Genomic DNA, 53,965 nt, shown 5'->3' on the forward strand with positions numbered 1-53,965 from the left:
TGAGCAGGGGCGTTCTGGCGAGGCGGTGGCGGCCTGGGAGATGATGCTGAAGTTACTGCCGGCCGGCGACGCCCGGCGGGCGGTGATTGAGCGCAGTATCCGCCAGGCGCTGGCGCAGGAGAAATAAGCGTGGAAGGTGCCGGATGGCGATGTAAAACGTCTTATCCGGCCTACAGAGTTCATCCTGGCTCGCTAAGCGGTGTCGCCAGCCGTTTCAGGGGTTAGCGATAACGTCTACTGGCAACGTGATCCCGCCGCGAATAAAGAACTCTGAGCATCTGGCGCCAGTGTGCGCATCTTTCCGCTTAATTGCCGCGCCTAAGCCGATAATCGCTACGTCAACGTGTTCCCTCGTTCTGTCCACCGTTATTGAAATGGCGATATGCTAAAGCCTGAAAGTGAGGCCCGTGTGAAGTATGCTGGCGATCATCGTCTCGTATCAGGACATCCCATGAAACAAATCACCTTTACGCCGCGCCATCACCAGCTTACCAACACCAATACCTGGACGCCTGACAGCCAGTGGCTGGTCTTTGATGTGCGGCCTTCAGGCGCGTCATTTACGGGCGAGACCATTGAGCGTGTAAATGTGCATACCGGCGAAGTGGCGGTGATTTATCGCGCTGCGCAGGGCGCGCATGTCGGCGTGGTGACGGTGCATCCTGCCGACAATCACTATGTGTTTATTCACGGGCCTGAAAACCCTGATGAGACGTGGCATTACGATTTTCATCACCGCCGGGGCGTTATTGCAACGCCGGGGGGCGTGACTAACCTCGATGCGATGGATATTACTGCGCCGTATACTCCCGGCGCGCTGCGCGGCGGCAGCCATGTCCATGTTTTTAGCCCGAACGGTGAGTTAGTGAGTTTTACCTATAATGACCACGTTCTGCATGAGCGCGATCCGGCGCTGGATCTGCGCAATGTCGGCGTGGCCGCGCCGTATGGGCCGGTAACGGTGTCGGTTCAGCATCCGCGCGAATACAGCGGTAGTCACTGGTGCGTGCTGGTTAGCCGCACGACGCCTGCGCCGAGACCGGGCAGCGACGATATTAATCGGGCCTATGAAGAGGGCTGGGTGGGCAACCGCCAGATTGCCTTTATCGGCGATACGCTGTCGCTGACGGGCGAAAAAGTCCCGGAGCTGTTTATTGTCGATTTACCGTGTAATGAAAACGGCTGGAAACAGGCAGGCGACACGCCGCTGACGGGAACCGAATCAACGATGCCATCGCCGCCGTTGGGTGTGGTTCAGCGGCGTCTTACCTTTACTCACCAGCGTGTTTACCCTGGACTCACTAACGAACCGCGCCACTGGGTCCGCAGTAATCCGCAGGCGACGGCGATCGCCTTTTTGATGCGGGACGACAACGGCGTAGCGCAACTGTGGCTGATGTCGCCGCAGGGAGGCGAACCCCGGCAGTTAACGCATCATGCGACCGGCGTGCAGTCAGCGTTTAACTGGCATCCGTCGGGTAAATGGCTGGGGCTGGTGCTGGAAAATCGGCTAGCCTGCTGCGACGCACAGAGTGGGAAGATCGACTTTTTAACCGCCAGGCACGACAACCCGCCTTCTGCGGACGCTGTCGTTTTTTCACCGGATGGGCGACACGTCGCATGGATGGAAGAGGTGAAAGGATTCCGTCAGCTATGGGTGACGGAAACCGGGCGATAAATCAGGGAGAGGGCATCTTCGCGGGTGGGATGACGGCATTGGTCATTTTCGTCTCCTCCTCGCTTTTCTCTACGCGCGATCTTACCGAACTGTCTTTGCGGAAGATATCCCACGGCAGAAGAATCGTATCCATCACGGCGGTAAACGGCATATCCAGGATGGCCAACGATTTTGTGCCCCAGTTTGTCTCATCGTTACCGATCATCGTAGCGCTGGCGCGCGTGCCAGGATAAGTGCCTTCTTTACCGCCGGTGTGCGACATGACGCTTGAACAACCGACTAATAAAAGTATCCCATTACATAGTATCAGCGTTAACAACACGTTTTTTATCATCACTCATTCATCTGTTGGTTGTCGGTATTTGCATGATGAGTTATAGCGATCCGTTGCTAAAAATAACATCACCAGGACGTGGCACTGTGGCGGTCATCGCACTTTAACAATCAGTGCTGTCCCAACCAGTCTATGCAATAGCCAATAAACTGCAAAAAAAAGTCGGATTAAAATACTTGAAAAGTACGTATTCAGACCCATTTTTAAGACGTAGTGAATAGTAAGGACACGCCTGATGGGTGTTCTGGCAATTCTGGCCTGTCCATGATGGAAGGTCTGACATTCTCGCTGATTTCAGGAGCTAATGATTATGCGTAACTTTGATTTATCCCCGCTGTACCGTTCTGCCATTGGTTTTGACCGTCTGTTTAACCTGCTTGAAAATAACCAGAGCCAAAGTAATGGCGGCTATCCTCCGTACAACGTTGAGCTGGTAGACGAAAACCACTACCGCATCGCCATTGCCGTTGCCGGTTTTGCTGAAAGCGAACTGGACATTACCGCCCAGGATAATTTACTGGTGGTAAAAGGCGCTCATGCGGACGACCAGAAAGAACGTACTTATCTGTATCAGGGCATTGCCGAGCGTAACTTTGAACGTAAGTTCCAGTTAGCGGAGAACATTCACGTTCGCGGCGCAAACCTGGTCAACGGGCTGCTGTATATCGAACTGGAGCGCGTGATTCCGGAAGCGAACAAACCGCGCCGTATCGAAATTAACTGATTCCGTCGGGTCGCGTTGTGCGGCCTGTCATCCCATGCTCGCCGTCAGGGAGCATATGCACACGTGAAGTGTGAAGGTAAAACTCGCTTCTTAGAAGGAGAAATGATTATGCGTAACTACGATTTATCCCCATTGCTGCGTCAATGGATCGGTTTTGACAAGCTGGCCAATGCGCTGCAAAACAGCGGTGAAAGCCAGAGCTTCCCGCCCTATAACATCGAAAAAAGCGACGATAACCACTATCGCATCACCCTGGCGTTAGCCGGTTTCCGTCAGGAAGATCTGGATATTCAACTGGAAGGCACGCGGCTGACGGTGAAAGGCACGCCGGAACAGCCGGAAAAAGAGCCGAAATGGTTACATCAGGGCCTGGTCATGCAGCCTTTTAGCCTGAGCTTTACGCTGGCTGAAAATATGGAAGTTTCCGGCGCGACGTTTACCAACGGCCTGCTGCATGTTGATTTAACCCGCAATGAGCCGGAAACTATTCCGCCGCAGCGTATCGCCATTAACGAACACTCCGCATTAAATAGCTAATGAGCTCCTTGCCTTGCCCCGCCAGAGATGGTGGGGCTTTTTTGTGCCACGCAAATGGAAGAAAAACTGCGAAGAGATTCCGTTCATACAAAACAGCAGGCCATACCAGGAGCTACAGCATATACCCATCTCGTCGGTCGGATAAGACGCCACGCGTCGCCATCCGGCATATCATCGCCTGATGGCGCTGCGCTATCAGCCCTTAAGAAAAAGGGTAAAATGTTGCCGAAGTAAGGACGCCTGGGCTGTTTTGTAACATGAGAATGTGCGCCATGCTGTATATATGCCTTAACGCTTCAGTCATAATCCCTATAAATTGAAATGTTACTCACAGGGAAGAGAAGATGAGTGATATCGCATTGACGGTCAGCGTTCTGGCGCTGGTGGCGGTTGTCGGGTTATGGATCGGCAACATCAAAGTGCGCGGTGTCGGCTTTGGTATTGGCGGCGTTCTGTTCGGCGGTATTATCGTCGGTCACTTTGTCGATCAGGCAGGGATGACGCTGAGTGGCGATATGCTGCACTTTATCCAGGAATTCGGCCTGATCCTTTTTGTTTATACCATCGGAATACAGGTGGGGCCGGGGTTTTTCGCCTCGCTGCGTGTTTCCGGGCTGCGTCTCAATCTGTTTGCTGTTCTGATTGTGATTATGGGCGGGTTGGTCACCGCGATTCTGCATAAAATTTTCGCTATTCCGTTGCCGGTGGTGCTGGGGATTTTCTCCGGCGCAGTCACCAATACGCCTGCGTTAGGGGCGGGTCAGCAAATCCTGCGCGATCTGGGAACGCCAATGGATCTGGTGGATCAGATGGGGATGAGCTATGCGATGGCGTATCCGTTTGGCATCTGCGGTATTTTGCTCACTATGTGGCTGATGCGGCTGATTTTTCGCGTTAACGTCGAGGCGGAGGCGCAGAAGCACGAATCCTCTCTCGCTAACGGTCATTCATTGATTCAAACAATGAATATCCGTGTCGAGAACCCAAACCTCAATAATATGGCTATCCAGGATGTGCCGCTCCTGAACAGCGATAAAATCATTTGCTCACGCCTGAAACGCGACGACACGCTGATGGTGCCGTCGCCGGGAACGATTATCCAGTCGGGCGACCTGCTGCACCTCGTCGGTCAATCTGCTGACTTGCATAACGCGCAACTGGTGATCGGTAAGGAAGTGGACACCTCGTTGTCGACGCGCGGCACGAATTTACGCGTCGAGCGTGTGGTCGTCACCAACGAAAAAGTGCTCGGCAAACGTATCCGCGATTTGCACTTTAAAGAGCGTTATGACGTGGTTATCTCCCGCCTTAACCGCGCGGGCGTTGAGCTGGTCGCCAGCAGCGACGCCAGCCTGCAGTTTGGCGACATTCTTAATCTGGTAGGGCGTCCTGCCTCGATTGATGCGGTAGCCAATGTGGTCGGCAACGCGCAGCAAAAACTCCAGCAGGTGCAGATGCTGCCGGTGTTTATCGGCATTGGATTAGGGGTTCTGCTTGGATCAATTCCGTTGTTTGTGCCAGGATTCCCGGTCGCGTTAAAACTGGGGCTGGCCGGCGGACCGCTGATCATGGCGCTAATTTTGGGGCGTATCGGCAGCATCGGTAAGCTGTACTGGTTTATGCCGCCGAGCGCCAACCTCGCGTTGCGTGAGTTAGGCATCGTTTTGTTTCTGGCGGTCGTTGGGCTGAAATCCGGCGGCGATTTTGTCGATACGCTGACGCAGGGCGAAGGATTAAGCTGGATTGGCTACGGTATTTTCATCACCGCTATTCCGCTGATTACCGTCGGTTTACTGGCGCGAATTTTTGCCAAAATGAACTATCTGACGCTATGCGGGATGTTGGCCGGTTCGATGACCGATCCGCCAGCGCTGGCATTTGCCAACAATCTTCATGCCACCAGCGGCGCGGCGGCGCTTTCTTACGCGACCGTCTATCCGTTAGTGATGTTCCTGCGTATTATTACGCCACAACTGCTGGCGGTGATTTTCTGGGGAATGGGTTAGCGCCTGATGGCGTGTTGCTTATCCGGCCTACGTTCTGTGTCAAATCCAGGCCGGATAACGCTCTCCGCCAACGCGCCAGTCACACTTCTGCACTTCTTCTTATACCTCTCCTCAATAAACGCGCTAATCAGCGTAATGGCAACAAGCATAATTCCAATTTATTTCAGTTGGTTAACAATATTTATCGCGTTTTTTTTCATCGCGATGGGTGGTTTTTCACCTTTTAATCCGGCAATAATGCCTTTCCTGGCGGTGGCGTTGAAAAAGGTCGCAACTGAAATGAAAAATAGCGGGAATGAGCGCGGTTGCACCGAAACGCATTGCCAGTGGACTACATTTATTTTGCCATAAGATTCCCTTGCTGCGGGATAATGTGAAGCATATCAGCAACAACGTGAGTGGTATTCTGAAAACGAACGGGGATACATAATAACGCAAAAGGAGTCGTCATGAAGATTTCCCGCCTCGGAGAAGCGCCGGATTACCGCTTCTCACTGGCAAATGAGCGTACCTTTCTGGCGTGGATTCGCACCTCGCTGGGATTTCTGGCGGCAGGCGTCGCTCTTGACCAACTCGCCCCAGATTTTGCCACGCCGGTGATCCGTGAACTATTGGCGCTATTGCTATGTCTGTTTGCGGGCGGCCTGGCGATTTATGGCTATCTGCGTTGGCTGCGTAATGAAAAAGCGATGCGTCTGAAAGAGGATTTGCCCTATACCCATAGCCTGTTGATCATTAGCGTTATTTTGATGGTTGTCGCGGTGATTGTGATGGGGCTGGTACTGTATGCCGGATAATCGTAAAGCCCGTCGGCAGAACGATCCGGGGCTGCAACCGGAACGTACCTCGCTGGCCTGGTTTCGTACGCTGCTGGGATACGGGGCGTTAATGGCGTTAGCCGTCAGGCACCACTGGCATCAGGCGGGATTCCTGTTCTGGGTGTCAATCAGCGTTCTGGCGATAGTGGCGGTGATTCTTTGGCGTTATACCCTGAGTCGTAATTTGATGGATGTCGCGCATAGCGATTTTTCCGAAACTCATGTCGTGCGTGACAAATTTTTGATCTCCCTCGCGGTGCTGTCGCTCGCAATCCTGTTTGCTGTTACCCATATTCGCCAACTTATTGCATTTATCGGGGATTTTATATGACAGGACGTCAGGACATTGTCGTGAGTAATGACCAGATTCAGGTCGTCGTAAATCGCCAGAATAGCCGGCAACCTCAGCAACTGTACCGTAATTTACAGCGGCTCGGCATTCACAATGTCCATTTTATCCCATTGTTGGAACATGACCGGAACGGAATGTTGACCGAGGATTCATTGTGTTCAGCGGAATGGGGCCAGTTTTTAAATAGTGTCTTTGATATCTGGGTACGTGAAGATATTCAGCGTATCTCGGTCCGTCTTTTTGATGAGACGTTACGGCAGTGGTGCGGCGGCAGGGATGGCGCTGAAGCGCCGGACACGGCGCAGTTAAGCGCTGAATGTCAGAAGTGCTCTGTATTGCGATTTTGCGGCGGCGGATGCCCTGAGCACCGGGATAGTCAGGGGAAAAATCGGCTTTGCGAGGGTTATCAGGCCTTTTTTCACTATTCCTCGCCGCATATGCGGGTGATGCGGGATTTACTGAAGCAGCATCGTTCACCGGAGGAGTTGATGGCGATGCTGCGTTGACTAATGTGCCGGATGGCGCTGCCGTCTTTCCGGCACTGAGCGAGTATTAGCGTCCTTTCGCCAGGTATTGTTCCATTTCATCCTCCGGCACCATGCCGCCCCCTGTTGCCCACACCAGATGCGTCGCGTTGCCAAGCTGCGTTTGACTGAATCCATGCCTTTGCTGATACGTGGCGGCGCAAATGCGCTGCGGTCCGGCCATCCCCGCCAGAGCTGATGGCTCCAGTCGAATTCCTTCCTCCTGCGCCAGCCAGCCCAGCATGTCATACATTGTTTGATCGTCTAAGGTATAGAGGCCGTCAAGCAGACGCTCCATTGCCCGACCAACAAAGCCCGAAGCGCGACCTACCGCCAGGCCGTCAGCCGCCGTCAGGTTATCAATACCGATATCTTGTACTGAGATGGCATCGTGCAGACCGGTATAAACACCGAGTAACATACAGGGCGAATGGGTCGGTTCGGCAAAGAAACAGTGTACGTTGTCGCCAAACGCCAGTTTCAGGCCAAAGGCGACGCCGCCAGGACCACCGCCAACGCCGCATGGCAGATAAACAAACAGCGGGTGACTGGCGTCAACGACGCGTCCCTGCTGCGCAAATTGCGCTTTCAGGCGCTGACCCGCTACCGCATAGCCCAGAAATAGCGTGCGGGAATTTTCATCGTCGATAAAGAAACAGTTTGGATCGGACTGCGCTGCTTTACGGCCCTGCTCAACCGCCACGCCGTAATCATCTTCGTATTCCACGACCGTCACGCCGTGGCGGCGCAGCTTCGCCTTTTTCCAGGCGCGGGCGTCGGCAGACATATGTACTGTCACTTTAAAACCGATACAGGCGCTCATGATACCGATCGATAACCCCAGATTACCGGTTGAACCGACGGCGATACTGTACTGGCTGAAGAATTGTTTAAATTCCGGCGAAAGCAACACGCTATAGTCATCGTCGGTGGTTAACAGACCCGCCTCCAGCGCCAGTTTTTCCGCGTGTGTTAGCACTTCATAGATGCCGCCACGTGCTTTAATGGAACCAGAGATCGCCAGGTGACTGTCTTTTTTTAACAGCATTTCACCGTCGATCGTTTGTCCATACTCTTTTTCCAGCCGTTTTTGCATGGCCGGAATAGCGACCACGTCAGATTCGATCATTCCGCCAGCGGCGGCGGTTTGCGGAAACGCTTTCGCCAGATACGGCGCAAAGCGCGCCAGACGGTCATGGGCGGCGTTTACGTCCTGCTCCGTCAGGCCGACATACGGTAGCCCTTGTGCAAGAGAGGTGGCGCCCGGGTTAAACCAGGTAGTTTCTTTGAGGGCGACCAGATCCTCGACCAAAGGATACCGGGCGATGAGCTTTTGTATGTTTTCCATAGTACGTCTCTTTACGATCAGATGATAAAGGAAAGCAGGAATGTGCCAGCCAGTGCAACGGCCGATGCGATAAAAGTGGCCGTCGTATAGTATTTAAACGCTTCATTCAGCGTAGCGCCGCAATACTGCTTTACTAGCCAGAAAAGGGAATCGGTCACGATTGTGCAGCCAATGGCGCCGGAACCGATGGCAATAGCAATGATCTCCGGGCTGACGTCAGGATAGAGCGGCAGCATTGGCGCAACAATCGCGGTGGCGCCCATCATCGCCACCGTCGCAGAGCCGACCGCCGCGTGCAGAATCAGCGCTACCAGCCACGCCAGCAGAATCGGGTGCATATGCATATTTGAGAGGATCACCGCCAGCGTGTCCGCCAGCCCGCTACTTTTGAGAATGGCGTTGAACGCGCCGCCCGCGCCGATAATCAGCAGGATGTTCGCAATGGCGCCAAAGCCGTTTTCGGTGTGGGTAAGTAGCGCGCTCATACCCATATGCTGGCGCAGACCGAGTATGTAATACGCCACAAAGACAGCGATAAACATCGCGGTGATCGGATTACCGATAAACTCCAGCAGCGTATACAACGTGCCGTCTTTCGCCATATTCAGTTCAGCGACGGTTTTCACCAGCATCAGGCCAATCGGCAGCAGAACGGTAAACAGCGTTGCGCCCAGCGACGGCAGGGTGTTTTCGGCGCGCACTTCAAGATCTGCAAACTCTGTCGGTACGGGCTTAAACGGCAGACGATTACCCAGAAACTTTAAGAACAGCGGGCCGCCGACCAATGATGCCATCAGCCCGACCAGCAGACCGTAGACAATCACCGAGCCGATATCCGCCCCCAGTTTATTTGCGACAAACAGCGCAGCCGGATGCGGCGGTACCACGCAATGGACGGCCATCAGCGCGGTACACAGCGGAATGGCCAGCTTCAGCAGCGAGGTATGGGTTTTTTTAGCGATAGAAAACGCCAGTGGGATGAGCAACACGACGCCCACTTCCACGAACAACGTGATTCCGCAAATCAGCCCCACCAGTACCATGATCACGTCAGCAGAGAGCCAGCGGCAGCGCTGGAGCGTAAGCCCGATGCGTTCCGCCGCGCCGGAAACCTCCATCATTTTGCCGAGGATGGTGCCAAGACCGATAACGGCGGCCAGAAAACCGAGCGTACCGCCTATTCCGCTTTCTATCGCCGTGACCATCTCCAGCGGCCCCATGCCCATCATCGCGCCGACAAAGAAACTGGCGAGCAATAACGCCAGGAAGGGGTGGAATTTAAACTTCACGATGGTCAATACGATTAACACGATGCTTATCAGCAGCGTGCTCACTACCCAGATTTGAGTGTGCATATCTCACCTACCCTGTGATTAATCTGTTCTTATTGGACAGAAAAACAGCACACTCTGACAAACGATATAATTCGCCATTCACATGACACAAATTGAATCAAATGTGTGATTTCTATCTAATATTGTTTTTATTTTGCGATATGGTTCATTTTGCTTCATCTATGTGCGGATTTTTTCAGCGTGTTTTTTTACACTTCGAGAAATTAAAAGATGACTGAGGTTGCCATGGAACCCCTTCGCGATATCCGAAACCGCTTACTCAACGGTTGGCAGTTATCAAAACTCTATACTTTTGAAGTCGCAGCCAGACACCAGTCCTTTGCTCTGGCGGCAGATGAGCTGTCGTTAAGCCCCAGTGCGGTAAGCCATCGTATCAATCAACTGGAAGCCGAGTTGGGAATCCAGCTATTTGTCCGCTCTCACCGTAAAGTGGAGCTTACCCATGAAGGCAAACGGGTATTCTGGGCGCTGAAATCGTCGTTGGATACGTTGAATCAGGAAATCCTCGATATCAAAAATCAGGAACTGTCCGGCACGCTGACCGTATATTCACGCCCCTCTATCGCCCAGTGCTGGCTGGTGCCTGCGCTGGGGGACTTTACCCGTCGCTATCCGTCAATTTCTCTTACCATGCTGACCGGCAATGATAACGTTAACCTACAGCGTGCCGGAATTGACCTGGCGATCTATTTTGACGATGCGCCGTCGGCGCAGCTCACGCATCATTTTTTAATGGATGAGGCGATTCTGCCCGTCTGTAGCCCGGATTACGCCCATCGTTTTGCTTTGCAGGGCAACCTGAACCATCTGCGCCACTGCACGCTCTTACACGACAGACAGGCGTGGAGCAACGATTCGGGCACGGATGAATGGCATAGCTGGGCGCAGCATTTTGCGGTGAATTTGCCGGATTCATCCGGCATTGGTTTCGATCGTTCTGATTTAGCGGTGATTGCCGCGATGAACCACATTGGCGTGGCGATGGGGCGTAAACGGCTGGTGCAAAAGCGTCTCGACAGTGGTGAACTGATTGCACCTTTCGGTGAAATGAGGCTGAAATGCCATCAGCACTATTATGTCACCACTCTGCCTGGCAGACAGTGGCCGAAAATCGAGGCATTTATTCGCTGGTTGCAGGAACAGGTGTGAAGATTTATTACGCTTTGCCGCTACACCTGCCGGGAGAGAATATGCTAAATACGTGCTATCACCGTGGTAAAAATTTTTAGGGGGCGTCGTGTTTAAGCCGCTTATTGCCTCTCTCATGCTGACCAGCGCGGTCGTCTATGCGAAACCGATGCCATTGACGGCGGCGCGCTATGCGCAGCAGCTTGGCATTGGGATGGATGTTGACTGGGCGCGAACGGAACGGGGTATCCGCGAGTTTGATCCGCTGGTAGTGCGGGATTTTAAGGCAAAAGGGTTAACTCATGTCCGTATCCGTGTGGCAGGTGCGCCGACGGAAGCGCGCCTCATCCATTTGCGTAAGCTGGTAGAAGCCTGCGAATACTATGGCATCATTCCCATTATTGCCTATCAGGCGGATGCGTATAAAAACGATCCCAGCGCCAGCCATGAAAAGGAGCTGATCAACTGGTGGAGCGTGGTCGCGCGCTATTTTGGTCAGACATCCCCGCTTCTGGGGTTCGATCTCATTTATGAGCCTGCCGACAAACTCAATCATAATATGGCGTCGCTGAATCGCGTATATGACAAAACCATCCGCCTGATTCACGCTATTGACCCACAGCGTATGATTTTCGTTGCCCCCCGCATGCGTGCCGCGCCGGAGGATTTGCCCGTGCTTAAACTGCCGGCGCAAAGCCAGAACTATGTACTGGCGGAGTGGCATATCTTCCCGTGGGGACCACTGAAAAGCGGCGGTAAATATCCGTGGACGTCAGGCACGACGGCGGAAAAAGCGGCGATTCGGGCGCGGATTAACGCTGCGGTTCGCTGGCAGCATAAGACCGGCCATGCAAGCTGGGTGGGCGGATGGGCGCCGGGAGCGTCAATAAAAATTACGCCGGTCGCTTCACAGTTCGCGTTTGCCCGTTTTATGGCCTGCGAACTGAAAAAAGCGCATATTCCGTATGCGATAAACACGGACACTCAGTTTTACGACGGCGAAGAAGGGGCGTGGCGTCCGGCGCAGGAGCCGCTGCTCAATGCGATAATCACGCCGGAATGTGAAACGCCCGGCAAAAAGCCGGGCGAGGGGGACGTTAAACCGTCTGTCCCTGATGCGAGATCCGTGACGCCAGCGGCAGCCAGCACGCCAGGATCAGCAATCCCATAAGGGTCATCAACAATCCCAGGCTGCCCTGACCGGTTTGCGGCAGCATTGCCGAAAGCCACGCCAGTACGCCGGAACCAATATTTTGCAGCCCGCCGACCAGCGCGCCAGCGGTGCCTGCGAGGAACGGAAAAGGCTCCATTGCGCCGCTGGTGGCCAGTGGAAATAACATCCCGGCGCCGAAGAAAAACAGCGCAGCGGGGATGAGTAGCGTCCAGACGTTCATCACGCCAAACCAGCCGGGAATCCACATCATAAGGCCTGCCAGCAGACAGCAAATAACTGACTGCCACATCAGGGTTGAGAAGCGTTTATTCGGGCGTCCGGCAAACCAGGCGCCGAAGAACGCCGCCGGAATCGGCAGAATAAACAGAATGCTTACCGCCATACTGCTGAGACCTAATACTGCCCCCATCAGTACGCCGGAACAGGCTTCAAAGACCGCAATGCCAGCCAGCCCGCCGATCAGCATCAGCAGGTAACAGTTAAATGCGCCGTTGCCAAACAGTGTTTTATAGCTGGCGATCAGCCGTGTGCGCGGCGCGCCAGCGGGGCGGGTTTCCGGCATCCAGCGCGCCATGCTGAAGGTGACGCCAGCGCAAAGCACCAGCAGGAAAGCGTAACAAGCGCGCCAGCTCCACATGGTGTCCAGTAGACCGCCAATCAGTGGCGCTAACAGCGGGCTGACCAGAATCCCCATATTTAACAGGCTATTGGCGTGACGAAGTTGTGTTCCTTCATACAGATCGCGCGGGAGCGTTCTCGCCATTACTCCGCCAACGCCGGTTCCCATCCCTTGCATGGCGCTGGCGGCAATCAACACCGTCAAACTATGCGTGGTCATGGCGATCAGGGTCGCTACCATAAAAATAGACATGCCGACGAGAATTACCGGGCGACGCCCAACCCGGTCGGAAAGCGGGCCGTAAAACAGTTGCGAGACGCCGTAGGTCAGGAGATAAGCAGCCATTACGCTCTGGACGGCGCCTTCCCGGACGTTTAGCGCTTGTGCCATATCGGCGATGGCGGGAATATAAATGGTTTGCGCCATCTGCCCTACGGCCACCAGTAACACCAACATCAACAACAAATTGACGCTTCTCTGCCTTTTCATTTCGCTGATTACTTTTCAAAAAAAGAAAAAATAAGAATAACTTGCTGCGCATTCCCATAAATGCGAGAGGAATCTACCACACCAGAAAAAGAAGGCCAGACAGCAACCTGCAATGGCAGACGAAGGAACGGCAGGAAATGTAAACAAAAGCGGCAACAAATGTTGCCGAGAATGTGTTACGTCTGCGGCTGTTATCAATTTGCGCGTAAGACCTCGCACAATTGGGCGGAGATATAAGCGCGGTAACTGCGTAACATTTTTTGACCTTCTTCAATATGGCTTACATTTTTCAGCGTATTTTGTAAGTCATATGAAGCGCGCCTATAAATATCGATTCTATCCAACACCCGGGCAGGTTGAGCTTTTAGCTCAAACGTTCGGGTGCGTGCGTTTTGTCTATAACAGCATCCTCCGCTGGCACACTGACGCGTACTATAAGCGTCAGGAGAAAATCGGCTATACGCAAGCCAGCGCACGATTAACGGCGCTGAAAAAGGAGCCGGAATTTGCCTGGCTCAATGATGTTTCCAGCGTGCCGCTACAGCAAGCCTTGCGCCACCAACAGGCCGGACTCTCAAACTTTTTCGCCGGACGAGCCAGATATCCGACATTCAAAAGCAAGCGCCATAAACAGGCTGCTACGCTCACCGATGCCGCGTTTAAATACCGCGATGGCAGGTTGTACATGGCAAAGAGCAAAGCGCCTTTAGACGTGCGCTGGAGTCGCCCGCTGCCGTTCGTGCCGTCTACCGTCACCGTATCCAAAGATGCCGCCGGGCGGTACTTTGTTTCGTGTCTTTGCGAGTCTGAACCTGCATCACTGCCGCTCACCTCTTCAATGGTCGGCATTGATGTTGGTTTAAAAGATGTGTTCGTCACCGATAGCGGATTCAGGTCCGGCAATCCCCGCCATACCGCGAAATACGCGGCTCGCCTGGCGCTACTCCAGCGCCGGTTAAGCAAAAAGGCCAAAGGCTCAAAGAACCGCGCCAGAGCCCGCTTAAAGGTGGCCCGACTCCACGCGAAAATAGCCGATTGCCGAATGGATGCCCTGCACAAGGCCACCCGCAAACTCATTAACGAGAATCAAGTTGTTTGCGTCGAATCCCTCAAAGTGAAAAACATGCTCCGCAACCCGTCACTGTCAAAAGCGATAGCAGACGCAGGCTGGAGCGAATTTGTGCGCCAGCTCCGGTACAAAGGCGAATGGGCCGGACGTTCAGTGGTAGCCATTGAGCAGTTTTTCCCGTCCTCAAAACGCTGTAGCCGTTGCGGTTTCACGATGAAAAAAATGCCGCTGGATGTCAGGAAATGGCACTGCCCGGAATGCGGCGCAGACCATGACCGTGACATAAACGCGGCACGGAATATAAAAGCGGCGGGACTCGCCGTGTTAGCTTGTGGAGAGCCGGTAATCCCTGAACCGCTTAATGCGGCTCAGGTTCGGCTCCGCGAAACAAGAATCCTTGCCCTTTAGGGCGAGGAGTACGTCAATGGGCAATCATGACAGACGGAGTAAAATCGCCCCGAGAGCAATCCCGCCTGCCGCCACCAGACGTAGCCCGGCAACTTTCTCTTTAAGCAGCAGCCAGGCTATCAGCGCGCCGAATAAAATTGATGTCTCACGCAGCGCGGCGACCACCGCCAGCGGCGCCTGGGTCATGGCCCATAGCGCCAGCCCATAAGATCCCATGGTGCCAATTCCGCCAAAAATGCCTTTTTTCCACTGTTGCGCCAGATAACGCGACGCTTCCCGCCGCCGTGCAATCATCGCCCAGGTTAACAGACAGGCGCCGTTGAGAAAAAATGACCATAGCGTATAACCCAGCGCCGTTTCTGAGAGTCTTACGCCGGTACCGTCCACCAGCGTATACCCGGCAATAAAACAGGCGTTAGTTAATGCCAACACGATACCGCGTTGGGAGCTGGCGCGGCCATTACAGGCCATCCCAAGTATCGCCATGCAGATCACTGCGATGCCGACCCAGGCTAGCGACGACAGGCTGTCGCCAAGAAACAGAACGCTAATGAGCGCCACCAGCAGCGGCGCGGTGCCGCGCATCAGGGGATAGGTCTGGCTCATGTCCGAGACCTGATATGTTTTCGCTACCAGGACGGTATACACCACCTGGAGCGCAGTAGAGGCCGCTAAAAAAGGGATACTGGCGTGGGCTGGCTGCGGCGCGAAGGGCAAAAGGATCAATGCCATGACCGCCGCGGAACCGCTAACGCCGATCGCAGCGTAGAGCTTATCGTTTCCCGCTTTGACAATGGCGTTCCAGCTGGCATGTAGCAGCGCGGCGAACAGCAAAATGCAGAAAACGGAAAGGGTCATAGCGTCAGGCGTCGTTGAGGATGTCATAAAAACGTAACATACCCGGGAAGCGAAAGACCAGCGGATAAGGTGAAAGGGGAGCGGTTGCCCGCTCCCCTTCGGTGCGGCTTGAATCTGAATTACTTAAGGTATTTCAGAACAGCATCAAGCAGTTGCAGTGCTGCAACAATGAGTTTCAGGATAAGAATGGTGATATCCACTATGCTCATACGCGTCTCCTGTGGTTAAGGAGCACTGCCAGCCGACGTACCTTTCCGCTGCCTGTTGCCAGCTGTTGCGCACGCGATCCCTTTTGCGAGGAATAGTGTGCGTGTTGACATAACACAGTGTGCTCACGAGGGGGTTAAGGCGCTGACGGCACCACCCGTTTCAGCCAGGACTTCGTTGCGCCGGTTTACGATGCGGCCCCCGCATAACACATTGTGTCAAAGACATTATAGTTAAGCACTGTATAAATGAACAGTAATTTATAGACAGAACGGAGCTTCTGATCCATACTCAAATTCATCAAAATTCGCGCCGAAATTGCGCGTTCTGCACAGAACGCGTATACTTCTGCTGTTGACATAACACAGTGTGCTTCGCGGCTACCACCCGCATTACGCTGTAAAACCTCGCTTCGGCGAGGTTTTTTGTTTTCAGGTATTTTGAAACGCGTGATCATTAATCCCGGCGATTACCTGAGGGCGCTACGCTTATCACGCCTATACTCAAAACGTGTAAATTCGTAGAAAAATGTGATCGCTGACGCATTTTTGTGCAGATGAAAATTTTTCCGTTGTCATGCTGAAAGCGCTGTGCTTGTATAAAACGTGTTAATAACAAACAGACAAGGCCCCTAATGAACCCTTCCATGCTGAACGCGACCCTACTAAAAACTGCGCCATCTCGCGCAGTGGTCGTCGTGCGTGTGGTGGTGGTCGTCGGCAATGCGCCGTAGGGTCCGGAACACACACGATTCCAAAACCCCGCCGGCGCAAACCGGGCGGGGTTTTTCGTTTAAGACACCTTCCCGGAACGTCGGCTCAGAATAAAAGGAATGGAGCATGGCAAGTTCGGGCACAACATCTACACCTCAGCGCTTTACGGGCGCGGAATTTATTGTTCATTTTCTGGAGCGCCAGGGGATTCGTATCGTCACCGGCATTCCCGGTGGTTCGATTCTCCCCGTTTACGACGCGTTAAGCCAAAGCACGCAAATCCGTCATATTCTGGCGCGCCACGAACAAGGCGCGGGGTTTATTGCGCAGGGGATGGCGCGAACGGAGGGTAAACCTGCCGTCTGCATGGCTTGTAGCGGGCCGGGCGCGACCAATCTGGTCACGGCCATTGCCGATGCGCGCCTGGATTCCATTCCGTTAATCTGCATTACCGGGCAGGTTCCGGCGTCCATGATCGGTACTGACGCATTTCAGGAAGTAGATACCTACGGTATCTCTATCCCCATCACCAAGCACAACTATCTGGTCAGGAATATCAATGAGTTGCCTCAGGTAATGAGCGATGCTTTTCGTCTGGCGCAGTCGGGGCGTCCCGGCCCGGTGTGGATAGACGTTCCTAAAGATGTGCAGACGGCGACAATCGAACTGGATGTGTTGCCGCCGCCAGCGGAAAAATCACCTTCGCCGGATTTTAGCGCAGAGAGTATCCGCGAGGCCGCCGCGATGATTAACGCGGCGAAGCGTCCGGTGCTGTATCTGGGCGGCGGCGTGATCAATGCGCCGACACGCGTGCGCGAACTGGCGGAAAAAGCGCAACTGCCGACGACAATGACCTTAATGGCGCTGGGAATGTTGCCTAAGGCGCATCCGCTGTCGTTAGGAATGTTGGGGATGCACGGCGCGCGCAGTACCAATTTTATTCTGCAAGAGGCCGACTTGCTGATTGTCCTGGGCGCGCGTTTTGATGACCGGGCGATTGGCAAAACGGAGCAGTTTTGTCCGAACGCTAAAATCATCCATGTGGATATCGATCGCGCAGAGTTGGGCAAAATTAAGCAGCCGCATGTGGCTATTCAGGCGGATGTCGATGATGTACTGGCACAGTTAATTCCTCATATCGAAGCACAGCCGCGGGAAGCATGGCATCAGTTGGTTGCGGACTTGCAGCAAGAATTCCCCTGTGGTATTCCCCAGGAAAATAACCCGCTTAGCCACTATGGACTGATTAACGCGGTCGCCGCCTGTGTGGACGACAACGCGATTATTACCACTGACGTAGGTCAGCATCAGATGTGGACCGCGCAGGCTTATCCGCTCAACCGTCCGCGTCAGTGGCTGACTTCCGGTGGGCTGGGTACCATGGGGTTTGGTCTGCCCGCGGCGATTGGCGCGGCGCTGGCGAATCCGGGCAACAAGGTGCTGTGTTTTTCCGGCGACGGTAGTTTGATGATGAATATTCAGGAGATGGCTACCGCCAGTGAAAACCAGTTGGATGTGAAAATTATCCTGATGAATAACGACGCGCTGGGACTGGTACATCAGCAACAGAGTCTGTTCTATAAACAGGGCGTTTTTGCGGCGACCTATCCGGGAAGCATCAATTTTATGCAGATTGCCGCCGGGTTTGGTTTGGACACCTGTGATTTGAATAACGAAGCCGATCCGCAGGCGGCGTTGCAGGCTATCATCCGTCGTCCGGGACCGGCGTTAATCCACGTGCGTATTGATGCGGAAGAAAAAGTGTATCCGATGGTGCCGCCGGGCGCGGCAAATACAGAGATGGTGGGGGAATAAGCCATGCAGAAACAATCACATGAGAACGTTATTCTGGAGCTGACCGTTCGCAACCATCCTGGCGTGATGACCCACGTCTGCGGGCTGTTCGCCCGACGCGCTTTCAACGTTGAGGGCATTCTCTGTTTACCGATTCAGGGTAGCGATCAGAGCCGCATCTGGCTTCTGGTCAATGACGATCAGCGGCTTGAACAGATGATAAGCCAGATCGATAAACTGGAAGACGTGGTGAAGGTGGTACGAAACCAGTCCGATCCCACCATGTTCAATAAAATTGCCGTCTTTTTTGAGTAAGTTATTCACTTTCCGAATCAGGCGTGATGACTTTGACGGAACCATTCCGACAGTGAACGGCATAATCTGTCGGTAATGGGCGATCGCTAATCAGGACATCAAAAGCAGAAAGCGGACCAATGCTGGCAGGTGCGACCTCATCAAACAGGGCGTGACGCGCCAGCAAAATTTTACGCAGACCGCGCTCCATCGCTTTACGTTTGGCGGCAAGATCATCCGGGTTAAACCAGCTCACGCCAAAATGTTCATGTACGCCGCTGGCGGAAATAAACACTTTGCGCGGATTGAGCGAGTCCAGCACCGAAGGATTATTGGCATCATAAAAGGCATCGCTCTTGGCCCGATAAGTGCCGCCGCACAGAATCGCCGTGGCATTAGGCTTTTCATTAAGCGCGATAAATACCCGATGTGAGTAGCAAATCCCGGTAAAGGTAATATCATCCGGTATCATGCTGATGACTAATGGCATTTCTGGACCGTTATCAAAAAAAACCAGATCGTTTTCACGCACCAGACCGGCGGCCAGGATCGCAACGGGAAGGTCGTCCCGATAATGCGTCTTTTTCGCCGGCAGCGGCGTATTGGTTGAAGACGTAGGTTTATTTACCATGACGATATAGCCGCCGAGTAGCGTCAGCGGTAAAGGGTCATCATCCTGGCTGAGATCGCGGCGAATGGTCATCACCGAAACTTCCAGCATCCGCGCGGCGTCTTTCAGATGGATTCGATCAGTCTTTTTCAGTAACTCCATCAAGCGTCGGATACGTTCTTTTTGTTTGGTCTCCATTCACCCTCTCCGCAAATCATGTTGTTATGTTTCTTCAGTAACATTTATGTGTTTCTGAGAACATTACAGTGTGGCACTACTATACGTCTGGCTGTCAGGAAATAAAAGCGGGTTTATTCGCGTTTTTAAACAATAAATATTTAATTTTCAGTGAATTGTAACAATAAAAATGATTTGGTACGCGTATGTTTTGCCTGGGGTTGTTCACGAAATAAACGGCAAAATGATCCTCTATTCGCGATCATAGTCACAAATGATACGGAAATAACATGATAATGTTATTTTAATATCATTGTCGTGTGACGATTTCTGAGAGGGAGTAAAATGGATATCGCGGTTATTGGCTCTAACATGGTGGACCTTATCACCTACACCAACCAGATGCCCAAAGAAGGGGAAACTCTGGAAGCGCCGGCGTTTAAAATCGGCTGCGGCGGAAAAGGGGCGAACCAGGCCGTGGCGGCCGCTAAGCTCAATTCAAAAGTATTGATGTTGACCAAAGTGGGCGACGATATTTTTGCCGACAACACCATTCGTAATCTCGAATCCTGGGGGATCAACACGACGTATGTAGAAAAAGTACCGTGTACCAGCAGTGGAGTAGCGCCGATTTTCGTCAACGCCAACTCCAGCAACAGCATTTTGATCATCAAAGGCGCCAACAAGTTTCTCTCGCCGGAAGATATCGATCGCGCGGCGGAAGATTTAAAAAAATGCCAGCTTATTGTTCTGCAACTGGAAGTTCAGCTTGAAACGGTTTATCACGCAATAGAATTTGGCAAGAAACACGGGATTGAAGTGTTATTAAACCCTGCGCCAGCATTACGGGAATTAGATATGTCTTATGCCTGTAAATGCGATTTCTTTGTACCTAATGAAACTGAACTGGAAATATTAACGGGTATGCCGGTTGATTCCTGCGATCGTATTCGTGCGGCGGCGCGTTCACTGGTGGATAAAGGGCTGAACAATATTATTGTCACGATGGGCGAAAAAGGCGCGCTATGGATGACGCGTGACCAGGAAGTACACGTTCCGGCGTTTAACGTCAATGCTGTTGATACCAGCGGCGCGGGCGATGCCTTTATCGGCTGTTTCGCGCATTACTATGTCCAGAGCGGGGATGTGGAAGCCGCCATGAAAAAAGCCGTCCTCTTTGCCGCTTTCAGCGTCACCGGGAAAGGCACCCAATCCTCTTATCCAAGCATTGAGCAATTTAATGAGTATCTTTTGTTGAACGAATAACAATCACCCTGCACTGTTAAAGGTAGCACTATGAACGATAAAAACATCGTTCAGATGCCCGATGGGTATCTGAATAAGACACCTCTGTTCCAGTTTATTTTGTTATCCTGTTTATTCCCATTATGGGGATGCGCAGCCGCGTTAAATGATATTCTGATTACGCAATTTAAAAGTGTATTTTCGCTGAGCAACTTTGCTTCGGCATTAGTACAAAGCGCCTTTTATGGCGGTTATTTTTTAATTGCTATTCCGGCCTCGCTGGTCATTAAAAAAACCAGTTATAAAGTGGCGATACTTATCGGCCTGACGCTGTACATTGTCGGCTGTACGCTCTTTTTCCCGGCGTCGCACATGGCGACTTACACCATGTTCCTCGCGGCGATTTTCGCCATTGCGATTGGCCTGAGTTTCCTGGAAACGGCGGCGAATACCTACAGTTCTATGATCGGGCCAAAAGCCTACGCAACGCTGCGGCTGAATATCAGCCAGACCTTTTATCCGATCGGCGCGGCGGCAGGAATTTTATTGGGTAAATATCTGGTCTTTTCCGAAGGGGAAAGCCTGGAAAAACAGATGGCGGGCATGAATGCCGAGCAAGTCCACAACTTCAAGGTGCTGATGCTGGAAAACACTCTGGAACCCTATAAGTACATGATTATGGTTCTGGTGGTGGTGATGGTACTGTTCCTGCTGACGCGTTTCCCGACCTGTAAAGTCGCGCAAACCGCGAGTCATAAACGCCCCTCGGCGCTGGATACGCTACGCTATCTCGCCAGCAACGCCCGTTTCCGTCGCGGTATTGTGGCGCAGTTCCTGTATGTGGGAATGCAGGTGGCGGTCTGGTCGTTCACTATCCGTCTGGCGCTGGAGTTAGGCGATATCAATGAGCGCGATGCTTCTACCTTTATGGTCTACAGCTTCGCCTGCTTCTTTATCGGCAAGTTTATCGCCAACATTCTGATGACGCGCTTTAACCCGGAAAAAGTCTTGATTCTTTACTCTGTTATCGGCGCGCTGTTCCTGGCCTACGTGGCGCTGGCGCCAAGCTTTAGCGCGGTATACGTGGCGGTGCTGGTCAGCGTCCTGTTTGGCCCCTGCTGGGCGACCATTTATGCCGGAACGCTCGATACCGTCGATAACGAACATACCGAAATGGCGGGGGCAGTCATCGTGATGGCGATTGTCGGCGCGGCGGTGGTTCCCGCGATTCAGGGCTACGTGGCGGACATGTTCCACTCGCTACAGCTCTCATTCCTGGTTTCCATGCTGTGCTTTGTTTACGTTGGCGTTTACTTCTGGCGCGAAAGCAAAGTGCGCGGCAACCTGGCTGAAGTCGCAGCGTCCTGAGGAGATCAACCATGACAACACGTATTACATTATGGCGGGAGCTTTTTAGCGAGCAGCCGCGTATCTTGCTGGAAAATGACGATTTTACGGTTACGGCATTTCGTTACGCCAGCGGCGTGGAAGGACTGAAAATACAAAACAGCCGCGGTCATCTGGTGATTCTACCCTGGATGGGGCAGATGATTTGGGACGCACAGCTTGACGGTCATGACCTGACTATGCGCAACATGTTCCGCCAGCCGAAACCGGCTGCGGAGGTGGTGGCGACGTATGGTTGCTTTGCTTTCCATTCCGGACTATTGGCCAACGGCTGTCCGTCGCCGGAAGATACACATTCGCTGCACGGCGAGATGCCCTGTGCTGCCATGGACGACGCCTGGCTGGAGTTAGAGGACGACAGTCTGCGCGTGACCGGTCGCTACGAGTATGTGATGGGGTTCGGTCATCATTATCAGGCGCAACCTGCGGTGGTAATGCGTAAAGCAAGCGCGCTGTTTGATATTCAGATGACAGTGACTAACCTGGCTTCAGTCGCCATGCCGCTACAGTACATGTGCCACATGAACTATGCCTATGTGCCGAACGCCACGTTCCGTCAGAATATCCCGGATACCGCGCTGAAGCTACGCGAGTCGGTGCCGGCGCATGTCAAACCCACGGCGCAGTGGCTGGCGTTTAATCAACAACTTTTGCAGGGTGCAGCCTCGCTGGCAACGCTCAACGAGCCTGGCTTTTACGACCCGGAAATCGTGTTCTTTGCCGATGAACTGGACAAGTACACGGATACCCCGGAATTCAGTATGATCGCCCCGGATGGCACCACGTTCGTGACACGTTTCGCCAGCGCGGAGCTGAATTACGTGACCCGTTGGATTCTTTATAACGGCGATCAGCAGGTTGCCGCCTTTGCCCTGCCCGCGACCTGTCGACCTGAAGGTTTTCTCGCGGCGCAGCGAAATGGAACCTTGCTTCAACTGGAACCGCAGCAAACCCGGACATTTACCGTCACAACAGGCATTGTCTGACCGCTCAAGGCTTGAACAGCCGCGCGCTTATCGTTAAGGTAAGCGCGTTTTTTTTACCCATCAGGACAGAACCCATGATCACCGTTGCCCTTATCGACGACCACCTTATCGTCCGCTCCGGCTTTGCACAGCTACTGGGGATGGAACCTGATTTGCAGGTGGTCGCCGAGTTTGGTTCCGGGCGCGAAGCGTTGGCAGGCTTACCGGGGCGCGGCGTACAGGTGTGTATCTGCGATATCTCGATGCCGGATATTTCCGGACTGGAGTTGCTAAGCCAACTGCCAAAAGGGATGGCGACGATCATGCTCTCGGTTCACGACAGCCCGGCGCTGGTGGAACAGGCGTTGAACGCCGGCGCGCGCGGTTTTCTCTCTAAACGCTGTAGTCCGGATGAGCTGATCGCCGCCGTGCATACGGTGGCGACGGGCGGCTGCTATTTGACCCCCGATATTGCCGTGAAACTGGCGGCAGGTCGGCAAGATCCGCTGACCAAACGCGAGCGTCAGGTGGCGGAAAAGCTCGCCCAGGGTATGGCGGTAAAAGAGATTGCCGCCGAGCTGGGACTGTCGCCAAAAACGGTGCATGTTCACCGCGCGAATCTGCTGGAAAAATTAGGCGTCAGCAACGATGTTGAACTGGCGCATCGCATGTTTGACGGTTGGTAATGAACACCTTTTTTTCCCGTTTAATCACCGTTGTTGCCTGCTTTTTTATCTTCTCCGCCGCGTGGTTCTGCCTGTGGAGCATCAGCCTGCATCTGGTAGAACGCCCGGAGCTGGCGGCGCTACTCTTTCCCTTCGGTCTGCGCCTGGGACTCATGCTGCAATGCCCGCGCGGCTACTGGCCAGTATTGCTGGGCGCGGAGTGGCTGCTGGTGTACTGGTTGGCGCAGGAAGTCGCGCTGGTCCATCTGCCGCTTTTGATGCTCGGTAGTTTGTTGACGCTACTACCCGTGGCGCTGACCTCGCGTTACCGCCATCAGCGTGACTGGCGCACGTTATTGCTTCAGGGCGCTGCCCTCACCGCCGCGGCGCTACTGCAATCCCTGCCCTGGCTGGGGCAGGGGGAAGCGGCATGGAACGCGCTACTGCTGACCCTCACCGGCGGTCTGACGCTGGCCCCCATCTGCCTGGTCTTCTGGCACTATCTTACCAGTACCACCTGGCTACCGCTGGGACCGTCGCTGGTGTCGCAGCCGGTAAACTGGCGCGGGCGGCATCTGATCTGGTATCTGCTGCTGTTTATCATCAGCTTGTGGCTGCAACTGGGTTTACCTGCTGAGCTTTCGCGCTTCACGCCGTTCTGCCTGGCGTTGCCGATTATCGCACTCGCCTGGCATTATGGCTGGCAGGGCGCGCTCATTGCCACACTGATGAACGCTATCGCGCTGATCGCCAGCCAGACCTGGCACGATCATCCCGTCGATTTATTACTTTCGCTGTTGGCGCAAAGCCTGACCGGGCTACTGCTTGGCGCGGGCATTCAGCGTCTGCGCGAGCTGAACCAGTCGTTGCAAAAGGAGCTGGCGCGCAACCATCGGCTGGCGGAGCGTCTGCTGGAGACCGAAGAGAGCGTGCGGCGCGATGTTGCACGTGAGCTGCACGATGACATCGGGCAGACCATCACCGCGATTCGTACCCAGGCGGGCATTGTACAACGGCTGGCGGCGGATAACGGCGGCGTGAAGCAGAGCGGGCAACTTATCGAGCAGCTTTCGCTGGGCGTGTATGACGCCGTGCGTCGCCTGCTGGGGCGCTTGCGCCCGCGCCAGTTAGACGACTTAACGCTGGCGCAGGCCATCCGCTCGCTGTTGCGCGAAATGGAACTGGAAAGCCACGGTATTGTCAGCCACCTCGACTGGCGAATTGACGAAACGGCGCTGAGCGAAAGTCAGCGCGTGACGCTGTTTCGCGTCTGTCAGGAAGGGCTGAATAACATCGTAAAACATGCCAATGCCAGCGCGGTGACGTTACAGGGCTGGCAACAGGATGAGCGGCTGATGCTGGTGATTGAGGATGACGGCAGCGGCCTGCCACCGGGCTCTCACCAGCAGGGCTTCGGCCTGACCGGAATGCGCGAACGCGTGTCGGCGCTCGGCGGGACGCTAACCATCTCTTGTACCCACGGTACGCGGATGAGCGTCTCGTTGCCCCAGCGTTACGTTTAAGGAAGGATAATGCTTTCGTTTTTAAAAGCTCCGGCCAACGCGCCGCTCATCACCGATAAGCACGAGGTTGACGCCCGCTACCGCTACTGGCGGCGGCACATCCTGATCACCATTTGGTTGGGTTACGCGCTGTTCTATTTCACCCGTAAAAGCTTTAGCGCCGCCGCGCCGGAAATCCTTGCCAGCGGCATTCTGACCCGCAGCGATATCGGCCTGCTGGCGACGCTGTTTTACATCACCTATGGGGTGTCGAAATTTGTTTCCGGCATCGTTAGCGATCGCTCTAACGCCCGCTATTTTATGGGCATTGGGCTGATTGCGACCGGCGTAGTGAATATTCTGTTCGGCTTCTCGACCTCGCTGTGGGCCTTTGCTCTGCTATGGGCGTTGAACGCCTTTTTCCAGGGGTTTGGATCGCCGGTTTGTGCCCGTTTGCTGACCGCCTGGTACTCGCGCACCGAGCGCGGCGGCTGGTGGGCGTTATGGAACACCGCGCACAATGTCGGCGGGGCGCTGATCCCTCTCGTCATGGCCGCTGTCGCCCTGCATTATGGCTGGCGCGCCGGGATGATGGTGGCCGGATTGCTTGCCATCGGGGTGGGCATGGTACTTTGCTGGCGGCTGCGCGACCGTCCGCAGGCGATTGGTTTACCGCCGGTAGGCGACTGGCGGCACGATGCGCTGGAGGTCGCCCAACAGCAAGAGGGTGCGGGGCTGAGCCGCAAAGAAATCCTCGCTAAATATGTGCTGTTGAATCCCTATATCTGGCTGCTTTCGCTGTGTTATGTCTTAGTGTACGTGGTACGCGCGGCGATTAACGACTGGGGCAACCTGTATATGTCCGAGACGCTGGGCGTGGATTTGGTGACGGCCAACACGGCAGTATCGATGTTTGAGTTGGGCGGATTTATCGGCGCGCTGGTGGCGGGCTGGGGCTCGGACAAACTCTTCAACGGCAACCGCGGACCGATGAATTTAATCTTTGCCGCCGGGATTTTGCTCTCCGTGGGTTCGCTGTGGCTGATGCCGTTCGCCAGCTACGTAATGCAGGCGGCCTGTTTCTTCACCACCGGTTTCTTTGTCTTCGGCCCGCAGATGCTCATTGGCATGGCGGCGGCGGAGTGCTCGCATAAAGAGGCGGCGGGCGCGGCCACCGGCTTTGTCGGCCTGTTCGCCTATCTCGGCGCGTCACTTTCCGGCTGGCCGTTAGCGAAAGTGCTGGAGATCTGGCACTGGACCGGTTTTTTCGCGGTCATTGCCATCGCGGCAGGAATCTCTGCGCTATTGCTGCTGCCATTTTTGAACGCCCAGGCCCCACGCGAGACCAGCGAAGCGTGATGCACCTCACCTTTTTGCGCTAAATGGGGAAAAACTAAGAAATTTTCCCGGTTTTGCCTGGACGCTGTCGCAGGCCACTTTTCCTGTGGATTTTTACAATGCCTGCCATTCGCAGGTATAAAAATTAGCTCAGGAGTAATCCATGCTGGCCTTCTTAAACCAGGTGCGCAAGCCGACCCTGGATCTGCCGCTCGATGTGCGGCGTAAAATGTGGTTCAAGCCGTTCATGCAGTCCTATCTGGTGGTTTTTATCGGCTACCTGACCATGTACCTGATCCGCAAAAACTTTAACATCGCGCAGAACGACATGATCTCTACCTACGGGTTGAGCATGACCGAGCTGGGGATGATTGGCCTGGGCTTCTCGATTACCTACGGCGTGGGGAAAACGCTGGTTTCCTACTACGCTGACGGTAAAAATACCAAGCAGTTTCTACCGTTTATGTTGATCCTCTCCGCTATCTGTATGCTCGGTTTCAGCGCCAGCATGGGCGCGGGGTCAACCAGTCTGTTTCTGATGATCGCTTTCTATGCCCTGAGCGGTTTCTTCCAGAGTACCGGCGGATCGTGCAGCTACTCGACCATCACCAAATGGACTCCGCGTCGTAAACGCGGCACTTTTCTCGGCTTCTGGAATATCTCCCACAACCTCGGTGGCGCGGGTGCGGCAGGCGTGGCGCTGTTCGGCGCCAACTACCTGTTCGACGGTCACGTCATCGGCATGTTTATCTTCCCGTCGATTATCGCGCTGATTGTTGGCTTTATCGGTCTGCGTTTTGGCAGCGACTCCCCGGAATCTTACGGTTTGGGTAAAGCTGAAGAACTGTTCGGCGAAGAGATCAGTGAAGAGGATAAAGAGACCGAAGAAAACGAAATGACCAAGTGGCAGATCTTTGTTGAATACGTGTTGAAAAACAAAGTGATCTGGCTGCTGTGCTTCTCCAACATCTTCCTGTATGTGGTGCGTATTGGTATCGACCAGTGGTCAACCGTCTACGCTTTCCAGGAACTGAAACTTTCTAAAGAGGTGGCGATTCAGGGCTTTACCTTGTTTGAGGTGGGCGCGCTGGTCGGCACGTTGCTGTGGGGCTGGCTCTCTGACCTGGCGAACGGCCGTCGCGCGCTGGTAGCTTGTGTGGCGCTGGCATTGATCATCGCCACCCTCGGCGTCTACCAGCACGCCAGCAACCAGTACATCTATCTGGCCTCGCTGTTCGCGCTCGGTTTCCTGGTGTTTGGGCCGCAGCTATTAATTGGCGTGGCGGCAGTCGGTTTCGTACCGAAAAAAGCTATTGGCGCTGCAGACGGTATTAAGGGAACCTTCGCTTATCTTATCGGCGATAGCTTTGCCAAGCTGGGTCTGGGCATGATTGCCGACGGCACGCCAGTTTTTGGTCTGACCGGCTGGGCGGGTACCTTCGCCGCGCTGGACGCCGCTGCGATCGGCTGTATCTGCCTGATGGCGATGGTCGCCGTGATGGAAGAGCGAAAAATCCGCCGTGAGAAAAAAATTCAGCAAGTCAATATCGCTTAAATGTGTGCATTTGGTAACGTTTTGCCCGGTTTAACACCGGGCTTTTTTATGCCTTGCGTTCGTCAGACAGGACATCCGGTATCTCGCGTAAATGAAGACTGGCGTTAATAAATTACATTCTGACAGGCCAGAACGTCGACAGCTATAAATTTACCGCTATGATGGGCATCCTGTTTGGTGACGGATGTGCGCATGATTTGGTTGATTCTGGCCACGTTTGTGGTGGTGTTTATTGTGGGGTTTCGGGTGCTGACATCGGATACCCGCCGGGCGATTCGCCGCCTGAGCGAACGCCTGAATATTGATGTAGTGCCGATAGAATCGATGATTGATCAGATGGGTAAAACGGCGGGCGGTGAATTTTTACAGTATCTGCATCGCCCTGATGAGTCGCATCTGCAAAATGCCGCTCAGGTGTTACTGATCTGGCAAATCGTGATTGTCGATGGCGGCGATCAGAATTTGCAGCGGTGGCATCGGTTGCTGCAAAAAGCGCGTTTAGCTGCGCCGATCACCGATACACAGGTACGGCTGGCGCTGGGCTTTTTGCGCGAAATGGAACCCAATATGCAGGAGATCAACGCGTTTCAACTGCGCTATAACGCCTTTTTTCAGCCGGAAGAGGGTGTCCACTGGCTGCATTGATAGCACGATGGGTGATAAGGAGCAGGCGAAAGCCGTCATTGGTAAATAGTTGCTAAAACGTTAATCAGATCACATTTTGTAATGTTACACTGCGTGGCTTTTCCGCAATAAAACACGCAGGTAATAACAATGAATGAAAATCTCACAGAAACAACCCGCGCAGATGAGGTTGCCAGGCCTAACTGGTCAGCCGTTTTTGCCGTGGCGTTTTGTGTCGCCTGCCTGATTACCGTTGAGTTTTTGCCCGTTAGTCTGTTGACGCCGATGGCGCAGGATCTGGGGATTTCCGAGGGGGTCGCCGGTCAGTCAGTCACCGTTACGGCGTTTGTCGCGATGTTTTCCAGCCTGTTTATTACCCAAATTATTCAGGCGACCGACAGACGTTATATCGTTATTCTGTTCGCCGTTTTGCTGACTGCTTCTTGTTTAATGGTTTCCTTTGCTAACAGCTTTACGCTGCTATTGCTGGGCCGCGCTTGTCTTGGGCTGGCACTGGGCGGATTCTGGGCGATGTCGGCGTCGCTGACCATGCGACTGGTTCCCGCGCGTACCGTGCCGAAAGCGCTGTCGGTAATTTTTGGCGCGGTCTCCATCGCATTAGTGATCGCCGCGCCGCTGGGCAGTTTTTTGGGCGGTATTATTGGCTGGCGTAATGTCTTTAACGCCGCTGCGATGATGGGCGTACTGTGCGTCATCTGGGTGGTGAAATCACTGCCGTCGCTGCCGGGCGAACCTTCCCACCAAAAACAGAATATGTTTAGCCTGTTGCAACGCCCTGGCGTGATGGCCGGGATGATCGCCATCTTTATGTCTTTTGCCGGGCAGTTCGCTTTCTTTACCTATATTCGCCCGGTCTATATGAATCTGGCGGGCTTTGACGTTGATGGTCTGACTCTGGTGTTGCTAAGTTTTGGCATTGCCAGCTTCGTTGGCACTTCTTTCTCATCTTACGTCCTGAAACGTTCGGTAAAACTGGCGCTGGCCGGTGCGCCGCTGGTACTGGCGCTGAGCGCGCTGACGCTCATCGTGTGGGGAAGCGACAAAACCGTGGCGGCGGTAATAGCGATTATCTGGGGACTGGCGTTTGCGCTGGTGCCGGTGGGTTGGTCAACGTGGATCACTCGTTCCCTTGCCGATCAGGCGGAAAAAGCCGGTTCCGTCCAGGTCGCGGTGATTCAACTGGCGAATACCTGTGGCGCGGCGGTGGGCGGTTATGCGCTCGACAATTTCGGGCTGCTTTCGCCGTTGGCGCTTTCCGGCAGCCTGATGCTGTTGACGGCGTTAGTCGTGGCGGCGAAAGTCCGTATTACGCCAATGAGTTGATATTGCTGCCATTTTTAGGCCGGATACGACGTTAGTCGTTATCCGGCAATAATAAACGCTTAATCAAAACCGTTATGCTCTGCGGTGGCGGCAAACCATTCTCCGCTTTTTTTCACCGTGCGCGTTTGGGTGGCTAAATCCAGTTGTACAAAACCATAGCGATTTTTATAGCCGTTCAGCCATGACCAATTATCGATAAAGGTCCACATGTGGTAGCCAAGACAGTGACAGCCCTCGCTAATGCCTTTATGCAGCCATTTAAGATGCTCAGAGATAAAGTCAATTCGGTAATCATCGTGAATCTGTCCCGCTTGCACAAAACGTTGCTCGTTCTCAACGCCCATCCCGTTTTCGGAGATAAAACAGCGCGGATTGTCGTAATTATCCCGCAGGTTGGTGATGATGTCGTAAATTCCCGGCGCGTAAATTTCCCAGCCGCGATAAGGGTTCATCTTGCGCCCCGGCATGTCGTAATAGTCAAATAACCACTCCGGCATAAACGGCGCTTGCGGATTCACCGCTGTATCACGGCATTTCACGCGGCGCGGCTGATAATAGTTAATCCCCAGCAAATCGATTTTGCCGTCGGCAATAAGCTGACGGTCGCCTGGCTGACAGGCGGGCAGTTGGTCATAGGTTTTCAGCAGCGCCACCAGTTCCGCCGGGTATTCTCCCCTTAATACCGGGTCAAGAAAACTGCGGTTAAATAACAGATCCGCATGATGCGCGGCTTGCACATCGGCGGGATGCTGCGAGCGCGGGTAGGACGGCGTCAGATTCAGCACCACGCCGATTTCACCGTCGTAGCGCCCGGCGCGCCAGGCGCGCACGGCGGTCGAGTGCGCCAGCACGGTATGGTACGCCACGGTGGCCGCACGTTTAAAATCCACCACATTGGGATAGTGGAAGTCGTACAAATAGCCGCCTTCCACCGGCACAATCGGCTCGTTAAAGGTAAACCAGTGCTTCACGCGGTCGCCGAACAAGGCAAAACACATTTGCGCGTACCGACCAAACGCCTCTACGACGTCGCGATTCTCCCAGCCGCCTTTCTCCTGCATGACCATCGGCATATCAAAATGGAACAGCGTAATAAACGGCGTGATGCCCTGCGCCAGTAGCTCGTCGATGACGTTATTGTAGAAGCTCACCGCTTGTGGATTCACCTCGCCTACGCCGTCTGGAATGAGACGTGCCCAGCTTAGCGAGGTGCGAAAACTGTTGTGTTTTAACTGCTTCAGTAGCGCGATATCGTGCTTCCAGCGGCGATAGAACGTTGAGGTTTCCGCCGGACCGACGCCCTGGTGAAAACGGCCAGGCTGGCGCTCGAACCACACATCCCAGGTGGTCTGGCTTTTACCGCCATTCAGACTATCACCTTCGGTTTGCAACGCTGAGCAGGCGCTGCCCCACCAGAAGTTATCGGGAAAACGGTATCGCATTGTCGTGCTCCTTGATCGCATAAATTCGCTCCAGAATACGCGGTTTCCGTAAACAGAAACCGGTTACAGTGCGCATTTTCGCGACCAAAAACGGAAGTGGTGTGCTACATCTCCGGGCATTCCACCTTACCGAGAGCCTGCCAGTAGTTATGCTGATTGTTGCGCTCTATCGCGATCATCGCCTCCCGAATATGCTGCTGGTTCCCCTCACCCGCCATGATTTTGTTCTCCCAGGCTTCATCAGTTAGCGCGCCTTTCGGCGTACACATTTTGCGCAAGTCCTTTAAAATCGTGGTTTTTTCATGCGTCGTCTGAAGCGAGCTAAACGGAGAATCGGCATACGTGATGCCCGGTAGCGCGACAAGCGCGGCAATAAGCAGAAGCGTTTTTCGTTTCATAAACGGTATCCTTATCGGTTTGCACCTTCTCAAGAGTAAGTGTAGACCGCGTGGCGTTCACTCGTCGGGGCGTGCGATCCGCTGGTGCTGAACTCAGACAAAAGTGGGAAAGCGGTTTCTCGCTGCGCCTTCACTTTCTTGCATAGCAGAATAGGGTATGTTCTGAACACTCTTTGATTTCGTAAGCGGTAGTGTAATGAGACGTATTGAGATCGTACTGGGAGAGCTGGAGCGGCTAACGCGCGGGCTATGTCTTGCCGATCTGGCGCATCCGCCGCGCTATGGCGACCAGATTGAAGAGCGCGTGACGCTGCTGATTGGCTGCGTAGAGCAGGTGTTGGGCTTTTCGCTGCCGGAAAATCTGGTTAACCCACTGCGTAAACACTTCCTGGCGCTGATAGGCTACGTGCAGCGCGGATATGGTTATCTACAGCGGCGCGAAAGCCTTTAATGCGTCAACCTCCGGCTTTATCACCGGTAAGAAAACGTGGATTGCCGCCTGCAAAGCGCAGTACCAGTGGATTGCCAGGGCGATAAAAATCGGCAAGGAAAACATGGTCGGGCTGGTGTATGCGCTGGAGAATTACCACCAGGGCAAGACGATCGTGACTGCAACACAGTTACAGCCGGTCGCAGAAGCGATTTCCACCATCCATGGGCTTTATGCCGATATCGAACAGGATGAGGCCGGGCGTGCAATCTGGCGTATTCGTGTGCGGGTGAACGCGCCAGAATTGGGGCTGAACGCGCAGGACGTCGAAGCGCAGTTGCGCGGCGGCGAGATAGCGATTTACGCCCGCAAATATCAGCTTCATCAGGGGGTTCTTAGCCTCGATCCACGAACGGTAGCCGAAGGGGAAATGGCATTGATTGTGGCGCGACTCAGGGAGATTGCAGAACATGCAGCAGATTAATTTTTATCGTCAGCGGGTAGCGATTAACGTGCTGGCAAAGGATATCGCCAACGCGAAGACTATCTATGAAGCCGCCGAAGGCCATGCGGTCATTGGCGTACTTTCCGCGCAGTTCTCTACGGTAGAAGAGGGCGTGCCGGAGGTGAAACGCTGGATGGCGGAGGTGCCGTCTATCTCGGTGGGACTGGGCGCTGGCGGCGACCGGCGGCGGGCAAACACATATTAACGCCCTGGTTAGCCCGACAGGAACGCCTGGCGAGGTGTTGATTTCTACCGGCGTCAGCAGCAGCCAGGGAATGCCAGCCCGCGTTTCCTGTGAAGCGGCGGTACGCATGATGCAGGATATGGGCGCACATGCGGCGAAGTTTTTCCCGATGGGCGGCGAAAAGTCGTTACCGGAACTCTATGCGCTGGCGACAGCCGCCGCCCGCCACGGCATGACGCTCATCGAGCCGACCGGCGGTATCTCGCTGGATAATTTCGGTATCATCCTGCAAACCTGCCTGGAAGCAGGCGTGCCGCGCGTCATGCCGCATGTTTACAGCTCGATTATCGATCCGCAAACCGGTAATACGCGCCCCGAAGACGTCATTCGGTTGATGGAGATAGTCAAAGCGCTGGTGTGAGGTTTATCGCCAAAGAGCGCTGCGTTTACCAGGTCTACAGATGACGTGTATTTGTAGGCCCGGTCAGCGTTACGCTACCGGGTGATAATGCGTAGCGGGCTGGGCAAAAATGTACGTATTGCAGCCGTCAGTTATTCCCTTTCGAGCCTCCTCGCAGGGTTAAATTTTCCTGAATGCTGTCTGTATTTCTGGCGAGTACAGTTGCGTCATCTTATTCCTCAGGTGACGGATCGCCATGAAAAAAAGCCCCACGTCCACGCCTCATGATGCGGTATTCAAAACGTTTTTACGCCATCCGGATACCGCGCGGGATTTTCTCAATATTCATCTTCCCCATTCGCTAAGAATACGTTGCGATCTGACGACGTTGAAACTGGCGCCGGACAGTTTTATCGAGAAAAATTTACGCGCGTTTTATTCCGACGTCCTTTGGTCGCTAAAAACGTGTGAAGGCGACAGTTATATCTATGTCGTTATAGAGCATCAGAGTACGCCGGACGCGCATATGGCGTTCCGGTTAATGCGTTACGCGACTGCCGCGATGCAGCGCCATCTGGATGCTGGCCATAAAACGTTACCGCTGGTGATTCCCATGCTGTTTTACCATGGCGCGAAAAGCCCGTATCCCTTTTCGCTTTGCTGGCTGGATGAGTTTGACGATCCTGCACTGGCGCGTCAGCTTTATGCGACGGCATTTCCACTGGTAGACATTACGGTGGTGCCGGATAACGAGATTATGCAGCATCGACGTATCGCGATGCTGGAGCTGGTACAAAAGCATATACGTCAGCGCGACCTGATGGGATTGGTCGAGTGCTTAGCGGTACTTCTGATTACGGGAAACGCTAATGACAGTCAGCTAAAAGCGCTGTTTAATTATTTGCTAATACAGCATGGCAGTTCGCCTCGTTTTGGCAAGTTTATCCGCGAGGTGGCGCGTCATGTTCCCCAACACAAGGAGAGATTAATGACGATCGTAGACAGAATACGAGAATCGGGGCGCAGAAAAGGTAAGCGTGAAGGCGTGCAACAAGGCATACAGCAAGGTATACATCAAGGTATACATCAAGGTAAGCAGGAGGAGGCCTTGCGTATTGCTCATACGATGCTGGAACAGGGGATCGATCGGGAGATGGTGCTGATGATTACCGGGCTTTCTGACGAAGAGATTAAGGCAAAGCGCCATTAAACTTGCCCGGTAATCGTGCTTATCAACGGCGTTAAGCGGCCCGCACGCGTCGACGGGAATCGAGGGAGATCAGGATCACTGACGAGAGAATCAGCAGCGTGCCCAGCCAGTCCGGCAAGGTAAAACTAATCCCCAACAGCAGCAGCGACAGCAGGGCGCTGCTTAACGGTTCCGCGCAGCTTAAAATGCTGGCTTTGGGGCCGCCAATCAGTTGCGCGCCTTTCAAATACAGGCTGAACGTCAGCGACGTACCGATCACCACCAGGTAGAAAAAGGCCAGAATCAGGCTGCCGCTCACCGCAAAGTGCGTTCCTTCTTTAGCGTAGAAGGGCAGCAGAATAAGGCCGCCAAAGGACATGCTCCAGCCGACCACTGGCAGCGTGCCGTAGTGGGCGATTAGCCTGGAAGGCCAGGTCGTATAAAAGGCGGCGGCAAACGCGGAGGCGATACCCCAGAACAGCGCGGCTGAAGAGATTGACAGCGACGTTGGGTTACCGTGAGTCACCAGTAAAAAGGTGCCGATCAGCGATGTAAGAATGGCGGTTAAGACCAGAATGCCTGGTCGTGTTCTTCGCGCTAATGCAAACCACGCTACAATTATGGTCGGCGATAAAAATTGCAGCACTGTCGCGGTGGCGGCATTGGATTTTTCAATCGTAAGCAGGAAGGTTAGCTGAACGGTGAGCGCGCCCACCACGGAGAAAATCAGCAGGCTCAGTGCATCTTTGCGGTTTTTAAGAATCGAAAATATCTTATCGCCGTGCATAAAGGAGAAGGTCACCAGTATCAGCCCGGCGAATAACAAACGTATCATCGTCAGGAACTGTGACGACATACGGCTTTGCTCCATGATGTACTGCGCGCAAACGCCTGAACTCCCCCACAATACGGCGGCAATCAGGACGTTTAGCATCCCTTTTCTGGTGGAACCCATTTTTTCCTCGTCATGTTGTTTTATTTTTTTACGTGCAGGCATCATAACAGAGCTATCGTCGGCATTAAGCAGGAATTTATTGTTTAATGATTTCAGGCGAGCCTGTTATTGACATAATATTGTCATTTTTTTGACATAGGAAAATATCAAACAAACTTAAACAGATCGTCACTATCCCCGCCTTTGCACTTTACAGAACATATTGACTGACTATAATAAGCGCAAATTCATGCAGGAGTAATATGTTGGACAGTCACTTTTACGTAAATCATCTGGCAAGTTAACGCACGCTATTCCTGCGCTGCTTGCCGAACCGGCGGGCAGCAATCTCCCCTTGTGACGATTGTCATCCCAATAATGTTACAACACGCGCATTGTCGCGAGGTAATCGTCATGTTCATGTTTAAACACGCTTTATTTCCTCCACCGTCAACACAACGCTAATTGCCTCATGGCAGCAATTTGTCGTGTGCTAAATACAGCACGTATTATTCTTCCAGAAAAAATGGAGGAACGTATGTTAATGTTTCCTTATATTTCAAATTTACTGACCGCTATGCTGCTGGGCGCGCTGATTGGTGCGGAAAGACAATGGCGTCAACGTATGGCGGGATTACGCACCAATGCGCTGGTGGCGACAGGCGCCGCCGTTTTTATTCTGAGCTCCATGACGACATCGCCAGACAGCCCCGGGAGAATTGCGGCACAGATTGTCTCTGGTATTGGCTTTCTGGGGGCGGGCGTCATCATGCGCGAAGGGATGAATGTGCGCGGACTGAACACCGCGGCAACGCTATGGTGTTCGGCGGGCATCGGCGTGTTATGCGGCTTAGGGCAGTTCAAAAATGCGTTGGCGGCGACGATCATTATTCTTTGCGCCAATATTTTACTGCGTGAAGCGGCGCAGCGTATAAATCAACTCCCGGTATCAGCCGAGGAAGAAAAACGTTATATCCTGAAAGTGACCTGCAATAAAGAAGATGAGAGCGCGGTTCGTCAGTGGTTACTGAATATCGTAAAAGAGGCAGCGATTTGCTTACAGGGGTTAGGTTCGGTCCCCGCTCAAGAACAGGGTTATAAAGAAATTCATGCCGAGCTCGTTGGTCATGCTGATTATCGTAAAACGCGAGAACTGATTATATCCAGAATAGGTGATAACGATAATATCACCGCTATTCACTGGAGTATTGACGGCCAATAATAGTTTATTCAATTTCAACATTACGCCAGACGTATAAGGAGGGAATGATGGATATTCCCGAGACTATAAAATAAAACTCACTCAAAATAGTGAGTGAGCAATAACCTTTTTTATGCATAGAGAATTCTCCCGGGGCATTCACCTTCAAATCGTGAATTTAATATTCCCTGGGAGTGATATGCAGGAAACACTACACCTTAATTTTGGGGATTCATCATGACTGACATGAACATTGAAAACCGGAAACTCAATCGCCCGGCGTCAGAAAATGATAAGCAGCATAAAAAAATATTTCCGATCGAAGCGGAAGCTTTTCATAGCCCGGAGCAGACGCTGGCGCGGCTGAACAGCCATCGTCAGGGGCTCACGACGGAAGAGGCTGGTCAACGGCTGAAAGTGTATGGGCGCAATGAAGTAGCGCATGAGCAGGTTCCTCCGGTGCTGGTTCAGCTTTTGCAGGCATTCAATAACCCGTTTATTTACGTTCTGATGGCGCTGGCAGGGGTCAGTTTCGTTACTGATTACTGGCTCCCGTTACGCCGTGGCGAAGAGACCGATCTCACCGGCGTGCTGATTATTCTGACGATGGTCAGTTTGAGCGGGTTATTGCGTTTCTGGCAGGAGTTTCGCACTAACAAAGCAGCACAGGCGCTGAAAACGATGGTTCGTACCACCGCCACGGTGTTGCGTCGTGGGCCGGGCAATATAGGCGCGGTGCAGGAAGAGATTCCCATTGAAGAGCTGGTGCCGGGCGATGTGGTTTTGCTGGCGGCGGGCGATCTGGTGCCCGCAGACGTCCGACTGCTGGCGTCACGCGATCTCTTTATCAGTCAGTCAATTCTTAGTGGTGAATCATTACCCGTAGAAAAATATGATGTTATGGCTGATGTGGCGGGTAAAGACAGCGAGCAATTGCCTGACAAAGATAAAAGCCTGCTGGATTTGGGCAATATCTGTCTGATGGGAACCAATGTGACCAGCGGCAGAGCGCAAGCGGTCGTCGTCGCGACGGGAAGTCGTACCTGGTTCGGCTCGCTGGCGAAATCCATTGTGGGTACGCGTACCCAGACGGCTTTCGATCGGGGAGTCAACAGCGTGAGCTGGCTGTTGATACGCTTTATGCTGATCATGGTGCCGGTTGTCCTGCTGATCAACGGCTTCAGTAAGGGAGACTGGGTAGAGGCTTCGCTGTTTGCGCTGGCGGTTGCGGTGGGGTTGACGCCGGAAATGTTGCCCATGATTGTCAGTTCTAACCTGGCAAAAGGCGCGATTGCGATGTCGCGGCGCAAAGTGATCGTCAAGCGCCTGAACGCTATTCAAAACTTCGGCGCGATGGATGTGTTGTGTACGGATAAAACCGGCACCTTAACCCAGGACAATATTTTTCTGGAGCATCATCTGGATGTGAGCGGTGTAAAAAGCAGCCGGGTATTGATGCTGGCCTGGCTGAATAGTAGCAGCCAGAGCGGCGCACGGAATGTGATGGATCGCGCTGTATTGCGTTTTGGCGAGGGCCGCATCGCACCATCGACAAAAGCGCGCTTCGTTAAACTTGATGAACTGCCATTCGACTTTGTACGTCGCCGGGTATCGGTGCTGGTGGAGGATGTGCAGCATGGAGACAGATCCCTGATCTGCAAAGGCGCTGTCGAAGAGATGCTGATGGTAGCCACCCATCTTCGCGAAGGTGATCGTGTGGTGGCGCTGACGGAAACACGCCGCGAGCTGTTGCTGGCGAAAACCGAAGATTACAATACGCAAGGATTCCGTGTATTGCTGATAGCGACACGTAAGCTGGATGGTTCCGGGAACAACCCGACATTACGTGTGGAGGATGAGACCGCACTTACCATCGAAGGGATGCTCACTTTTCTCGATCCGCCGAAAGAGAGCGCCGGAAAAGCCATTTCCGCGTTGCGGGATAACGGCGTGGCGGTCAAAGTCCTCACCGGCGATAATCCGGTTGTGACGGCGCGTATCTGTCTGGAAGTGGGTATTGATACGCACGATATCCTGACCGGAACCCAGGTTGAGGCGATGTCAGATGCCGAACTGGCGTCTGAAGTGGAGAAACGCGCAGTATTCGCCCGGCTGACGCCGTTACAAAAAACGCGTATTTTGCAAGCGCTACAGAAAAATGGTCATACCGTTGGTTTTCTTGGGGACGGGATTAACGACGCGCCCGCGCTTCGTGATGCGGATGTGGGGATCTCCGTCGACAGCGCCGCCGATATTGCTAAAGAATCATCAGATATTATTCTGCTGGAAAAAGATCTCATGGTCCTTGAGGAGGGCGTTATCAAAGGGCGAGAAACCTTTGGCAATATCATTAAGTACCTGAATATGACCGCCAGCTCTAATTTCGGCAATGTTTTTTCGGTACTGGTAGCCAGCGCGTTTATTCCGTTTCTGCCGATGCTGGCGATTCATCTGTTGATCCAGAATTTGATGTACGACATTTCGCAGTTGTCGTTGCCGTGGGACAAAATGGATAAAGAGTTCCTGCGTAAGCCGCGTAAATGGGACGCGAAAAATATTGGTCGTTTTATGCTATGGATTGGCCCAACGTCTTCTATTTTCGATATCACAACCTTTGCGCTGATGTGGTACGTCTTTGCGGCTAATAACGTAGAGGCGCAGGCGCTCTTTCAGTCCGGCTGGTTTATTGAGGGTCTGCTCTCGCAGACCCTGGTCGTGCATATGCTAAGGACGCAGAAAATACCGTTTATCCAAAGCCGGGCGACGTTGCCGGTATTATTGACGACCGGCTTGATTATGGCGATAGGCATTTATATTCCATTCTCACCTTTAGGCGCGATGGTTGGACTGGAGCCGCTGCCACTGAGCTACTTCCCGTGGTTGGTGGCGACATTATTGAGTTACTGTCTGGTGGCGCAAGGCATGAAGCGCTTTTATATCAAACGCTTTGGCCAATGGTTTTAATGATGTTTGAGGAGCGCACAGATGAATCGTTCACCCGATAAAATCATCGCGCTAATATTTTTACTGATTAGCCTGTTGGTGTTGTTTTTAGCCCTCTGGCAAATCGTTTTATAACGAGGTGACGCCATGCAAAAAAGAGGGTTGGACAAAATCTTTTTTCAGGTTGTCCTGATAGCAATCATCCTGATTCTACTGACTATCTGGATACGATAAGCTGCTGTTGGCGAACCCCGCTTAAAATAAGAATCGATGTAGTTGTTCTTTTTATGGCGGGGCGCTATTTTCATGGTATCCCACATCAAAAGGGCAATATCATGAACAATCGTCGTGGTTTAACAGCCGTCCTGGCGACTTTGATTACGTTTTCCCTGAGCGCTACGCTTGTGCTGGCGAATCCGGGAAATGGCAATGGCGGCGGACATGGTAATAACGTGGCTAATCAGGGTAATAACGGCAACGGATATAAAGGAAACGCCGGGCAAAAAACGGAACACCGTAAAAATGGCGGTAAACCGGATCACGTCGAGTCGGATATTAGCTACGTTGCCGCCAGGCAACTGGCAGTGAATTTAGGGCTGACGGGCTATCAATCTTTACCACCGGGGGTTGCGAAAAATCTGGCGAGAGGAAAACCGTTGCCGCCGGGAATCGCTAAAAAAACGGTGCCGGCGTCTATGCTGGGACAATTACCTTATTATCCGGGCTACGAGTGGAAAATCGTTGGGGATAACCTGGTGTTGATCGCGCTCAGTACTGCGGTGGTCACGGCGATTATTAATGGCGTGTTTGATTAAGCGTGTCGTACAGCGTTCATCGACCTGGTTGTAGGCAGAATAAACAGGCGATAGATAAAATAGCCCCATTAAATGGGGCTATTTAGCCTCTTCAAGACGTTATTTATGCGCGTTGAGAATCCAGCAGTTCATTATTTTTTTCTACCTCCTGCGCTTTGGTATAGCTTTCAATCAGTAGCTGATAGGCCGGGAATATTTTGGTATACACATCCGCCCATTCTGCGGCATCTTCCCGATTCCAGGTACGTTGCAGCTCAGATGCTACCGCCGCGGTATCCATCGGCACTACGCCAGCCTGCACCACGCGGGCCATCGTAATTTCCTGCGCCATTTTACTGTACGTACCGGAGGCATCGATCACCGCAAATACCTTGTACCCTTCCGTGACCGCGCTGATGGCTGGAAAAGCCATGCAGACACTGGTAATAGTACCAGCAATGATCAACGTGTTACGGCCTGTCGCTTTTACCGCCTGTACAAAATCGGCGTTATCCCAGGCATTAATTTCCCCTTTACGCGCGACATAATGCGCGTGAGGCGCATTCGCATGGATTTCCGGAATCAGCGGGCCATTTGGTCCCTGTGGTACGGATGCGGTGGTAATGACCGGCATATTACATAAGGTAGCGATTTTAGCTAGCGCCGTGGCGCGTGCGCGTAATTCCGGCATCGGCATGTCGCCGATGGTCTGAAACAGGCCGCTTTGGTGGTCGATCAGCAGCATTACTGCGTCGTTAGCATCAATGGCAGGGCGTTGACCGTTAAAATTCGCGGGTGTAGACATAATTCATTCCTTGTTGTTGCCTTTCACTGACAATCACTATCAGTGTTAAAGTCATTAATCGCCGGGGCGATTTCCGTTTTTAAGCTAATGACAGTAATCCGTTGCCGATCCTGGATTACCGTATTGAGTTTTTTCTGAAGGAATATTCATCGGCATCTCCTTCAGTCGATTTACTTTCACGCTAATCTGCTGTCACAACAATATTCATATTATGAATAAATGTTTCTACTTTACATGTCAGTGAGGATTATTGATTGAAAAAACAGACTATATCATTACTAATTATTTCTGCTAGATGGTTTTAAAATTATTTAGTATAAATTTGAAATAGGTTAATTAAGTATTAACTTAGTTCTATTTAAATAATATAAAGCGTAGCTTAAATATTAAGAGGGAAGCGTACTTATATTAAGTATGGCTACTATTTAGAGTGATATCGGCTGAACGGTATCGTAATAAATGCCATGACTTTTTAGTAGTGCTTAATACGTAGGTTGGATAAGCAAGTGCGCTAAATGATGTAGTTATATCGATAAAAGCGTTCGCTATCGGCGTAAATAATTTTTTCATAGATAACTCTTAATAAATTGAAAAATATTCCTACATAATGAGTGCTGCTTTTTTTGATATTACAAGCCATTATAGAGAACAGATTGAACAAAATCCTGTCTTCCATGTGGCATAGGTTATCAGGATATGTTTTTCTCATGATTTATATATAAGATATTAAAGGTAATATATTAGGGGGATCTATGAGTTATAAATATGTTGGTAAGCATGGTAGTGCTGTTGCGTTGCGTATGGGTTATAAAGAGTGTCCAGATGAGAATGCTTATGAGGATGCTTACTATATTAAAGATGGCTTAAAATGGATATTTAATATAACAGGCTTAAAAAAACGGCTGGGTGTTTACAGTGACGATGATCTTCGTAAACAGAATTATGATGTGGATACCTATTATCGTGTTGAAAATGAGCCAAAAGAAAGCGCAGACGATGAAATGCGGTCGCTATATGATAATTTAGCGGTAGAAGAGGGGGAGCCTGTTTATCTGGAGGGCGGTATGTATCTTTATCCAGACGGCTCTATTCGCTGATGCCAGGCATGTAGGCTGGATAAGCCTCCTCCAGCATTAAACTGAACCTGTAAGTAAGACTTACAGGTTCGAATAAAGATGAGTGAACCGCCGCCAGCGCCTTTTCAATCCTTTTCAGTTTCTGCTGCATTTCTTGCAGTTCGCTAAGCAGCTTCTGCTCCTGGTCGCCCCAGGCCATCAGGACAATGCACCTGCTCATCACTTATACGCTAACCAGTTGCCCGGCTTCGCGCAGGCACTTTCCCGACAGCGTCAGGCTGTGCGTGCTTTTACCCCTTCTTTGCGGTCGATATCCCATAATGAATGAACGCCCGGTATTGCGAGTACCTGGTGAGGGCGTTTCAAACTCAGGTTATTGAGTGTTAAGGTGCGTACATGTCAACCGCTAAACGCGATCCGAACCGGTCAAAATCAGGGAAAGCCCCTACCCTACTTTTCAGATTCGTATTACGCCTGAGCTAAAGGCACAATTTGAAGCTGCTGCGAAGGCCGAAGGGATGAGTCTGGGGTATTGACTTAAAAGTTTAGGAAGAAAGGAATTAGCTCGACTGAATATGTTCAAAAATTTTTCATAGGACACAGTCGAAAATTTAGAAATATATCGTTTTTATATGTCTGCGCTTAAACTTTCCAGAGAAACTATTCTGGAAAGGAGTATTTTTATATCTGAAGCTGGATATTTATCCATTTTGGATTGTATAAAATTGACTATACGTGGTATATCTGAATCTTGCTTAACAAAGATGTATTTTATATCATTAGGAGTGAATTTTAATAGTGATGATTTTTTAGTTGCTTCATTTGCTTTTTGTAATTTTATTACATTTTCATGATTTACTCTCGTCAGGTGGGTAATTTTTATGTCAGTTGGAACATAGCGCCACTCTGATTCTTGATAAAAATTTTTTCCAACAGGTTGATTATCCACAACCATTTCACCTTTCGTTGGTTTTGTAAAAGCATATATATACCGTATTGTATTTTGAGCTTTTTTTACGTCGTCTTCGTCAGATAACTTTATTATAGGATTATTTAGTTTTCTTAATGTTTTTGAAGTTGCGCTGCTTCTTGAAACATAAAATACAGGATTTAATCCATTTTTTTCTGCCCAGTCTTTCGACATTCCTAATCCAAAGCTACCGTAAAAATCTACATGTTCAGATATTCGTGATAAAGGAATATCACAAAAACAGACCATAGGATAACTTACATAATCATACTCAGTAAAACCAAGCCAACTAACGTCTTCAAGGCAGAAACGAGGCCAAAAGCCATCTTCTAATATTACCTCTAAAACATCACTGCTTTTGGTAAAATGAAATAACGTCTCTGATTTTGGTTTCATTATCTTTGAGCTCATGTTTGTTGTGAAAATTTAATTCTATATTAGAAAAGACTAATTTTAGGTTCATAAATTTTGCGCGAAATTTTTGGCGGAAGATCACAGGAGTCGAACCTGCCCGGGACCGCTGGCGGCCCCAACTGGATTTGAAGTCCAGCCGCCTCACCGGAGACGACGATCTTCCGCGCCTCGATTGCTACATGGAGGCGCGCGCATTATAGCTACTTCCTGGTGTTTCCACATCCCCTCCCGCGCTTTTTTAACTTCCCTTTCGTTCTGCCATGATCGGTTTCATATAAATCCCCATAAAATCCATTAGTTACATTTCATCACATTTTTTGGCGCTACCCTGATCACAGAAAACAAGAATCGTAATTTGATAACCAAATAACGGAATATTCGCGCTCGCAGGGAAGGTTTACAAGAACTGTAACCGGTATCAGTGAGCGTTGTGAGCGTTAAGGATGCGTAATGAAAAGTGAGATTCTCTCCGTTAAGGAGAAGATTGGCTATGGTATGGGCGATGCCGCCAGCCACATCATCTTCGATAACGTCATGTTATATATGATGTTCTTCTATACCGATATTTTCGGTATTCCCGCTGGTTTTGTCGGCACCATGTTTTTACTGGCGCGTGCGCTTGATGCCATCTCCGACCCTTGCATGGGCCTACTGGCCGACCGTACCCGCTCTCGCTGGGGCAAATTCCGACCCTGGGTGCTGTTTGGCGCGTTGCCGTTTGGCATCGTCTGTGTGCTGGCTTATAGCACGCCGGATCTTAGTCTGAACGGCAAAATGATTTATGCCGTCATCACCTACACGTTGCTAACCCTTCTGTATACTGTGGTCAACATCCCTTACTGTGCGCTGGGTGGTGTAATAACCAATGACCCGACGCAGCGTATCTCCTTGCAATCGTGGCGCTTTGTGCTGGCTACGGCAGGCGGAATGCTCTCTACCGTACTGATGATGCCGCTGGTGAAACTGATTGGCGGTGAGAATAAGGCGCTGGGCTTCCAGGGGGGTATCGCGGTGCTCTCGGTGGTGGCGTTCCTGATGCTGGCGTTCTGCTTCTTTACCACCAAAGAGCGCGTTGAAGCGCCTGCCACCCATACCTCCATGCGTGAAGACCTGCGTGATATCTGGCACAACGACCAGTGGCGCATAGTCGGCCTGCTCACCATCCTGAATATTTTGGCGGTATGCGTGCGCGGCGGGGCGATGATGTATTACGTCACCTGGATATTGGGCAAGCCGGGCGTGTTTGTCGCCTTCCTCACCACCTATTGCGTCGGCAACCTGATTGGCTCGGCGCTGGCAAAACCGTTGACCGACTGGAAATGCAAAGTGAGCGTTTTCTGGTGGACCAACGCCTTGCTCGCAGTAATCAGCGTGGCGATGTTCTTCGTACCGATGCACGCCACGATCGCTATGTTCGTCTTTATCTTCGTGATTGGCGTGTTGCACCAGTTAGTTACACCTATCCAGTGGGTGATGATGTCTGACACCGTCGACTACGGCGAATGGTGTAACGGCAAACGCCTGACGGGGATCAGTTTTGCTGGCACGTTGTTCGTGCTGAAACTGGGTCTTGCCCTCGGCGGGGCGCTGATTGGCTGGATGCTGGCAGGCGGCGGTTACGACGCGGCGGCGAAAACGCAAAACAGCGCCACGATCAGCATCATCATCGCTCTGTTCACTATCGTCCCGGCCATCTGTTATCTGCTGAGCGCCGCGATCGCCAAACGCTACTACACCCTGAAAAGCCCGTTCCTGAAAACCATTCTGGAACAACTGGCGCAGGGGGCACACCGCAACGAACAAGAATTTACCCATAAAGAATTGCAGAACTAAAGGAACAGACCATGAAAATTAGCGACGGAAACTGGCTGATCCAGCCTGGCCTTAATTTGATTCACCCGGTTCAGGTTGATCAGACGTGAGATATTTGAGAGAGAGACGTGAGATAAATAACGATTCGGAGTGGGTTCTGACGAATCCTGTCGAATAGATTACTGTAATTAGTTTTCAGTATGTGAAAGAAGAATCTCACCATTTATAACCCATTGAACCCATCCTTCTAACTGCACTAGAATCCAGTTTCCCCAACTCTTTCTAAGAAGGATAGCCCCAATGAGTAACAAACAAGACGACCATGCACCAGGCGGTTTTTCGGAAGAACCTAAAGGATTTGTGACGGTGACTTACGATAAAAAAGAAACAAATAGTAAGCAGTCGGAAAAAAGTTCCGAATCATCACCGAAGCCATCTCAATCACCTAAAAGGTAATCGCTCATTCATCCTTTAGAACCACAATACCTTTAGCTGTTGTTCTTCTTATGTCGACCCTGGCAATCTGATCCCCCGGGATGTAGGTTGACAGGGCTCCCCACTCTTCAAGGATAACATCTTTACACTTCACCCACCCAATACTACCCGGTGCCTTCTCGTGAGTTACATAAAGCAAAATATCCTTTTCATTCCCAAGAACAAAGCTGCCACAAGGTAGCCCTTCAAAATTTCCTGGTGCTTCGGATAAAAGTACTGTGCCGTTTTTTAACGTAACATATACCTGAGAAACATAATAACCCCGCTGATCAAACATACGCTGCCAGGCTGAACTGGTGCTGTCTGACCAGGAGATATCATGGTCGCGCAAAAATTTATACATCCATTTGCGCCCGTACTTACGCCACCAGGCACCATTTGCAAAGGCGTATAGCACAGCCAACAATGCGGCAAGGTACTCTCCCCATCCAGCCCAGATGAAAGCCTGGTACACCATGGCGGCGAACAGACCAAAAATCAATGTTGAAAAGGTGATATCAATGGGTTTGTGCTGGTCTTTAAGGCCAACATTTGCAATGAAGTAACCGATGTAACCCGACGCCAGCGTTACCAGCGTAGCCCACGGTAAATTTATTAAACTGGCATCAATCATGACTGGTCTCCCTTCGTGGGTAATCTGAGGTTTCAGAATAAGCAAAAGCACGCTGGAAAATCCACCGTGCTTTCATGTTGTCAGGCCGTCAGCGCCAGTACATTTAAACCGCTTTAATCTATCCGTCACCGAACATATCAGCCTGCGCTTCATCAGAAACATTTTTCTCTTTCTTGATGTGCGCCGACTGCCCCTTGCGTAGTTCTGATGCCAGGTAGGCTATCTCCCTGCCGATGGCCAGCGCCTTGCTTTCACTAAGGTCTGGTACATGCTGGCGCAGGCAGTATGCTGAGTGATCCATGATGTCGCCGAGGGTTCTGAACTGTTCCCGAATAAACTCGCTGATATCGCTGTCGTCGGGTTCATTATCATCGAACATATCAGGCTGGTGACGCTTTACATATTCATCCCGCATATCTTTAACAATGCTGTATATCCACTGGATCGACACACCGAACTTTTCGGCCAGCGCATCGTGGTTGCCTCCCTTGAACTCATCAAAGATGCGCTGGTTGCGTAGCATGACTTCATGGTTAGGGGTTTTGGTGATGTAGATAACATTCCCCTCCCACGCAAACGCGAGCTGCCTGATGATGGCTACGCTGATTGTGTTTGCGGTCGCTGCGGGAAGACCTCGTCGGGAAAGAACGGAGAAGGCGGCCTCCCGAATGCCGCCCATTAATTTCTCCTGTGTCGTGATGCTCATGTCTCACCCCGGAGCTTTTTTAACTCCCGTTCCTGCCATTTCTTGAGCTTCTCGATGGCCTCGCTGGCCTTATCAGATTCCAACCATTGCAGGCCATCAACGCCGGTCTCCCGCTTAACCCAGCGGCGCAGCGCTTCTTCAGAACTGTCGCGCACAAAGCCCTGTGCGTACATTTCAAGCCACAGCGCACGCAGCTTCTTGGCCTGCGGGAAATCTGCCAGTTGGCGCGTTGTGCGCGCTTTGCTGGAAGGTTTTACGACAAAGCCTTTGGCTTTCATCGCGGCTAGTACCTTATTGAGCTGACCGGGGTTCATGTCGCTGGTTGACGTTTTGCCTGTGACGGATAACAGCATCTGGCGATAGGTATCGGCATCCATACCCATCTGGCTTTTGGCGATGTGAATAAGCTGAATGAGTTTCACCCTGTTTATTTTCATGAGGCACCATCCTTGATATCCAGAAGAACACGCCTGGCTTGTATCGGAGCCTCGTTCATTTCCCGTATACATTCAGCATCATAAAAGCTGGCCTTGATGTTGGTTTTATTCATTACCATCTCGTGCATGGTCAGCATTCGGGCCAGTGCGATCTGTAGGCGGTTAATCAACATGAAAGCCGGGAACGGCATGCTGTAAAGCGGCTGGCAGCGCGAACCGGGCTGCGTGTTGGCCCATTCAGGATTAAACATGTATGCGCATGAACCACGCTTCATCTCCTCCAGTTCGTCATTATCCGTGAAGGCTATGGGTTTCTGCTGTGCCAGTTCCAGGCATGGCGCAGCCAGGTCAGTCATGGCACAGATAATTTCAGCAACCAGTGAGTGATGCATAACGGTTTCACCTGTAAAAGTGACGGCTGCGCATTTCTGGATATTTACAAGCCTGGTGTTCAGGTCTGCTATTTCCTTGATGCGGGTTGCTGATAGTCCGGTATTATTCATGATGAGACTCCTATTTTCGCCTGTTCCTGACCGTTGACGGGCTGGTGCAGGCTGGCCTGCTTACCCTCGCGCCAGCCGCTATTTAGGGCGCTGTCGTTATCGCGCGTTTTGCCTGACTGGCGGGCATGACGTGTAACTATTCGGGTGTATTTCTTCTCCAGCCAGCGTTCGGCCAGTTCCACCTCATGGGCAGTTCTGGCTAATTTCTCGATTTTATTCAGCACCGCAATAATCCAGCCTTCTGCGAATTTATCGCCGCGTGCGGTTTTGGTGCTGGTTTTAATGCGTTTATTCTGGGTTTTAATAAAGTCTTTGCGGGCTTTCATTAACTGACGGCCTAATACCTCAAATGTATATGCCGCCAGTTCCGGTCGGTTATATAAACCGTAAAAGCTGACGCCGCAACCACCCAGCAGAACACAATCCACCCCAAACGCATCCTTTATAACCTGCAGCAGGTGCGCCATATAGTGCGGGGGATTACTGGCCCCAACGGGCCAGTAATCGCAGATGGACTCATTGATATCGAGAATCTCAATATCGCCCTGAGTAACGCCATGAGCCTCCATCAGCTTCTGAGCGCGTGCCAGTGCGGCGGAGGCTTCATTGGCATTAGATGAACTGGTCAGCGCCATCAGTTTTTTAAGGCGTCGGATAGCCTTGTCTTTATCGTCTTTCATTTAGTAGTATTTCCATGTAGATGAGCCTGCTTTTTTTAGTGCTTTCTCTGATATATTAAATAGCGCATTAATACCATTTATAGGTTTAAAGACGTATCCGGTTGCCACCATGGCAGCAATTAATGAACCATTCGTTATATAGCCAGGCTCCATGGTATTCCCATATTTATCAATTATTCCCTTATTATAATTTTCTACAGCGTGTTTTAGACCGTATGATGTTGGGTTATCTTTAGGAAAGGTTTTTATCTGGCACTGACTTAAACCATGAGCTCTAATCCATCGCATACAGCTAGTTGCGCCAATCATGAAACATGGGTTATCCAGTGGGTGCTCCCATGTGAAATTACGCTCACGCCGGCAAAGACCATTCTCATTAAAGGTTGGGTATTCAGCAAGAATGCTTGTCACCGCATGGCGTACTTCTGCCTTGTCATCGGCACGATTTTTATCAACACCCATCCAGCGGTAATCTGAACCGGATTTGCTAATGCACCGTTTGCCACTAAAGGGCCATTGTTGCGCCATTGCGGGTGTGGAGTGATTGCCATCCGTTCTGTTTTTCTGAGCCTCTGTCCACTGGCTGGCATATTCGGTAAATGAAATTCGCTGTCCTTGCCTCATCCAGTGCGCAATCATGATTAGGGTGCGCTCCAGACTCTTAGTGTCATTATTGCTGAAGCATTGGTAAGCAAAAGATTTTAGTTTTTCTCGCTCATGATATGTCATCCTTTGCGGGAAATAGTAGCGACCCGTTCCCTTTAAACTTTCAGAAGAATAAAATTCTTCTGAGGTGGGGATTATTTTCATTTTATTTTCTCCTGTCTATTTTAATCAGTGCCATTCTTTTACTGGTTTCAGCATTTCCAGTATTTCGCTTGTTATCTGTGCGCGGTTATCTTTCAGATGTTGCTGGACATCGTTCAGTATCTTTTCTGCTCCATCAAATCCCACAATACCTGCCAGCGCTGTAGCGGAACTGTAAATAGAAAGAGTGAGGATGTGCGCTTTCTCGCTCAGGGTTTCGCACTGGCATTGCCTCTGAATATCCAGAAGACCATGCCCCACAACTACACCGGTTTTGCTTTTATCAATCACGATTACCTCCTTCTATTTCCAGTCCACGACTCAGCGTTATCAGTGTTCCGCCTGCCTGCATAAACAGCTTTGCTGCCTCCTGGTCGTTGCCCGACTCAGCGGCACGCATAGCGCGGTTAATTTCCTTCTCAGCCTTTCTACGCAGATGTTGAATAACGTCGAATTTCATTTCTCTATCTCCTGCTCAAATGGCGTAATTGAGAATGTCTCTTTACCGGAAACAATAGAGATGCCGGTAATACCCTTTACGGCTTCTTTGTCGGCCAGAATAGCGTCCTTATTGACTTCCTCCTTACGGCGAATAAAGCGGTCGAGTTTTAATTTCTTCAGTGTCTCAATAACAATTTCAACACCTTTGAGGTTGACGGAGTCCGGTTTTTTTCGCCATGCCACCTCACCAGTAATCAGGTTGGCAGTCTTGGAATCTCCCTTAGTGATAGTGCTGCGATTGGCCTCGCACCACGTCTGCACGCCTTTCTGCAGCACGTCGAGTTCAGCCCGCAACGCCTCAATCTTCGGGGTGTTCTGGTTCATGATTATTGCTATCTGGTCGTTAGCGTCCGTTTCAATACGGGTTAATTCTCGCTGAATATCGCCGATTTTTTTAATATCAACGCTGACCTGTTCTTTCGATTGCGGCGTGTAGGAAGCCGCCGCAGCTTTAAGCCGCGATTTTGATTTCGCCATTTCTAATTACCTTTTAAGTGGGGTTATTTAACTAACTCAAACTCTATTTCTTCGGGCTCACTAATATGATCTATATCGTCAGCACTATCATCAAAGTCATATTTAAAAGCGATTTCTTTTATCTGCTCTTCAACTTCTCGGCCAGAAGACCATTCCTCGCAAATTTTCAGATAGCGGTCGTAATCTGCTTTTTCCATTTCCACTATTTTTTCGAATCTGACGGTGGCTTCTGCTCTGATAGCAACTTTTACTGTGTCATTCATTATCGTGCTTCCCATGTTACGCGGCAGTTATTCACCTGAATCTGCCACCATTCATAATTACCTTTATCGTCATTGCCGCTACCATAGCGAACGGCTTTACCATGCTCCTGTTCCTGACGGCAGCGGTTGTCATAGTTAACCCGGATACTGGGGCGCTGGTAGCCGTCAATTTCCACGCGATCGACATTGAAATCCATGGCGTTAAGTTGGGCAATAGCGCTACCGACCTGAGCCATCTGCTCCTGGATGCGCTTATTGTCGCAGTTGATGATTAAGCGGCTGCGCATCACGACACCTTTTCCACTTCCATGTCGTCGTAACACACGCCAGGGGAATCACAACCCAGGATTTTTATACCCTCGCTGCCGTCCATTGGTGGCCAGCCTTCCATATTACCGTCCTCAAACAAGGCAATAAGGCCCTGGGTATTCCAGTCTCCGGTCGGGCCTGTTTGTTCGGTAAAGCAGGTAGCGGCCAGCATTTTTAATACAGTGGCAGTAATATCGCAGTCACTGTCCAGATAACGATCTTCTGCGTTAATAAAGAAGTTATTAATCTGGTGAAGTAATTCATCAGTGCAGACGGAGTGGTCAATCTCCACGGTTAATACCGGCGCGTCCTCGTGGGCATTCCAGGTGATTTCATAACGCTTGATATCTGACATATTTACTCCTTATCGGATGTGTGGGTTGATATTTTTTATTACGTCGCCGTTAACCACCGGCACGCCAATCGCTGCTGCTTCGTTAATGGCGGCAATCATCAGGTTGCCAATGGCCAGTGGGTAAAGGTTGCTGGCAAAAACATCCTTCCTGGTATCGGGATTTTTGCCCACCTTAACGGTCATTTTGTCGCGGATGGCCTGGATGCCTGACTCGTCAATGAACTCGCTGACCTTGCGGCCTGCGCGGTCAAACTTAAACGCCAGGAAGGCTTCAAGATCATCTTCAAGTGGTTCAAGTCTGACCATCTCGCAGCGCTGGACTACCTCACGCACCGAGGCGCTACGCTCGCTGAGTTTGTCACGCAGCTCCTGCTGGCCTATCAGGATGATGGCCAGCAGGCGCTTAAAGCCGTGCTCCAGCTCCAGGAATCGCTTGAGGTGTTTCAGTGTGGGAACCGGCAGCGAGTGGGCTTCCTCAATAATCAGTACATGGCCGCACTTGGAACTTTCAGCGCTGTCCTTCAGCGCCTGATGTACCTGCGCAAACCGTGCTTCCGGTGACTGTTTCGGGCGTTCGCCCGGTGCAACCGCCCGCAGGATAGCCTCGGCGATGCTGGCAGATTTCAGGGTTTTGCCTGTGCGATCGTTGTCTTCCATCGCCAGAACGTAGGGTTCGATAACCACGGTGCCAGCGCTTTCGCGTTGCAGACGGTCAATCAGGTCACGGCGCAAAGTGGACTTGCCGGAACCGGACTCCCCCCACAGCGCCAGCATGCCGCCGTGAACCGCCGTCTGGAACATAGCCTCGCGCACATAGCGGATATCGGACGTGATGAACATGTCCGCCGCGCTCTGAATAGCGGTATCGTCGAACGGGTTAGTGAATAACTTAAACGCCTTTTTCGCCTTCTGGCTTAATGTCTGTTTTTTGAGTAACATGCTGTCCTCTTCTGTTGTCTGTTGTACCTGAGTAACGGCGGTTGCCTGCTGCCTGACCTCGTCAAAACTGTGGGTGGTGTCCACGTTGTGAGCCTGCAGCAGCTCAGTGATCCGCTTCCTGAGTTGTTCGGTTTTACGACGTGGCCACTGCCCGTGGTTTACCAGCTGCGCCATAGCCGCTTTTGATATACCCAGCATTACGGCAACCTCCTTCTGGTCTATCTGCAGGTGCTGCAGTTGTTTTTTCAGTAGCAACATCGTTAATCCCTCTCAGGCTGCGGTCGCTATGTCGGCGCATCCAACCAGCCAGTCACGTGATATGCCAGCGTTGTTGACGAAATTCACAATCAGACTGTCGTGCGGATACCAGCCGTAGTGCGTGATGGTGACGACCATGCCGCTTACCAGATTTGGGATGCCGCGCAGGCTGTAGCTCTTATCCCGAAAACGTATCGTCAGGTCGTGGCGCACGGCACGCTTAACGGCGATAGCAAGGGGTTGTGTCTGCTGTTTCATAGGGTTGTCCTCTTCTGTCTATATAAAGGAAGGCTATTTGCCTGCCGCCAGGCTGACCACGACGTTGTCGCTCAGGGCCAGCAGTTCCTGCATGATGGCGTCCAGTTGTTCTTCAGGGACACCATCAGGCCAGTTGTCTACCAGATACTGGTAGTGAGTGGGGTTCCACTCGCGCCGCAGCGCATCAAATCGGGTTCGTAATGCCATCGCCGCTTTGACGTGGCTAAGTGGTGCTATCTCAATCTGGTGTACTCGTACCCGTGGTTGTAGCTCACTGCCTTTGCGTGGCAGATAAGTCGGGCTGTTGTGCTGTGCGTCTTCAATTTCTTTATACGGATTGAAACGCCCGCCGAACGGTATCGCTCCGGCCTTGCGGGCAGCGGAGGTTTCTTCATCATTACTCGTGCCGTAGATATGTTGTTCCACTTCGTTACGGCTGTGCTGTGCATCGGTCTCTGGCATCTGGCCGTAGCGTTCGCCAATCACCGGTGCATTAACGGCATATCCCCACTCATCTTTTTCCACCGCGTAAACCGGCAGATATTGTTCAAACCCGTCTTCGTCGGTGACGATGATGCGGGCCTCGTTCTCATGCCATGGATTGCGGGTAATCTGCAGCTTGTCGCCAACGCATGCGCCCGGTACGCTTTCCACGCTGAATTCCTGCCCCCGGAAAGACACGCGCAGCTTGCTGGTGACAGTGCGCTCTTCCGGCGCTGCCACTGCCAGTTCCCGGCATATATCTACCGGAGGGGCTTTTATCAGTTTTTCCGGGGTGATGCGCAGCCAGCTCTCCGTGCGACTCATGCCATAGCGGCTGTGAATATGATTGCGGTTGTAACTCATGCGCCACAGGCGGACGTATCGGTTCAGTTCCTCGATAGTCTCCACGCGGCAAAACCGCAGGCCCGCTTCAAAATCGCATTCGATAATGTCACGCGCTTTTTCCACCGCACCGGTGGCGCGGGCATTGCGGGCCTTATGCTGCAGGCAACGAATACCCAAC

The 53,965-nt window shown here is 52.0% G+C and carries 60 protein-coding genes, 1 tRNA gene, 8 pseudogenes and 1 other annotated feature (1 of these 70 cut by a window edge); of the genes and pseudogenes, 38 read left to right on the plus strand and 31 right to left on the minus strand.

From position 1 onward, the window contains the following. Nucleotides 1-127: pseudogene (locus F4V72_RS06840) on the plus strand (cytochrome c biogenesis protein CcmH); the annotation flags it as partial. Nucleotides 128-217: 90 nt separating this feature from the next. Here the strand turns inward: F4V72_RS06840 and F4V72_RS24750 are convergent. Next, nucleotides 218-364: pseudogene (locus F4V72_RS24750) on the minus strand (colicin M resistance protein CbrA); the annotation flags it as partial. Nucleotides 365-451: 87 nt separating this feature from the next. On the opposite strand from F4V72_RS24750, the gene F4V72_RS06850 reads away from it, so the two are divergent. Beyond that, nucleotides 452-1,678, plus strand: a complete 1,227-nt coding sequence (locus F4V72_RS06850) for a DUF3748 domain-containing protein (protein ID WP_023247228.1) — start codon at nt 452-454, stop codon at nt 1,676-1,678. 1 nt (nt 1,679) lies between these two features. Here F4V72_RS06850 and F4V72_RS06855 read toward each other — a convergent pair whose 3' ends face one another. Further along, the gene (locus F4V72_RS06855) at nt 1,680-2,012 is read right to left on the minus strand and encodes a YceK/YidQ family lipoprotein (protein ID WP_023247229.1); all 333 of its coding nucleotides are present in this window, start codon (nt 2,010-2,012) and stop codon (nt 1,680-1,682) included. A 243-nt stretch (nt 2,013-2,255) separates the two neighbouring features. Continuing rightward, nucleotides 2,256-2,329: a sequence feature (ROSE (Repression Of Heat Shock gene Expression) occurs in the 5'-region of heat shock genes and acts as an RNA thermometer to modulate expression.), on the plus strand. Between F4V72_RS06855 and ibpA the strand changes: the two genes are divergently transcribed. The 7 genes from ibpA to F4V72_RS06885 all read left to right on the plus strand — a co-directional run bounded on the left by ibpA (nt 2,323) and on the right by F4V72_RS06885 (nt 6,955). Further along, entirely contained in the window at nt 2,323-2,736 is a 414-nt protein-coding gene (gene ibpA, locus F4V72_RS06860; RefSeq protein WP_023186035.1) for a small heat shock chaperone IbpA, read from the plus strand. (Overlaps the previous feature by 7 nt.) A gap of 108 nt (nt 2,737-2,844) precedes the next feature. Continuing rightward, nucleotides 2,845-3,273 (plus strand): small heat shock chaperone IbpB, encoded by a 429-nt coding sequence (ibpB, locus tag F4V72_RS06865; RefSeq protein WP_023247230.1) that lies wholly within the window; start codon nt 2,845-2,847, stop codon nt 3,271-3,273. A 344-nt stretch (nt 3,274-3,617) separates the two neighbouring features. Beyond that, the gene (locus tag F4V72_RS06870) at nt 3,618-5,279 is read left to right on the plus strand and encodes a putative transporter (protein ID WP_079836254.1); all 1,662 of its coding nucleotides are present in this window, start codon (nt 3,618-3,620) and stop codon (nt 5,277-5,279) included. A 36-nt stretch (nt 5,280-5,315) separates the two neighbouring features. Further along, nucleotides 5,316-5,630 carry a hypothetical protein gene (locus F4V72_RS24080; RefSeq protein WP_154707542.1) on the plus strand — a complete coding sequence of 105 codons (315 nt, stop codon included), beginning with the start codon at nt 5,316-5,318 and terminating at the stop codon, nt 5,628-5,630. A gap of 98 nt (nt 5,631-5,728) precedes the next feature. Then, nucleotides 5,729-6,076, plus strand: coding sequence for a YidH family protein (locus tag F4V72_RS06875; protein ID WP_023247234.1), 348 nt, complete (start codon nt 5,729-5,731; stop codon nt 6,074-6,076). Next, on the plus strand, nt 6,066-6,428 hold the full coding sequence (locus tag F4V72_RS06880; protein WP_023247235.1) for a DUF202 domain-containing protein: 363 nt from the start codon (nt 6,066-6,068) through the stop codon (nt 6,426-6,428). The genes F4V72_RS06875 and F4V72_RS06880 overlap by 11 nt, the downstream gene beginning before the upstream one ends. Further along, on the plus strand, nt 6,425-6,955 hold the full coding sequence (locus tag F4V72_RS06885; RefSeq protein ID WP_053509260.1) for a radical SAM protein: 531 nt from the start codon (nt 6,425-6,427) through the stop codon (nt 6,953-6,955). Before F4V72_RS06880 ends, F4V72_RS06885 begins: the two co-directional genes overlap by 4 nt. 46 nt (nt 6,956-7,001) lie before the next feature. Here the strand turns inward: F4V72_RS06885 and dsdA are convergent, their stop codons facing one another. Together dsdA and dsdX are read right to left on the minus strand one after the other, a co-directional pair. After that, nucleotides 7,002-8,321 (minus strand): D-serine ammonia-lyase, encoded by a 1,320-nt coding sequence (gene dsdA / locus F4V72_RS06890; RefSeq protein ID WP_053509262.1) that lies wholly within the window; start codon nt 8,319-8,321, stop codon nt 7,002-7,004. A gap of 17 nt (nt 8,322-8,338) precedes the next feature. Continuing rightward, nucleotides 8,339-9,676, minus strand: coding sequence for a D-serine transporter DsdX (gene dsdX / locus F4V72_RS06895; RefSeq protein WP_121767606.1), 1,338 nt, complete (start codon nt 9,674-9,676; stop codon nt 8,339-8,341). Nucleotides 9,677-9,901: 225 nt separating this feature from the next. Here dsdX and dsdC point away from each other — a divergent pair, with 225 nt between their 5' ends. After that, on the plus strand, nt 9,902-10,825 hold the full coding sequence (gene dsdC / locus F4V72_RS06900) for a DNA-binding transcriptional regulator DsdC (protein WP_053509381.1): 924 nt from the start codon (nt 9,902-9,904) through the stop codon (nt 10,823-10,825). A 115-nt stretch (nt 10,826-10,940) separates the two neighbouring features. Beyond that, nucleotides 10,941-11,975, plus strand: coding sequence for a cellulase family glycosylhydrolase (locus tag F4V72_RS06905; protein WP_053529962.1), 1,035 nt, complete (start codon nt 10,941-10,943; stop codon nt 11,973-11,975). Here the strand turns inward: F4V72_RS06905 and emrD are convergent. Then, the gene (gene emrD / locus F4V72_RS06910; protein ID WP_023247241.1) at nt 11,902-13,086 is read right to left on the minus strand and encodes a multidrug efflux MFS transporter EmrD; all 1,185 of its coding nucleotides are present in this window, start codon (nt 13,084-13,086) and stop codon (nt 11,902-11,904) included. The two genes, F4V72_RS06905 and emrD, sit on opposite strands and share 74 nt — an antisense overlap. A 310-nt stretch (nt 13,087-13,396) precedes the next feature. Here emrD and F4V72_RS06915 point away from each other — a divergent pair, with 310 nt between their 5' ends. After that, entirely contained in the window at nt 13,397-14,563 is a 1,167-nt protein-coding gene (locus F4V72_RS06915) for an RNA-guided endonuclease InsQ/TnpB family protein (RefSeq protein WP_136057878.1), read from the plus strand. Nucleotides 14,564-14,587: 24 nt separating this feature from the next. On the opposite strand, the gene F4V72_RS06920 is transcribed toward F4V72_RS06915, so the two are convergent. The 3 genes and pseudogenes from F4V72_RS06920 to F4V72_RS06930 all read right to left on the minus strand — a co-directional run bounded on the left by F4V72_RS06920 (nt 14,588) and on the right by F4V72_RS06930 (nt 15,741). Beyond that, a complete protein-coding gene (locus F4V72_RS06920) occupies nt 14,588-15,448 on the minus strand; it encodes a DMT family transporter (RefSeq protein ID WP_079817295.1) in 861 nt (286 codons plus the stop codon). A 92-nt stretch (nt 15,449-15,540) separates the two neighbouring features. Beyond that, on the minus strand, nt 15,541-15,630 hold the full coding sequence (tisB, locus tag F4V72_RS06925; RefSeq protein WP_053529956.1) for a type I toxin-antitoxin system toxin TisB: 90 nt from the start codon (nt 15,628-15,630) through the stop codon (nt 15,541-15,543). Next, nucleotides 15,627-15,741 (minus strand): annotated as a pseudogene (locus F4V72_RS06930) (hypothetical protein). Before F4V72_RS06930 ends, tisB begins: the two are co-directional and overlap by 4 nt. A gap of 521 nt (nt 15,742-16,262) precedes the next feature. Here F4V72_RS06930 and ivbL point away from each other — a divergent pair. The 3 genes from ivbL (at nt 16,263) to ilvN (ending at nt 18,450) form a co-directional block, all read left to right on the plus strand. Further along, on the plus strand, nt 16,263-16,361 hold the full coding sequence (ivbL, locus tag F4V72_RS06940) for an ilvB operon leader peptide IvbL (RefSeq protein WP_024134875.1): 99 nt from the start codon (nt 16,263-16,265) through the stop codon (nt 16,359-16,361). 106 nt (nt 16,362-16,467) lie between these two features. After that, nucleotides 16,468-18,156 (plus strand): acetolactate synthase large subunit, encoded by a 1,689-nt coding sequence (gene ilvB / locus F4V72_RS06945; RefSeq protein WP_023247246.1) that lies wholly within the window; start codon nt 16,468-16,470, stop codon nt 18,154-18,156. Between the two features lie 3 nt (nt 18,157-18,159). After that, nucleotides 18,160-18,450: an acetolactate synthase small subunit gene (ilvN, locus tag F4V72_RS06950; RefSeq protein ID WP_136057879.1), complete on the plus strand. Its 291-nt coding sequence runs from the start codon at nt 18,160-18,162 to the stop codon at nt 18,448-18,450. Nucleotide 18,451: 1 nt separating this feature from the next. Here the strand turns inward: ilvN and F4V72_RS06955 are convergent, their stop codons facing one another. Beyond that, complete coding sequence (locus F4V72_RS06955; RefSeq protein ID WP_121767609.1) at nt 18,452-19,237, minus strand: DeoR family transcriptional regulator; 786 nt, start codon at nt 19,235-19,237, stop codon at nt 18,452-18,454. A 324-nt stretch (nt 19,238-19,561) separates the two neighbouring features. On the opposite strand from F4V72_RS06955, the gene rbsK reads away from it, so the two are divergent. The 9 genes from rbsK (at nt 19,562) to nepI (ending at nt 29,861) form a co-directional block, all read left to right on the plus strand. Continuing rightward, on the plus strand, nt 19,562-20,482 hold the full coding sequence (gene rbsK / locus F4V72_RS06960) for a ribokinase (protein WP_023247248.1): 921 nt from the start codon (nt 19,562-19,564) through the stop codon (nt 20,480-20,482). Between the two features lie 30 nt (nt 20,483-20,512). Continuing rightward, nucleotides 20,513-21,829: an L-fucose:H+ symporter permease gene (gene fucP / locus F4V72_RS06965; RefSeq protein WP_000998359.1), complete on the plus strand. Its 1,317-nt coding sequence runs from the start codon at nt 20,513-20,515 to the stop codon at nt 21,827-21,829. 11 nt (nt 21,830-21,840) lie between these two features. Continuing rightward, on the plus strand, nt 21,841-22,854 hold the full coding sequence (locus F4V72_RS06970; RefSeq protein WP_088759484.1) for an aldose 1-epimerase family protein: 1,014 nt from the start codon (nt 21,841-21,843) through the stop codon (nt 22,852-22,854). A gap of 74 nt (nt 22,855-22,928) precedes the next feature. Beyond that, nucleotides 22,929-23,519, plus strand: a complete 591-nt coding sequence (gene uhpA, locus F4V72_RS06975) for a transcriptional regulator UhpA (protein ID WP_000633682.1) — start codon at nt 22,929-22,931, stop codon at nt 23,517-23,519. Next, on the plus strand, nt 23,519-25,021 hold the full coding sequence (gene uhpB / locus F4V72_RS06980; RefSeq protein ID WP_023247250.1) for a signal transduction histidine-protein kinase/phosphatase UhpB: 1,503 nt from the start codon (nt 23,519-23,521) through the stop codon (nt 25,019-25,021). The genes uhpA and uhpB overlap by 1 nt, the downstream gene beginning before the upstream one ends. Nucleotides 25,022-25,030: 9 nt before the next feature. Then, on the plus strand, nt 25,031-26,359 hold the full coding sequence (locus tag F4V72_RS06985) for an MFS transporter (RefSeq protein WP_023247251.1): 1,329 nt from the start codon (nt 25,031-25,033) through the stop codon (nt 26,357-26,359). A gap of 142 nt (nt 26,360-26,501) precedes the next feature. Beyond that, nucleotides 26,502-27,893 (plus strand): hexose-6-phosphate:phosphate antiporter, encoded by a 1,392-nt coding sequence (gene uhpT, locus F4V72_RS06990; protein WP_000879178.1) that lies wholly within the window; start codon nt 26,502-26,504, stop codon nt 27,891-27,893. A 192-nt stretch (nt 27,894-28,085) separates the two neighbouring features. Then, nucleotides 28,086-28,538: a DUF1198 domain-containing protein gene (locus F4V72_RS06995; RefSeq protein ID WP_023247252.1), complete on the plus strand. Its 453-nt coding sequence runs from the start codon at nt 28,086-28,088 to the stop codon at nt 28,536-28,538. A 129-nt stretch (nt 28,539-28,667) separates the two neighbouring features. Further along, nucleotides 28,668-29,861, plus strand: a complete 1,194-nt coding sequence (gene nepI, locus F4V72_RS07000) for a purine ribonucleoside efflux pump NepI (RefSeq protein ID WP_023247253.1) — start codon at nt 28,668-28,670, stop codon at nt 29,859-29,861. Nucleotides 29,862-29,920: 59 nt separating this feature from the next. Here the strand turns inward: nepI and F4V72_RS07005 are convergent, their stop codons facing one another. Both F4V72_RS07005 and F4V72_RS07010 read right to left on the minus strand, forming a co-directional pair. Next, nucleotides 29,921-31,303, minus strand: a complete 1,383-nt coding sequence (locus tag F4V72_RS07005) for a glycoside hydrolase family 1 protein (protein WP_053529952.1) — start codon at nt 31,301-31,303, stop codon at nt 29,921-29,923. A 104-nt stretch (nt 31,304-31,407) separates the two neighbouring features. Further along, a complete protein-coding gene (locus tag F4V72_RS07010; RefSeq protein ID WP_023247255.1) occupies nt 31,408-31,701 on the minus strand; it encodes a YicS family protein in 294 nt (97 codons plus the stop codon). Between the two features lie 262 nt (nt 31,702-31,963). On the opposite strand from F4V72_RS07010, the pseudogene F4V72_RS24375 reads away from it, so the two are divergent. From F4V72_RS24375 to F4V72_RS07030, 4 genes and pseudogenes are all read left to right on the plus strand, one after another. After that, nucleotides 31,964-32,119: pseudogene (locus F4V72_RS24375) on the plus strand (hypothetical protein); the annotation flags it as partial. Continuing rightward, nucleotides 32,115-32,615: pseudogene (locus F4V72_RS07020) on the plus strand (SelA-like pyridoxal phosphate-dependent enzyme); the annotation flags it as partial. The pseudogenes F4V72_RS24375 and F4V72_RS07020, both read left to right, overlap by 5 nt. After that, nucleotides 32,602-33,241: pseudogene (locus F4V72_RS07025) on the plus strand (KDGP aldolase). The pseudogenes F4V72_RS07020 and F4V72_RS07025, both read left to right, overlap by 14 nt. 235 nt (nt 33,242-33,476) lie before the next feature. Beyond that, nucleotides 33,477-34,430 carry an Rpn family recombination-promoting nuclease/putative transposase gene (locus F4V72_RS07030; RefSeq protein WP_150342436.1) on the plus strand — a complete coding sequence of 318 codons (954 nt, stop codon included), beginning with the start codon at nt 33,477-33,479 and terminating at the stop codon, nt 34,428-34,430. A gap of 31 nt (nt 34,431-34,461) precedes the next feature. On the opposite strand, the gene F4V72_RS07035 is transcribed toward F4V72_RS07030, so the two are convergent. Next, nucleotides 34,462-35,364 carry an EamA family transporter gene (locus F4V72_RS07035; protein ID WP_136057880.1) on the minus strand — a complete coding sequence of 301 codons (903 nt, stop codon included), beginning with the start codon at nt 35,362-35,364 and terminating at the stop codon, nt 34,462-34,464. A 505-nt stretch (nt 35,365-35,869) separates the two neighbouring features. Between F4V72_RS07035 and F4V72_RS07040 the strand changes: the two genes are divergently transcribed. From F4V72_RS07040 to cigR, 5 genes are all read left to right on the plus strand, one after another. After that, on the plus strand, nt 35,870-36,565 hold the full coding sequence (locus F4V72_RS07040; RefSeq protein ID WP_023247262.1) for an MgtC family protein: 696 nt from the start codon (nt 35,870-35,872) through the stop codon (nt 36,563-36,565). Between the two features lie 216 nt (nt 36,566-36,781). Continuing rightward, nucleotides 36,782-39,508, plus strand: a complete 2,727-nt coding sequence (mgtA, locus tag F4V72_RS07045) for a magnesium-translocating P-type ATPase (RefSeq protein ID WP_063389918.1) — start codon at nt 36,782-36,784, stop codon at nt 39,506-39,508. A gap of 21 nt (nt 39,509-39,529) precedes the next feature. After that, nucleotides 39,530-39,622, plus strand: coding sequence for a protein MgtR (mgtR, locus tag F4V72_RS07050; RefSeq protein ID WP_001082119.1), 93 nt, complete (start codon nt 39,530-39,532; stop codon nt 39,620-39,622). A gap of 12 nt (nt 39,623-39,634) precedes the next feature. Then, nucleotides 39,635-39,721, plus strand: a complete 87-nt coding sequence (gene mgtU / locus F4V72_RS24595; RefSeq protein ID WP_252997328.1) for a magnesium transporter protection protein MgtU — start codon at nt 39,635-39,637, stop codon at nt 39,719-39,721. A gap of 101 nt (nt 39,722-39,822) precedes the next feature. Continuing rightward, nucleotides 39,823-40,302 carry an anti-virulence regulatory inner membrane protein CigR gene (gene cigR, locus F4V72_RS07055; RefSeq protein ID WP_023247264.1) on the plus strand — a complete coding sequence of 160 codons (480 nt, stop codon included), beginning with the start codon at nt 39,823-39,825 and terminating at the stop codon, nt 40,300-40,302. 103 nt (nt 40,303-40,405) lie between these two features. Here cigR and F4V72_RS07060 read toward each other — a convergent pair whose 3' ends face one another. Further along, nucleotides 40,406-41,086 (minus strand): hydrolase, encoded by a 681-nt coding sequence (locus F4V72_RS07060; RefSeq protein WP_023247265.1) that lies wholly within the window; start codon nt 41,084-41,086, stop codon nt 40,406-40,408. Between the two features lie 752 nt (nt 41,087-41,838). Here F4V72_RS07060 and F4V72_RS07065 point away from each other — a divergent pair. Beyond that, nucleotides 41,839-42,183 (plus strand): hypothetical protein, encoded by a 345-nt coding sequence (locus tag F4V72_RS07065; protein ID WP_070803454.1) that lies wholly within the window; start codon nt 41,839-41,841, stop codon nt 42,181-42,183. Here the strand turns inward: F4V72_RS07065 and F4V72_RS24755 are convergent. Continuing rightward, nucleotides 42,173-42,361 carry a hypothetical protein gene (locus F4V72_RS24755; RefSeq protein ID WP_070803453.1) on the minus strand — a complete coding sequence of 63 codons (189 nt, stop codon included), beginning with the start codon at nt 42,359-42,361 and terminating at the stop codon, nt 42,173-42,175. The two genes, F4V72_RS07065 and F4V72_RS24755, sit on opposite strands and share 11 nt — an antisense overlap. A 197-nt stretch (nt 42,362-42,558) precedes the next feature. Here F4V72_RS24755 and F4V72_RS07075 point away from each other — a divergent pair. Further along, nucleotides 42,559-42,698, plus strand: a pseudogene (locus F4V72_RS07075) (toxin-antitoxin system HicB family antitoxin). A gap of 92 nt (nt 42,699-42,790) precedes the next feature. On the opposite strand, the gene F4V72_RS07080 reads toward F4V72_RS07075, so the two are convergent. Both F4V72_RS07080 and F4V72_RS07085 read right to left on the minus strand, forming a co-directional pair. Continuing rightward, on the minus strand, nt 42,791-43,528 hold the full coding sequence (locus F4V72_RS07080; protein ID WP_070803452.1) for an abortive infection system antitoxin AbiGi family protein: 738 nt from the start codon (nt 43,526-43,528) through the stop codon (nt 42,791-42,793). Nucleotides 43,529-43,614: 86 nt separating this feature from the next. Beyond that, nucleotides 43,615-43,709 (minus strand) — tRNA-Sec (locus tag F4V72_RS07085). 287 nt (nt 43,710-43,996) lie between these two features. Here F4V72_RS07085 and F4V72_RS07090 point away from each other — a divergent pair. From F4V72_RS07090 to F4V72_RS24085, 3 genes and pseudogenes are all read left to right on the plus strand, one after another. Next, nucleotides 43,997-45,379 carry a glycoside-pentoside-hexuronide family transporter gene (locus tag F4V72_RS07090; protein ID WP_063389916.1) on the plus strand — a complete coding sequence of 461 codons (1,383 nt, stop codon included), beginning with the start codon at nt 43,997-43,999 and terminating at the stop codon, nt 45,377-45,379. An 11-nt stretch (nt 45,380-45,390) separates the two neighbouring features. After that, nucleotides 45,391-45,456, plus strand: a pseudogene (locus tag F4V72_RS24760) (hypothetical protein); the annotation flags it as partial. A 202-nt stretch (nt 45,457-45,658) separates the two neighbouring features. Next, on the plus strand, nt 45,659-45,814 hold the full coding sequence (locus tag F4V72_RS24085; RefSeq protein ID WP_170245747.1) for a hypothetical protein: 156 nt from the start codon (nt 45,659-45,661) through the stop codon (nt 45,812-45,814). 4 nt (nt 45,815-45,818) lie between these two features. Here the strand turns inward: F4V72_RS24085 and F4V72_RS07100 are convergent, their stop codons facing one another. From F4V72_RS07100 to F4V72_RS07165, 15 genes are all read right to left on the minus strand, one after another. Then, nucleotides 45,819-46,466, minus strand: coding sequence for a hypothetical protein (locus tag F4V72_RS07100; protein ID WP_136057881.1), 648 nt, complete (start codon nt 46,464-46,466; stop codon nt 45,819-45,821). A gap of 118 nt (nt 46,467-46,584) precedes the next feature. Beyond that, nucleotides 46,585-47,172, minus strand: coding sequence for a Mor transcription activator family protein (locus F4V72_RS07105; protein WP_136057882.1), 588 nt, complete (start codon nt 47,170-47,172; stop codon nt 46,585-46,587). Continuing rightward, nucleotides 47,169-47,603 carry a gp16 family protein gene (locus F4V72_RS07110; protein WP_211361499.1) on the minus strand — a complete coding sequence of 145 codons (435 nt, stop codon included), beginning with the start codon at nt 47,601-47,603 and terminating at the stop codon, nt 47,169-47,171. The genes F4V72_RS07105 and F4V72_RS07110 overlap by 4 nt, the downstream gene beginning before the upstream one ends. Nucleotides 47,604-47,605: 2 nt before the next feature. Next, nucleotides 47,606-48,112, minus strand: a complete 507-nt coding sequence (locus tag F4V72_RS07115) for a hypothetical protein (RefSeq protein ID WP_136057884.1) — start codon at nt 48,110-48,112, stop codon at nt 47,606-47,608. Continuing rightward, entirely contained in the window at nt 48,109-48,792 is a 684-nt protein-coding gene (locus F4V72_RS07120; protein WP_136057885.1) for a DUF2786 domain-containing protein, read from the minus strand. Before F4V72_RS07120 ends, F4V72_RS07115 begins: the two co-directional genes overlap by 4 nt. Then, nucleotides 48,793-49,602: a hypothetical protein gene (locus tag F4V72_RS07125; protein WP_232081679.1), complete on the minus strand. Its 810-nt coding sequence runs from the start codon at nt 49,600-49,602 to the stop codon at nt 48,793-48,795. It abuts the gene before it with no gap. 24 nt (nt 49,603-49,626) lie between these two features. After that, complete coding sequence (locus tag F4V72_RS07130) at nt 49,627-49,890, minus strand: hypothetical protein (protein WP_136057886.1); 264 nt, start codon at nt 49,888-49,890, stop codon at nt 49,627-49,629. Beyond that, a complete protein-coding gene (locus F4V72_RS24090) occupies nt 49,883-50,059 on the minus strand; it encodes a hypothetical protein (RefSeq protein WP_170245748.1) in 177 nt (58 codons plus the stop codon). The genes F4V72_RS07130 and F4V72_RS24090 overlap by 8 nt, the downstream gene beginning before the upstream one ends. Then, nucleotides 50,056-50,577, minus strand: a complete 522-nt coding sequence (locus tag F4V72_RS07135) for a host-nuclease inhibitor Gam family protein (RefSeq protein ID WP_136057887.1) — start codon at nt 50,575-50,577, stop codon at nt 50,056-50,058. The genes F4V72_RS24090 and F4V72_RS07135 overlap by 4 nt, the downstream gene beginning before the upstream one ends. A 23-nt stretch (nt 50,578-50,600) precedes the next feature. Beyond that, a complete protein-coding gene (locus F4V72_RS07140) occupies nt 50,601-50,840 on the minus strand; it encodes a hypothetical protein (protein ID WP_136057888.1) in 240 nt (79 codons plus the stop codon). Continuing rightward, nucleotides 50,840-51,127, minus strand: a complete 288-nt coding sequence (locus tag F4V72_RS07145; RefSeq protein WP_136057889.1) for a hypothetical protein — start codon at nt 51,125-51,127, stop codon at nt 50,840-50,842. The genes F4V72_RS07140 and F4V72_RS07145 overlap by 1 nt, the downstream gene beginning before the upstream one ends. After that, the gene (locus F4V72_RS07150) at nt 51,127-51,504 is read right to left on the minus strand and encodes a DUF2528 family protein (RefSeq protein ID WP_136057890.1); all 378 of its coding nucleotides are present in this window, start codon (nt 51,502-51,504) and stop codon (nt 51,127-51,129) included. Before F4V72_RS07150 ends, F4V72_RS07145 begins: the two co-directional genes overlap by 1 nt. A 9-nt stretch (nt 51,505-51,513) precedes the next feature. Continuing rightward, nucleotides 51,514-52,701, minus strand: coding sequence for an ExeA family protein (locus F4V72_RS07155; RefSeq protein ID WP_136057891.1), 1,188 nt, complete (start codon nt 52,699-52,701; stop codon nt 51,514-51,516). A 12-nt stretch (nt 52,702-52,713) separates the two neighbouring features. Continuing rightward, complete coding sequence (locus F4V72_RS07160) at nt 52,714-52,959, minus strand: hypothetical protein (RefSeq protein WP_136057892.1); 246 nt, start codon at nt 52,957-52,959, stop codon at nt 52,714-52,716. Nucleotides 52,960-52,992: 33 nt separating this feature from the next. Further along, nucleotides 52,993-53,965: the 3' portion of a DDE-type integrase/transposase/recombinase gene (locus tag F4V72_RS07165; RefSeq protein WP_136057893.1), read on the minus strand. It continues 827 nt past the right edge of the window; only the last 973 of its 1,800 coding nucleotides appear in the window; its start codon lies beyond the right edge, outside the window; its stop codon occupies nt 52,993-52,995.

Source organism: Salmonella enterica subsp. diarizonae, from assembly GCF_008692785.1.
Classification (GTDB): Bacteria; Pseudomonadota; Gammaproteobacteria; order Enterobacterales; family Enterobacteriaceae; genus Salmonella; species Salmonella diarizonae.

Coding starts and splice junctions, on each gene's coding strand:
- F4V72_RS06850 (WP_023247228.1), top strand. CDS start 452: ATGAAACAAATCACCTTTACGCCGCGCCATCACCAGCTTACCAACACC.
- F4V72_RS06855 (WP_023247229.1), bottom strand. CDS start 2,012: ATGATAAAAAACGTGTTGTTAACGCTGATACTATGTAATGGGATACTT.
- ibpA (WP_023186035.1), top strand. CDS start 2,323: ATGCGTAACTTTGATTTATCCCCGCTGTACCGTTCTGCCATTGGTTTT.
- ibpB (WP_023247230.1), top strand. CDS start 2,845: ATGCGTAACTACGATTTATCCCCATTGCTGCGTCAATGGATCGGTTTT.
- F4V72_RS06870 (WP_079836254.1), top strand. CDS start 3,618: ATGAGTGATATCGCATTGACGGTCAGCGTTCTGGCGCTGGTGGCGGTT.
- F4V72_RS06875 (WP_023247234.1), top strand. CDS start 5,729: ATGAAGATTTCCCGCCTCGGAGAAGCGCCGGATTACCGCTTCTCACTG.
- F4V72_RS06880 (WP_023247235.1), top strand. CDS start 6,066: ATGCCGGATAATCGTAAAGCCCGTCGGCAGAACGATCCGGGGCTGCAA.
- F4V72_RS06885 (WP_053509260.1), top strand. CDS start 6,425: ATGACAGGACGTCAGGACATTGTCGTGAGTAATGACCAGATTCAGGTC.
- dsdA (WP_053509262.1), bottom strand. CDS start 8,321: ATGGAAAACATACAAAAGCTCATCGCCCGGTATCCTTTGGTCGAGGAT.
- dsdX (WP_121767606.1), bottom strand. CDS start 9,676: ATGCACACTCAAATCTGGGTAGTGAGCACGCTGCTGATAAGCATCGTG.
- dsdC (WP_053509381.1), top strand. CDS start 9,902: ATGGAACCCCTTCGCGATATCCGAAACCGCTTACTCAACGGTTGGCAG.
- F4V72_RS06905 (WP_053529962.1), top strand. CDS start 10,941: ATGCTGACCAGCGCGGTCGTCTATGCGAAACCGATGCCATTGACGGCG.
- emrD (WP_023247241.1), bottom strand. CDS start 13,086: ATGAAAAGGCAGAGAAGCGTCAATTTGTTGTTGATGTTGGTGTTACTG.
- F4V72_RS06915 (WP_136057878.1), top strand. CDS start 13,397: ATGAAGCGCGCCTATAAATATCGATTCTATCCAACACCCGGGCAGGTT.
- F4V72_RS06920 (WP_079817295.1), bottom strand. CDS start 15,448: ATGACATCCTCAACGACGCCTGACGCTATGACCCTTTCCGTTTTCTGC.
- tisB (WP_053529956.1), bottom strand. CDS start 15,630: ATGAGCATAGTGGATATCACCATTCTTATCCTGAAACTCATTGTTGCA.
- ivbL (WP_024134875.1), top strand. CDS start 16,263: ATGAACCCTTCCATGCTGAACGCGACCCTACTAAAAACTGCGCCATCT.
- ilvB (WP_023247246.1), top strand. CDS start 16,468: ATGGCAAGTTCGGGCACAACATCTACACCTCAGCGCTTTACGGGCGCG.
- ilvN (WP_136057879.1), top strand. CDS start 18,160: ATGCAGAAACAATCACATGAGAACGTTATTCTGGAGCTGACCGTTCGC.
- F4V72_RS06955 (WP_121767609.1), bottom strand. CDS start 19,237: ATGGAGACCAAACAAAAAGAACGTATCCGACGCTTGATGGAGTTACTG.
- rbsK (WP_023247248.1), top strand. CDS start 19,562: ATGGATATCGCGGTTATTGGCTCTAACATGGTGGACCTTATCACCTAC.
- fucP (WP_000998359.1), top strand. CDS start 20,513: ATGAACGATAAAAACATCGTTCAGATGCCCGATGGGTATCTGAATAAG.
- F4V72_RS06970 (WP_088759484.1), top strand. CDS start 21,841: ATGACAACACGTATTACATTATGGCGGGAGCTTTTTAGCGAGCAGCCG.
- uhpA (WP_000633682.1), top strand. CDS start 22,929: ATGATCACCGTTGCCCTTATCGACGACCACCTTATCGTCCGCTCCGGC.
- uhpB (WP_023247250.1), top strand. CDS start 23,519: ATGAACACCTTTTTTTCCCGTTTAATCACCGTTGTTGCCTGCTTTTTT.
- F4V72_RS06985 (WP_023247251.1), top strand. CDS start 25,031: ATGCTTTCGTTTTTAAAAGCTCCGGCCAACGCGCCGCTCATCACCGAT.
- uhpT (WP_000879178.1), top strand. CDS start 26,502: ATGCTGGCCTTCTTAAACCAGGTGCGCAAGCCGACCCTGGATCTGCCG.
- F4V72_RS06995 (WP_023247252.1), top strand. CDS start 28,086: ATGATTTGGTTGATTCTGGCCACGTTTGTGGTGGTGTTTATTGTGGGG.
- nepI (WP_023247253.1), top strand. CDS start 28,668: ATGAATGAAAATCTCACAGAAACAACCCGCGCAGATGAGGTTGCCAGG.
- F4V72_RS07005 (WP_053529952.1), bottom strand. CDS start 31,303: ATGCGATACCGTTTTCCCGATAACTTCTGGTGGGGCAGCGCCTGCTCA.
- F4V72_RS07010 (WP_023247255.1), bottom strand. CDS start 31,701: ATGAAACGAAAAACGCTTCTGCTTATTGCCGCGCTTGTCGCGCTACCG.
- F4V72_RS07030 (WP_150342436.1), top strand. CDS start 33,477: ATGAAAAAAAGCCCCACGTCCACGCCTCATGATGCGGTATTCAAAACG.
- F4V72_RS07035 (WP_136057880.1), bottom strand. CDS start 35,364: ATGGGTTCCACCAGAAAAGGGATGCTAAACGTCCTGATTGCCGCCGTA.
- F4V72_RS07040 (WP_023247262.1), top strand. CDS start 35,870: ATGGAGGAACGTATGTTAATGTTTCCTTATATTTCAAATTTACTGACC.
- mgtA (WP_063389918.1), top strand. CDS start 36,782: ATGACTGACATGAACATTGAAAACCGGAAACTCAATCGCCCGGCGTCA.
- mgtR (WP_001082119.1), top strand. CDS start 39,530: ATGAATCGTTCACCCGATAAAATCATCGCGCTAATATTTTTACTGATT.
- mgtU (WP_252997328.1), top strand. CDS start 39,635: ATGCAAAAAAGAGGGTTGGACAAAATCTTTTTTCAGGTTGTCCTGATA.
- cigR (WP_023247264.1), top strand. CDS start 39,823: ATGAACAATCGTCGTGGTTTAACAGCCGTCCTGGCGACTTTGATTACG.
- F4V72_RS07060 (WP_023247265.1), bottom strand. CDS start 41,086: ATGTCTACACCCGCGAATTTTAACGGTCAACGCCCTGCCATTGATGCT.
- F4V72_RS07065 (WP_070803454.1), top strand. CDS start 41,839: ATGAGTTATAAATATGTTGGTAAGCATGGTAGTGCTGTTGCGTTGCGT.
- F4V72_RS24755 (WP_070803453.1), bottom strand. CDS start 42,361: ATGGCCTGGGGCGACCAGGAGCAGAAGCTGCTTAGCGAACTGCAAGAA.
- F4V72_RS07080 (WP_070803452.1), bottom strand. CDS start 43,528: ATGAAACCAAAATCAGAGACGTTATTTCATTTTACCAAAAGCAGTGAT.
- F4V72_RS07090 (WP_063389916.1), top strand. CDS start 43,997: ATGAAAAGTGAGATTCTCTCCGTTAAGGAGAAGATTGGCTATGGTATG.
- F4V72_RS24085 (WP_170245747.1), top strand. CDS start 45,659: ATGAGTAACAAACAAGACGACCATGCACCAGGCGGTTTTTCGGAAGAA.
- F4V72_RS07100 (WP_136057881.1), bottom strand. CDS start 46,466: ATGATTGATGCCAGTTTAATAAATTTACCGTGGGCTACGCTGGTAACG.
- F4V72_RS07105 (WP_136057882.1), bottom strand. CDS start 47,172: ATGAGCATCACGACACAGGAGAAATTAATGGGCGGCATTCGGGAGGCC.
- F4V72_RS07115 (WP_136057884.1), bottom strand. CDS start 48,112: ATGAATAATACCGGACTATCAGCAACCCGCATCAAGGAAATAGCAGAC.
- F4V72_RS07120 (WP_136057885.1), bottom strand. CDS start 48,792: ATGAAAGACGATAAAGACAAGGCTATCCGACGCCTTAAAAAACTGATG.
- F4V72_RS07125 (WP_232081679.1), bottom strand. CDS start 49,602: ATGAAAATAATCCCCACCTCAGAAGAATTTTATTCTTCTGAAAGTTTA.
- F4V72_RS24090 (WP_170245748.1), bottom strand. CDS start 50,059: ATGAAATTCGACGTTATTCAACATCTGCGTAGAAAGGCTGAGAAGGAA.
- F4V72_RS07135 (WP_136057887.1), bottom strand. CDS start 50,577: ATGGCGAAATCAAAATCGCGGCTTAAAGCTGCGGCGGCTTCCTACACG.
- F4V72_RS07140 (WP_136057888.1), bottom strand. CDS start 50,840: ATGAATGACACAGTAAAAGTTGCTATCAGAGCAGAAGCCACCGTCAGA.
- F4V72_RS07145 (WP_136057889.1), bottom strand. CDS start 51,127: ATGCGCAGCCGCTTAATCATCAACTGCGACAATAAGCGCATCCAGGAG.
- F4V72_RS07150 (WP_136057890.1), bottom strand. CDS start 51,504: ATGTCAGATATCAAGCGTTATGAAATCACCTGGAATGCCCACGAGGAC.
- F4V72_RS07155 (WP_136057891.1), bottom strand. CDS start 52,701: ATGTTGCTACTGAAAAAACAACTGCAGCACCTGCAGATAGACCAGAAG.
- F4V72_RS07160 (WP_136057892.1), bottom strand. CDS start 52,959: ATGAAACAGCAGACACAACCCCTTGCTATCGCCGTTAAGCGTGCCGTG.